Genomic DNA, 50357 nt, shown 5'->3' with positions numbered 1-50357 from the left:
GTTCGCGTAGGTCCTGGCTGTAGGGTCGGCCCATGCCTCGCTCCTCATCTGGAGCGCGCAATGAATCAGCCTCATACCGCCAAGTGAACCCCGCACGACCGACTCAGCTCAGACCGAAAACGCTCTAAACGTCTGGACGAATTGAACCTCGTCGGGGAGAATCCCAATCGGCTCGACGCCAGGGATGTTGACGAGTTCGCTGATGGGCCCCCACGCAAGATCAGCCTCGCCTGTCGCGAACACGACCGTTGAGTTGGCTCCGGCGAGCGCTGGGCGATTGCGAGCCTTGCGACGTTGGCGGTGCCGGAGTCGGGGGCAGCGTTGGGGGTGCTCTCGGAGGCCAACGACGGGGATCGGGACATCGAGGTTCTCAATTTGGGCGGGTCAGAACAACGAAACCGCTAGACAGGGCTTCGGTCAGGCCGCTCCACCGCGGAGGGGCCGCTATGCACCATCGACACGACCGCTAAAGCGTCCGAAACGGCAATAGTTTTCCACGCAGCAGCAGGCTCACTGTTCTGAGTGCGATCCATCCAATGATCAGGTTGGCCGCAGCGAACAGCGGGACGGCGAGGGACGCGTTTGGCCCTTCCAGCCCGCGTTCAGTCAGACGCAACGCGGCGAGTGGAAGAGCGGAGACGCCAAACGTGTAAGCCCAGGCGGCCGGCGAGAACGGCTGCTGGCGTAGCCAGGGCACCAACCGCACCATGACCAGGGCGTGCAGCAGGGCGTAGCCGAAGAGGATCTGGGCCAGTCGGTCAGGAGGACCCTCGGTGACCGCCAGGTAGGCCACGCAGGCCAAGGCAGGCGGTGCCAAGTGCAGCCCGAGCGAAGCGCGCAACGGCACGGGCAAGGTTTGCAGTATCAGCCGGTGTATGACGACCGACTCCAAAGTGAGCCATGAAAGGAGGCCGGCGCCGAAATAGAGTAGGCCGAGCTCCTTCATGCCGAAGGCAGCACAGGTCATAGCCGCCACGAAGCCTCCGCCGACCGTGGGCAAGTAGAGGATTGGTGTCGTCGCCTCGAAGGTGCGGTCGCCCTTCCAAAGGCCACCCACACCCCAGACGGCAAAGAGGGTCGTACCAACAAGCCCCGCAACGGCCATCACCCAGGCGGGGCCCGACCAGGTCGGCGCGAGGCCGACGCTGGCGATCATCGTGGCGACGGGAGCCATCGAGGCGAAGAACGAGAAGGTGGGATCGCGCACCTCCACCAAAACCGTGTCGCGGTCGTTCAACCACCGAGCGCCGTAGAAGACGAGCCACGCCGCCCAGACCGCCACGCCGAGGAGTGAGAGCGTCTCGCCGGCCCAGGCGGGCGCCAGTCCGAGACGCGCCATGGCGCGCCAGCCGTTTCCCAGGCCGCAGATTCCCAGGACCATCCCGAAAAAGGTGGCCGGAACCCTGGTCCGCCTAAGCCAAGCGAGGTCCCGACGAGCCTTGATGGGATCGTCTCGCTTCCCGGTCGGGATCGCCACGTCAGGCACGTCAGACGACCGTCGAGATCGCGCCGGGTGGGCGCGTCAGCAGCGTCGCGAGCAGGCTCAAGCCATACCGTAAGGTCTCGGCATCAGGAGCAGCCCCCAATGAAACGCGAATGGCCTCGGGTGCCGGTCCGACGGCGAAGGCATCGCTGAGGATGACCGACAGCCCGAGCTGACGCGCATGCGCCCCGAACTCTCCGCGACGCCACGGTTCGGGAAGCCGAAGCCAGAGATGGTGGCCGCAGGAATGGGCGTGGACGTCGAGTCCCTGCAGCGCCACACGTGCGACCGCTTGCCTGAGACCGTTCTCCTGTCGGATGGCTGCAACGACCGTATCGAGCTCGCCTTCGGCGATCCATTGCGAAGCGAGCGCGGCCGTCAGTGGCGAGGCCATCATGTTGATGGCCCGTAGCTCGGCGGCGAGCCGTACCGCCTCGTTCGTCCCGGGCACCGCCACGTAGGCGATGCGCAGGCCCGGACTGACGCACTTGGACAGGGTCGCAATGTGCCAGGAGATGTCCGGCGCCAGGGCGGCGATGGGAGGCGGGGCGTCCGGCGGCAATGCGCCGTAGGCATCGTCCTCGATGATCGCAACGCCGTGCGAACGCGCGACCTCGGCAATCTGCTCGCGGCGCGTCCTCGGCAGAGTTGCGGTCGTCGGGTTGTCGAGCGTCGGCACCACGTAAAGGGCTCGCGGCCGTTCGGCGTTGCACCTCTCACGGAATGCGTCCGGATCGAGTCCGTCCGCATCGCAGGCGACCGGAATAAGCCGAACGCCGCGGCGCTCGGCGGCCATGCGCAGGCCCGGATAGGTCAGAGCCGGGACGCAAAGCGCATCCCCCGGCTTGAGCAGTGTGTCAAGCACGGCAGCGAGCACAACCTGGGCACCTCCTCCCACGAGGACGCTGTGTACCGGAAGCGGTCCAAGCCGCTGGCCAAGCCAGTGCGCCGCCGCAGCGCGATCGACCATGTTCCCGGCGCTGTCTTGGTACTGCATCCGGTCGAGGAAGCCCGACGACGTGGCGAGCTGCGACAAGCCAGCCTCCATACGCTCGGCCAAGTGCGCCGCGGCCGGCTGGGGCGGCATGTTCATGCTGAAGTCGACGCTCCCGGACGGGTCGGGCCTGCGTCTCTCTGCCGGCGACGATGTGGGGCCACGAACGAAGCTGCCCCTGCCGGTCGTCGCTTCGATCAAGCCTGTCCGGCGCGCCTCGTTGAAGGCGCGCGTGACCGTAGTGAGGTCGACATTAAGGTGCTTGGCCAGGGCACGCTGCGGGGGCAGGCGCATACCCGGCGGCAAACGGCCGGCACGGATGTCCTCGGCCAGGGCCTTCACGATGGCGAGGTACTTCGGACCTGCGTCGCCTGCGATTGTAGGGTTCCAGGATTCCATCATTGACCCCTCATCTTGCATTGTTGTATACATACAAACGTCATACAGGCAACGCGAGATACGGCTTTGTCTGGCAAGGCGCCTCGGAGGCAGCCAGCTTTGAGAACAAGTGTATGGACAGGTAAGCCATACATTCGGATCGAGCAAGGCGCTTCCCCTGCCGCCGGACGGCAGGCGATTCAGGATCGTGGACGATGCAAAGGACGACCGATCAATCCCTCATGTCAGTCGGCCTGCGTTGCCGCTGCCCGCGGTGCGGCGAGGGGCACCTGTTCGACGGTTTCATCACCCTGAAGCCACACTGCGAAGCATGCGGTCTCGACTATAGCTTCGCTGACCCGGCCGATGGGCCCGCCTTCTTCATCATGATGACGATGGCCTTCCCGGTGACCGCTTTCGGGATCTGGCTGGAGCTCGCCTACGATCCACCACTCTGGATTCACGCGGTGGTGACGCTGCCGCTGCTCCTCCTGGCCTGCGTGCCGATCCTCCGGCCGCTGAAAGGGCTCTTCATCTCCAGCCAGTACATCAACAAGGCCGAGGAGGGCCGCTTCGCGGTCACGAAGGTCCCCGGCCTCAGTCCCGCGCCCAAGGACTGACCTTCCCGCTCTCCCTGCGCGATCCCGGATGGACGCGCGCTGGTGGCATGAGACTTCGCAGGCCTGCCGCGATCTAATCCGACCCGTTGAGGACGGGGATGGTGCTCCCCTATTCTGACGTGTTCGAGGACGCCGTTCGGAGTCTGCGCGAAGACGGTGGCTACCGGACATTCATCGAACTTGAACGGAATGTCGGCGCGTTCCCGGTCGCTGTCTGGAGGTGTCCGGACGGCAGCCGTCGGCCCGTTACGGTCTGGTGCAGCAACGAGGACCTCGGAATGGGCCACAGCCCCTTGGCCCTCGGCGCCATGCACGACGCCCTGGACCGCTACGGCGCCGGTGCGGGCGGCACCCGCAACATCTCAGGCACCGCCCACGACCACGTCCTACTGAAACGCTGGCCTACCAATGCTGGACCCCAAGCCCCCGCTGTTTCGCCAACTCGGACCTGCGCGTGGAATAGCTCGGCGTCGTCATCGGATAGTCGGCAGGTAGACCGAACCGAGCGCGGTAGCTCTCGGGCGCCATGCCGTTGACTGCCGGATGCCGCTTCAGCGTCTTGTAGGGCCGTCCGTCGTGGAAGGAGGTCAAAGCGTCGGGACGGACGCTTTTCCTGAGCTCCGCGGCCGTAGGCAGCTCCGGCGCGGGCTCGGCCGGTACGGGCGCGGCAAGCCCGACCAGAGAGGCGTGAACGCCGCGGATAAGTCCGGCGTGCCCGATACCGGTACCGGGTTGTTGGCGACGTAGGCGGAGACGATCTCGGTGGTGAGAAGGATCGCGGTCTGCCCCGCGGCAGCGAAGCTCTCGATCATGGCCATCACCGGTCAAAAGGTGCTTGAGAAGGTCGAGCGATACACGCGCGCTGCGGGCAAGGCAGGGCTCGCAGACAGGGTAATGGCACTATTCCTAGGCCGGGAAAGAGCAACGCAAGAGGTCCCGCCGCAACCGTCCATTACCGGACCGGTGGGACCAATGTCTGAAAAATGATTGTGCGCCGACACTTAAAGAAGGAATGGCGCTCCCAAGGGGAATCGAACCCCTGTTTTCGCCGTGAGAGGGCGACGTCCTAGACCGCTAGACGATGGGAGCTTTCCGGCGGCGTGGCGTTGCTATAGCGACGCCTGTACGGCGACACAAGTGCCGTCTGGAAAGTTTATTCGACGAAGGGTGCGGGCGCGTGGAAACTCACGGAGAGGAGCGGGTCGGAATCGTGGAGGACGGAGGCCTGCGCCTCGATCGCGCTTTGGTCGTCCTCTTCCCCGATCTGTCGCGGGCACGGCTTCAGGATCTCGTGCGTGCAGGCCAGGTCACCCGCGACGGCGGGGTCGTTCGTGACCCCTCACTCAAGATCGCCGCTGGCACGCGTATCGTCCTTGATCTGCCGCCACCTTCCGATCCCGTGCCTGAGGCCGAGGCCGTCGATCTGGTCATCGCCTACGAGGATGATGATCTGATCGTCGTGGACAAACCCGCAGGGCTCGTGGTGCATCCCGCGCCCGGTCATTCCGGGGGCACCCTCGTCAATGCCCTGATCGCCCATTGCGGCGCCAGCCTGTCGGGCGTTGGCGGCGTACGCCGCCCCGGGATCGTCCATCGCCTCGACAAGGACACGAGCGGCCTCATCGTCGTCGCCAAAAACGATAAGGCCCATCATGGGCTCGCCGCACAGTTCGCGGACCACGGCCGAACCGGGCCCTTGGAGCGAGCCTATCAGGCCTTCGTATGGGGAACCCCGCACCCGGCGATGGGGACGATCCGGGCGAGCCTGGCCCGGTCACGTCACAACCGCGAGAAAATTGCCGTCGTCTCCGACGAGGTCGGCCGTGATGCGATCACGCATTACGCGGTGATCGAGAGATATGCGGAAGCGAGCCTCGTCCGCTGCAAGCTGGAAACGGGGCGCACGCATCAGATCCGTGTGCATCTGTCCCACCGCGGTCATCCGCTCCTGGGCGATGGCGTCTATGGTGCCGCGTTCCGCACCAAGGCAGCCCGCTTGCCAGACGAGGCGAAGGCCGCGCTGACTGCGCTCGGGCGGCAGGCGCTCCACGCGGAATTGCTCGGCTTTGCCCATCCGCGTACCGGCGAAACGCTCCGTTTCGAGAGCGCGCCTCCACCGGACATGGCCGCGCTAAAGGCTGCCCTGATCACGTCTTTATGACGGTGAGCGTGCGAAAGGGCACGACAGGCCGCGGCACTTCGTGTCATCTTTCGACCCAATGATCCCATCGTGCGTTGGTAGCGACGTCAACGTGCTTCAGACGCGGCGGGATTGTTGGAGTGGCCCTTTGAGATGGGCGCTCACGGGGGTCGGCTCAAGAGCGGCCTCGCCGACAACCACGTCCGCCCATCTGGGGGACTGTATTTAGGAGTGATGCCATGGCCGGTACGCTGCCCGTGCTCGCCAACGAAGGTGGCCTTTCGCGCTACCTCGACGAGATCCGCAAGTTCCCCATGCTGGAGCCTGCGGAGGAATTCACCCTCGCCAAATCCTGGCGCGAAGCCGGCGATCGTGAGGCCGCCCACCGCCTCGTGACCTCCCACCTGCGGCTCGTTGCCAAGATCGCCATGGGCTATCGCGGCTATGGCCTGCCGATCGCGGAAGTCGTGTCGGAAGGCAATGTCGGCCTGATGCAGGCTGTGAAGCGTTTCGACCCGGATAAGGGCTTCCGTCTGGCCACCTATGCCATGTGGTGGATCAAGGCGGCTATTCAGGAATATATTCTGCGTTCGTGGTCGCTGGTGAAGATGGGCACCACGGCCAACCAGAAGAAGTTGTTCTTCAATCTGCGTAAGGCCAAGGGACGCATCTCCGCACTTGAAGAGGGCGACCTGCGCCCCGATCAGGTAGCCCAGATCGCGACCCGTCTCGGCGTGCCGGAGCAGGACGTGGTGGACATGAACCGCCGCCTCTCCGGCGATACTTCGCTGAACGCGCCTCTGCGCGAGGAAGGCGAGGGCGAGTGGCAGGATTGGCTGGTGGACAACACGCCGAGCCAGGAAACCGTGCTGGTCCGTGAGCAGGAGGGACAGAACCGGCTCTCCGCGCTCCGCGATGCGCTTGGCGTCCTCAACCCCCGCGAGCGGCGTATCTTCGAGGCGCGTCGCCTCGCCGAAGATCCGATCACGCTGGAAGATCTGTCGGGCGAGTTCGGCGTGTCCCGGGAGCGGGTGCGTCAGATCGAAGTGCGCGCCTTCGAGAAGGTGCAGGAGGCGGTCAAGCGCAACGTGGCGACGCGTGAAGCACCCCGAGCCACCGCCCACTGAGGGCTCATACCGCAAGAAACGAACGAAGCCGGCGGGCCACCCCGCCGGCTTCGTTCGTTTTAGAGGTCATTTCCAGGCGTCGAAGGCTTGCTGAAGGACCTGCTCGCCTGAAGGACCCTTCTCGAAGGTCAGGACGGCGCGTCGGCCTGAGGTGTAGCGCACCGCAAGGTCGAACCAGGGCCGGTGCAGGAGCAGATCGGTGTTGCGCTCGACATCGGCGGGAAGCGAAGACAAGCCAATCAGGAACAGGTTGTCGCGTACACGCACCGGAAGGCCGGAGACCGGCGAGCCTCTGCTGTTCTCGTCATCCTTGGCCTGAAGCAGACCGACGTCCTGCACAACTCGCGAAGCCGCATCCGCCCCGCTTTCGGTGAAGGACAAGCTCACCGTGTGCGAGGCGGGCAGCGTCGCATCGAGGTTCTTCTGGATCGTCATGGTGAGGGTCAGGCCCCCATCCAAGAAGCTGACCACGGCCGTCGCCGAGGTCTGCAGCGGCTGACCCTGTTCGCCGTTGGCAGTATCGAGCCGCCATGTCACGCGGCCCGGCGTCGTCTGGGGTTGCGAGCTCTCCGTCGAGTTCGACTCCTCGATCAGGAACGCGCGCTTCGCTACGGCGACGGTCGGCTGTTCGGGCACCGGGGGAGCCTGCGTCCGGGGCGCAGCACCGTCCTGCTTCGGCTTCGGCCGCTCGGCGGGGGTTGCCTCGCCGCCCACACGGTCGTTGAACTTGGTGTCCGGGTTCTCCCCGGTCTGCTGCACCGGATCGGTGTTCAGGCGCACAGCGCTTTGGGGCTTGTCCCGCAGGAGGAAGGCCGCGACCGCGATGGCGCCGATCACCGCCACGAGGACAGTGCCGATGAGCAGATTGCGCAGAATCTTCGACCGCCCGGCCCTGGGCGCAACGACCGCAATGCGCGGACGCTGACGGCCCTGGGCGGGATCGAAGCTCGCGTCGAGATCTTCCGCTTGCGGCTGTGCCGCAGGCTCGGAAGCGGTGGGCCCGGTGGACGTGAGTTCCGGATCCTGAACAGAGGCGGATTTCGGCGGCGCGAAGGAGACGGCCGCCTCGCGTGGCTTCTCCTCGACCGGCTCGGGCGTCAGGACGAAGCGCGGCGAAGACGCGGCTGGTAGTGCGGGCTCTTCGGCGGAAGCCGGTTGCGGCCGGTCCGCCTCAGGCAGCGGCTCCGCCTCAGGCTCAGCCGGAGGCGCGGGTTCTGGTTGAGGAATCGGCTCGGGGACCAGCATCGGCGCAGGAGGAGCTGGCGGAGGCGGCGCGGCCGACTCCGGCTTATCCTTGGCGGCATCGTTGGCCGGCGCAGGAATGCCGCCATGCTCGACTTCCAGACGCTCGATGGCCGTATCGAGGGCACGCCGTTCGAGATCGATGTCGTCTTCCGACAGGGGCGGTTCGAGGGAGCGCAGCTGGCTGATCAGGGCGTTGCGCGCCCTGTCGTAGACGGCTCGCCGCAAGCCGGGCGAGCGGTCGGGAAGAGCGTCCAGGGCCCTCGCCAGTAGCGGGTAATAATCGGCCATACTGCTCCGGTTCGCCCGCTTGGCGCCCTGGCGGCTGCCATTGAACCCGCAGCCGCCTCCTTCTCATGCTCTATTAACCGAAACGGCGACGGTTCAACACCGTTGGCGGCACGACTTCCGCGCCGTCAACGACATATCCGGCGCGCCGATCAATCCTCGAAGGGATTGTGCATGAGAATCGTGTCGTCGCGCTCGGGCGAGGTCGAGAGAAGCGCCACAGGGGCGCCGATCAATTCCTCGATCCGCCGGACATACTTGATCGCCTGAGCCGGGAGGTCCGCCCATGAACGGCCGCCCGCGGTCGTCTCCGTCCACCCTTCGAACGCCTCGTAGATCGGCTCCACGCGAGCCTGATCGGCCTGGCTGGCCGGGAGGTGGTCAATTTCGCGGCCGTCGAGGCGATAGCCGGTGCAGATCTGGATGGTCTCGAACCCGTCGAGGATGTCGAGCTTGGTCAGGGCGATACCGTTGATGCCGGAGGTGCGCACCGTCTGGCGGACCAGGGCGGCATCGAACCAGCCACAGCGGCGCTTGCGCCCGGTGACGACGCCGAACTCGCGCCCACGCTCGCCGATCCGCTCTCCGGTGGCATCGGTCAGCTCGGTGGGGAAGGGGCCTTCGCCCACGCGGGTCGTGTAGGCCTTCACGATGCCGAGCACGTAGCCGATGGCCGAGGGACCGAGGCCGGAACCGGTCGCTGCCTGCGCCGCCACGATGTTGGAAGAGGTGACGTAGGGGTAGGTGCCGTGATCCACGTCGAGCAGAGCGCCCTGGGCTCCCTCGAACAGGATGCGCTTGCCTGCACGGCGCGCCTCGTCGAGCAACGACCAGACCGTATCAGCGAAGGGAAGGATCTTAGGCGCGATGGCCAGAAGCTCGGCCTTCAAGGCCGCGCCGTCGATCTCGTCGATGCCGAGGCCCCGGCGCAGGGCGTTGTGATGGGCGAGTAGCCGGGCGATCTTCGCATCCAGCATATCGGCATCCGCGAGATCGACCACGCGGATCGCCCGGCGGCCGACCTTATCCTCGTAGGCGGGGCCGATTCCGCGCTTCGTGGTGCCAATCTTCAGCACCGAATTCGAGGTCTCGCGGTAATGATCCAACTCGCGGTGGAGCGGCAGGATCAGCGTGGCGTTGTCCGCGACGCGCAGATTCTCGGGCGTGATCGTCACGCCCTGCTGCGCGATCTTGGCGATCTCTTCCACGAGGTGCCAGGGATCGACCACCACGCCGTTGCCGATCACCGACAGCGTCCCACCGCGCACCACCCCCGAGGGAAGCAGAGACAGCTTGTAGGTCACTCCGTCGATGACGAGTGTGTGGCCGGCATTGTGGCCGCCCTGGAAACGAACGACCACGTCGGCCTGCTCTGAGAGCCAATCGACGATCTTGCCCTTGCCCTCGTCGCCCCACTGGGCGCCGACTACGACGACGTTGGCCATGCCTGCCTTGAACCCGTGTCAATGCCCGCCACGGCCCCGGACGCAATCCGGGATGGCAAGCTCACAGTTCGTTTTCGCGATCCAGCAGGGGAAATCAAGCAAACATGGTCGGAACCGGGCAGTTGGGCCCGGCTGTCCGCGCCTATTTTGCCTCGGTACCGGGCTGGCGGCCGGGCAATTCACCGGGTTTGATCACGGGCATCGTACCGCTCTGGTCGGGCTTGACCACGTTTCCTGTCGCCGCGTCGGCGGGCGGCTTGATGACGCCGTCGTTCTTCTGAAGCTTGTCCGACAGGGTCTGATCCTGCGGTGGGGCGTCGGCGCTCGGGCGCACCCGATCCGGCGGCGTCTGAGTCGCCGGGGGCAGGGCGGGATCACTGTCCTGCTTGCGCAGGGGGACGTCCGGGTTTTGGGCCAACGCCACCCCGCCGGTCAGCAGCACCGCGAGGGCGGCGGCGGGCACTTTGGAGAGACGAAACAGGCTCGGCAACGCGGCCTCCTGGCTTGGTTACTACGTCCCGACGAAACAGGTGGCACGCCAAACCGTTCCGCCCGCCGTCGAAAGCGCTCTCAGCCAGCCCGCGCCAATTCCAGATAAAGCTCACGCAGCCGCTGCGTCAGCTGGCCCGGCTTCCCATCGCCAATCGCTTTCCCGTCGATCTCGATCACCGGCATCACGAAAGCTGAGGCACTGGTGTAGAAGGCCTCTGCGGCCGCGTGCGCTTCGGCAACGGAAATTAACCGCTCCTCAATGGTCAGATCGGCCTCGGCGGCGAGCCGGAGGACGCTGGCGCGGGTAATACCTGGCAGGAGCGCGGTAGAGAGCGGCCGCGTCACGAGTTTGCGGTCGCTGCTGACGATGAACGCCGTGGAGGACGAGCCTTCCGTGATCGAGCCGTCCTCGATCATCCACGCCTCGGCGACGCCCGCCTCGACAGCCTGCTGCTTCGCCAACACCTGCGCGAGCAGGGCGACCGACTTGATGTCCCGCCGCTTCCAGCGAAGATCCTCGACCGTGATGACCCGCGCGCCCGTCTCGGCCAGAGGGTTGGCGGCGACCTTCTTCGCTTGGGTGAACATCATCACCGTCGGCGCCGTGCTGGCCGGGGGGAAGGCGAAGTCGCGCTCGGCCACGCCGCGCGTGACCTGCATGTAGACCAGACCCTCGGTCACGCCGTTCCGACGGACCAGTTCGGTCTGCAGCTTCTCCCATTCCGCCGAATCGTGCGGGTTGCGGATGCCGATCTCGCCGAGCGAGCGGTCGAGCCGCGCCAGATGCGCCGCGTTGTCCACGAGGTGTCCGTCGAGGATGGCGGACACTTCGTAGATCCCATCCGCGAAGAGAAAGCCCCGATCCATGATCGGAACCTTGGCCTCCTCGAAGGGCAGGAATTCGCCGTTCAGGTAGACGATGCGGGACGCGCTCACGGCGTTATTCCTCGAGATCAGGCGGTCGGACGATCGTGCAGCTTCTGCGGCGATGCTTCAAGCTTGCCCGAAGACACGCTGGAAGATCGTGTCCACATGTTTGAAGTGATAGCCGAGATCGAAGCATTCCTCGATCTGCTCAGGCGTCAAGGCCGCCGTCACTTCCATGTCCGCCTTCAGCAGGGTGAGGAAGTCGCCCTCGCCACGCCACACCGGCATCGCGTTCCGCTGGACGAGTCGATAGGCGTCCTCGCGCGAAACGCCAGCCTGGGTGAGGGCGAGCAGCACCCGCTGCGAATGAACGAGGCCGCCGAGGCGGTCGAGATTCTTCTGCATGTTGGCCGGGTAGACCAGCAGCTTCTCCATCACGCCGGTCATCCGCGCCAGGGCGAAGTCGAGGGTGACGGTCGCGTCCGGGCCGATCATCCGCTCCACCGACGAGTGCGAGATGTCGCGCTCGTGCCAAAGGGCCACGTTCTCCATGGCGGGCATCACATAGCTGCGCACCATGCGGGCGAGGCCGGTGATGTTCTCGGTGAGAACCGGGTTGCGCTTGTGCGGCATCGCCGAAGAGCCCTTCTGCCCCTCGGAGAAGTATTCCTCCGCCTCCAGCACCTCGGTGCGCTGGAGATGACGGATCTCGATGGCCAGCCGCTCCAGGGATGAGGCGACGACGCCGAGCGTGGCGAAGAACATGGCGTGGCGGTCGCGCGGGATGACCTGCGTCGAAACCGGCTCGGCGCTCAGCCCCATCTTGCGCGCGACGTATTCCTCGACGCGTGGGTCGATGTTGGCGAAGGTGCCGACCGCGCCGGAAATGGCGCAGGTGGCGATCTCCTCACGCGCGGCGACGAGGCGGGCGCGGTTGCGGGCGAACTCGGCGTATGCCTGAGCGAGCTTCAGGCCGAAGGTCACCGGCTCGGCGTGGATACCGTGGGAGCGGCCGATGGTCGGCGTCATCTTATGCTCTTCGGCCCGATGCTTCAGGGCATCGAGCAGGGCATCGACATCGGCGATCAGGATGTCGGCGGCACGGACGAGCTGCACGTTCAGGCAGGTATCGAGCACATCCGAGGAGGTCATGCCCTGGTGGACGAAGCGCGCCTCCGGCCCGACGATCTCGGCGAGATGGGTCAGGAAGGCGATCACGTCGTGCTTCGTCACCGCCTCGATGGCGTCGATGCGGGCGACGTCGAACGTCGCGTCCTTGCCCATCGCCCAGACCTTCTCGGCCGCGTCCTTCGGCACGACGCCGATTTCGGCCAAGGCCGTAGTCGCGTGGGCCTCGATCTCGAACCAGATCCGGAAACGCGACTCGGGCGACCAGATCGCGGTCATCGCGGGGCGGCTGTAGCGGGGGATCATCGAAGCGCACTCGACCGTCGGGGAACGGTCGGCGGGTAGCACCGTGCGGCCCTTAGCTCAATGCGCACGGGTGACGGGGCAGGGCGGCGTTATTCCACGCGCACCCAGCCAGGGCCCATCAGTCGCTCCTGCGGCTTGAACTTGGCCTTGTAGTCCATCTTCCGTGAGCCATCGACCCAGTAGCCGAGGTAGAGATACGGCAGTCCGAGTTGCTTGGCCCGGCGGATGTGGTCGAGAATCATGAAGGTGCCGGGGGAACGCCCGGCTTCGGACGGCTCGAAGAACGAGTAGACCATGGATAGGCCGTCCGCGAGCACGTCCGTCAGGCAGACGGCGAGCGGGCCGCCCATACCGCGTCCGGTGATCGCCGTATCCGGCCCATGGCGGCGATACACGACGAGATGCGTGTCGACGTGGCTGTCCTCGATCATCATGGCGTAATCGAGCATGGTCATGTCGATCATGCCGCCATCGTCGTGCCGGGCGTTCAGGTAGCGCCGGAACAATGCGTATTGTTCGGAAGCCGGACGGTTCTGCTCCGGAGCGCCAATCAAGTCGCCGTTGCGGGCCATCACCCGCTTCTGGCTCGCACTCGGCTCGAAATCGTCCACCACCACCCGCACCGAAATGCAAGCGCGGCAGGATTCGCAAGCCGGGCGATAAGCAATGGTCTGAGACCGGCGGAAGCCGCCCTGGGTCAGAATCTCATTCAGATCGCGGGCGCGCCGCCCGACGAGATGGGTGAACACCTTCCGCTCCTCCTGGCCCGTCAGGTACGGGCACGGGGAGGGTGCGGTGAGGTAGAATTGCGGTGTGTCGCGCGGGTGGCTCGTCACGCTTCGTCGGAACCTCGGCGGCGGCAGGACCCGCCGCCCCGCTCACAATCTACAAGGGTCGCGGCCCGGCTCAATGGCCTGTTTGGCCAAGCACGCCGCAAAAAAGCGCGACCCTTAGAAACACGCATTCCATGGAACCGAATCCGCGCGTGCCGTTACCGGGCGTGCACGACCGCAAGACCCAGCAGCACGTCGTGACCGAGGCGGCGATCCGAGCGCAACACGCCGAAGGCAATGTCGGCGCACCATAGGAGGAACGTCGAGACCGCGACGTAGAACAGCAACGCGTGTACGGCAGCCGAAATAAAGTCGACCGGCCCGCCGCGCTCGGGTGCCACGACCCGAAGGCCCATGAGGCGCTGGCCGATCGTGCTCTGGTGTCGCCCACCGACGGTGATCGCGCTGTAGAGAATCCCACTGGCGGGAAGCACGGCGAAGAGCGTCCAGCCCAGTCCGAAGGTCACGATGCCGATCACTGTGATCGCCAGCGTAAGGAGGGCCGTGAAGCCAAGGATGAACAGGATATCCAGCAGATAAGCGAGCGTCCGCGCGCCGATGCTCCCTCGCACATAGGGGATCGGCAAACCGCCCGGGAAGGCGGTGGCGGCCGGACGGCCAGCATAGTCGGTGCGAGAATCGTACATGGTCGGCAATACCTGCAAGCGGTGCAGCGACCACAAGGTGGGCGCCCCCATCGCCCGCCGCAAGGGTTGCGTCAGGCAAGGGTGGATCAGGGCTTCGCGGGATCGTCCCGCGCCGCATCGGGCGTGTCGAGGTAGTAGCGCTGGAGCATGTGCAGGGCCGGGCCGGACAGGGCCGTGCCGTCGTTGGCCACCTCCACGAGGTTCGAGGCGCCGTCGAAGCGGCAGAGCAGCCGATGCTGGCGGGTGCCCTCGGTGTAATCGACTCGCACCGTGCCGACCGCAGGGCCGGGGCCCGCGCCTTGGAAGCGGATTCCTGTCCCCTGGGCGATGGCGGGCAACGCCCTGCGGCACGTTGCGACCCGGTCCCGCCGCAACGTGTCCTGGCAGGCTGCGAGGCCGCCGAGGAAACCCACGACGACGCCTCCGGCCAACAGCCAGCGATGCGAACGCCTCACGGCGCGGATGCCCGTCCTTTGCGGCTCAGAGCGAGCGCAGCCGCTCGGCGACGCGCGGAGCGTGATAGGTCAGCACACCGTCGGCGCCCGCGCGTTTGAAGGCGAGCAGCGCCTCGACCATCGCGCGATCACCGTCGAGCCAGCCGTTGCGGGCCGCCGCCTCGATCATCGCGTACTCGCCCGACACTTGGTAGGCGAAGGTCGGTACCTCGAACGTGTCTCGGACCCGGCGGATGATGTCGAGATAGGGAAGTCCTGGCTTCACCATCACCGAATCGGCGCCTTCCTCGAGGTCGAGGGCGACCTCGCGCAAGGCCTCTGCCGAGTTGCCGGGATCCATCTGGTAGGTGCGCTTGTCGCCGACCAAGGCGGCCTTGGTGCCGATCGCATCGCGGAACGGCCCGTAGAACGCGCTCGCATATTTCGCCGCATAGGCCATGATCTGGACGTCGAGGAACCCGGCTTTGTCGAGGGCGCGCCGGATCGCGCCGACACGGCCATCCATCATGTCCGAGGGGGCGATGATGTCGGTGCCCGCCTCGGCCTGGATCAGACTCTGCTCCACCAGTACGGCGACTGTTTCGTCGTTGAGGATCGCGCCGTCCTTCATCAGCCCATCGTGGCCATGGCTGGTGTAGGGGTCGAGCGCCACGTCGGTCATGATGCCGAGGCCGGGAACGGCTCGCTTCACCGCCCGCACCGCGCGGCAGACGAGGTTGTTGGCGTTCAGCGCCTCCGACCCGACCGGGTCGCGCAGGCTCACTTCCGTGAAGGGAAAGAAGGCGATGGCCGGAATGCCGAGCTTCGCGGCGCGCTCGGCATCGCGGACGATCTCGTCCACGCTCAAGCGCTCGACACCCGGCATGGACGCCACCGGCTCGCGGCGATTCTCACCCTCGATGACGAACATCGGCCAGATCAGGTCATCGACGGTCAGCGTGTGCTCGCGGACGAGACGGCGGGACCACTCCGCCTTGCGGTTCCGGCGCGGTCGCTGGGTGAGGCCGAGGCTCCCGCTGCGATTGTCCTCGCGCACGGCGGCATACGCGAGGGGGCGGGGTTCCGGGGATCTGTCCGACATGCGCGCGGGTGTCCGGGCTCGAAAGAGGCGGCCGCGCGGGAGGCTCCCGCAAACACGGCCGCGACGGGCGAGCGGTCAGCCCGCCATGTGCGAGCCGGGCGTAGCACGCCGCGGGAGGGCGACCCAAGGGGGCCCATGCAGGGCAGGGGTGCCACACGTTGACGACGTGGCATCAAAGGGGTTCAACCCGGCTGGGAGGGGCCGCGAGTTCGGGAGAAAAGCCACGTGAGCATCGAGCGGAGCCTGTACGCATGCGCGGCCTGATCCCGTTGCGCAGCAAGCCGGCACGGCCGGGGAGCCTTCTCGGCGACCGCATCGAGCGCAACGCGGCGCCCCCGGCCAGCACCTGGGACACGGCGCTGGTGTGGTTCATGCGCCTCACGGCCCTGGCCTGGCTCGGCAAGGCCGTCTTCGCCTGGGCCACCATCCTCGATGTCCGGCCCGGCGCGCCGCCTTTCGAGGCCGAGCCGTTCGGACGGCAGGCGGCCATCGTCTATTTCGCCGTGGTGGATGCGGTCGCCGCGAGCGGTCTCTGGCTCACCAGTGCCTGGGGCGGGGTCATCTGGCTCCTTGCCGTCACATCAGGACTGACGCTCGCGGTTCTGACGCCCCAACTCGTGCCGGTCTCGACGCCGCTGCTCCTATTCGGCGTGCTGGTGATGCTGATCTACTTCCTGCTCTCCTGGCTCGCCGCGCGCGAGAGCCACTGACGCATTGGCCGCAGAATCCGATGCGGGCGCTGCCATTCGGAAGCCGCCGCGTAGGATTGACGAAGGATTAGCGAGCACGTCTTGGGCTTCGACCGTGAGAGTGAACGAAATCTTCCTTTAATCTATTCAGTTTGTCTTTACTCACACAGGTAAATCGCGAATTCATCTTGCCGCTTAAATCGTCTTTCATTCCCGCCGGATAGGTTTGCCAATAAGAGCGGTGACGGCCCATACGATCACCGCACGATCCGTCAGGGATTGCACCGATGAAGAGCCAGACCGCCCGCACCCAACTCGCCGCCACCGAGGAGCCCGCAGCCGCTCCCCACAACGCCTATCTGGAGGCGCTCCACCTCGTGGAGCGGCTTCACCGCCGCCTGCTCGATGTGATCAAGGACGAGTTCGAGCGCCGGGGGCGCGAGGACGTCAACAGCGTCCAGGCCCTGCTGCTCTACAACATCGGCGACAGCGAACTCGCCGCCAGCGAGTTGCGGACGCGGGGCTACTATCTCGGCTCCAACGTGTCCTACAACGTCAAGAAGCTTGTGGAGGCCGGGTACCTGCACCACGCCCGCTCCAAGACGGACCGGCGCTCCGTGCGGATCAGCCTGACCGATAAGGGCCGCCAGATCCACGACATCGTGCAGCAGCTCTACGACAAGCATTCGCGCACGATCGCCCCGATCGGCGGCATCTCGGACGAGGATTTCGACCGGCTGAACCGGGCGCTCGGCCGGTTGGAGCGCTTCTGGACCGACCAGATCCGCTACCGCCTGTAGGGAAAGCGCTCCAATCGCCCGTGGCCGCATATCGGGTACACCCGACGTGCGGGCGCTTCTGGACCGACCAGATCCGCTACCGCCTGTAGGGAAAGCGCTCCAATCGCCCGTGGCCGCATATCGGGTACACCCGACATGCGGGCGCTTCTGGACCGACCAGATCCGCTACCGCCTCTAGTAGAGGTGCAGCAACCCGGCGACACCGGAAACGACGGCGTAGGCGAATCCCGCGTTGATCGCCACGCCGAACAATCCGATGCCGAGGCCGGCTAGAACGACGATTCCATCGCGCTCCACGAGGCCGAGCCCGACGAGACAGACGGCGAGCCCCAGCGGGATCTGCCCGATGAGCGGGGCCGCCACGATGAGCGCCAGAGCGAGCGCGAGAAGCGCAACGCCCATGCCGCGCATGCCGATGGCGGTTTCGAACACACTGAGGCGCGGGCGCGACCAGCGCTCAAGCTGCCGTAGGACCGGCACGGCCCGCTTCACCGCGCGCTGCACGTCCGATTGCTTGATCGATTGCCCGAGCAGGCGCCGCGGGAGCCACGGTGCCGACATGCCGACCGCAATCTGAATCGCGACGAGCAGCAGCAGCAGGCCGCAGACGAGCGGAATCGGCGGCGGCATCGGCAGGCAATTCGGCAGGCCGAGAAGCACGACCAGAAGGGCGAACGCCCGGTCGCGCAGAACCGCCACGATATCCGCAACCGTAAGACGCTCGCCCTCTTGGCTCGCGAGCACGGTGAGGACGTCCGAGGTGCGTGCACCGTAAGACAAGTCTCGCCCAACCTTCTCTGACTTGCGGGCGGCTCTATCCGAGAACGCCGCCCTCGCCAAGCCACGCGGTGTCCCCAAGCTTTTTGCAACAGCCGATTCGGACCTCACGTCGATCGCACCCGCGTGTTGCGACACCTGAAGTCTATTTCTGCTGTCCTGTCGTTGTGTCGGGTCCGCTTGCAACTTTTCCTATCCATTACTGCGTGGGACTCCATCCCTTACGGATCAGGCCGACGGCAGCGACTCTGAGCGCGATGAGGATGCCATCGACCGGTCTCGTCTGGCTTGCGGCGTTCGCGCTCTTCGCATCCGCGATCGCACGCGCCGCTGCGGCCGACCTCGACATCCTTCTCTTCGGCAGTCTCGATGGCGGAGCCGAGAGCTTCGCCACGGTCGGCGCGAAGGCCGGGTTCAGCTCATTCGACGATAGCGGGTTCGTAGCCCTGTGGAGTGTCGGGGGCGGCATGCGGCACGAGCGGATGTTCTGCGGTTGTGGCAGTCGGGCGACCTTCACGCGCCTGTCGCAGACCGTGTCCGAGCTGTTCGGCTACCAGTGGATCATCCCCGAAGGGGCCATCGCAGTCTATGCCGGATCCGAGACCGACCTCGACGCACTCGTCGGCGTCGCGGCCGTGCTGCGCACCGGCTGGCGGCTTCAGGGCGAGACTTGGCTTCGCCCGACTGAAGACAGCCTCTTCCAAACCACTGTCATTGCAGGAACGGCGCGCAACAGCCTCTGGATGCGCGCGGCCTGGGGCTACAAACTCGCGGGCGCATACCTTGGCCCGGAAGGCAGTGCCTCCCTCAATGAAACCGGCTACCGGAAGGTGAGCTTCGGCGTGCATGCCACGGACGTCGCGGTGGCCGAAATCCGCCTGCGCGTTGCGGCAGGGCTGCAATGGGAAACCCATCGCGCTGGGCCTCGCCCCTATCTAGGTTTGGCCGCTTGGTCGCCCCTGTGATCGGTCGTGAGTGAGGCGAGGAAGCGAGCGGCGTCCGCCTGTATCTCCTTGCGCCGAGCCTCGTCCATCTTGCTCAGTGTCCGGTAAGGCATGGCCATCCGTTGATTGTCGGCGAGGCGGTCCTCGTTCTCGATCAGGAAGTTCCAGTAGAGATAATTGAAGGGACAGGCCTTCGGACCGTTCTTGATCTTCACATCGTAAGAACAACCGCGGCAGTAATCCGACATCCGGTCGATATAGGCGCCCGAGGCCGCGTAGGGCTTCGAGCCCATGACACCGCCATCCGCCCAAAGCACCATGCCGTGCACGTTGGGGAGTTCCACCCACTCATAGGCGTCGGCGAAGACGACGAGATACCATTCCTCCACCTGCGCAGGATCGAGTCCGGCGATAAGGGCGAAGTTGCCGGTCACCATCAGCCGCTGGATATGGTGGGCATAGGCGTGAGCGCGGGTCTGGTCCACGACCTGCCGGATGCAATGAAGCTCGGTCTCGCCCGACCAATAGAACCACGGGAGCGGACGACCAGCATCGAGGGCATTGGTCTCCCGGTACTCGGGCATCCGAGCCCAGTAGAGCCCCCGGACATACTCGCGCCAGCCTAGGATCTGCCGGATGAACCCCTCCGCGCAATGCAGCGGCACCGCTCCCTCGCGATGGGCGCGTTCGGCTGCCCGGCACACCTCCTCGGCCGTCAGAAGACCCGCGTTGAGCGCCGGAGAAATGAGGGCGTGGTAGAGAAAGGGCTCGTCGCCCTTCATCGCGTCTTGATAATCGCCGAAGGTCGGAAGGCATTCCTCGATGAAGTGGCGCAGGGAGGCGAGGGCGTCCCTGCGCGTCACCGGCCATTGGAAGGCAGCCAGATCGCCGAAATGGTCGGGGAATTCCCGCTCAACCAGGGAGATGGCCTCGCGTGTCACCGAATCCGGCTGGAAGCCGATCCGGTCTGGGAGGCGGTGGCCCTTGGGCAGCTTCTTCCGGTTCTCGGCGTCGAAGTTCCAGCGTCCGCCAAGTGGTTCGCCCTTCTCCATCAGGAGACCGGTCCGCTTGCGCATTCCCCGGTAGAAGGTTTCCATCCGCAGATGATGACGGCCCTCGGCCCATTTCGCGAAATCCTCGCGGGGGCAGAGGAAGCGGTTGTCCGGCCGTATCTCGACTGGCACCGGCAGGGTGTCCCGCCAATCCTGCATCATCTGCCAGACGCGCCACTCCCCCGGCTCCGTCACCACCACACGGGAGACGGCATGGCGGGTGAGGGCGCGTTCGAGTTCCCCCGTGAAGCTGCCGGTGTTGCCCTCGTCGGTCAGGCGGATGTAGTCGACCTCGGCGCCTTCCTGCTTCAACTCTTCCGCGAAATGCCGCATGGCCGCGAACAGAAAGGCAATCTTCTGCTTGTGATGGCGGACGTAAGTCGCTTCATCTCGCACCTCGACGAGGAGGACCACGTCCGCATCGGTGTCGAGGTCGGTCAGGCTGGAGACGCGCCGGTTGAGCTGGTCGCCCAGGATGAGGCGCAGGGCCCTGTCGTGGCTCGCCTTCTTGCGGGTTGGTCGGCTCGCCACAGATCCTCTCCCGCTCGCTGCGCCGGTAAGGCGCCGCATGAGATCCCAAAGGGGTCGCGCTCAAACTAAAGCGGGCCTATGACCGCGGGTACCGGGCATACCCGGTCGTCCCGGCACCACGACGTCGCAGGCCTCCCATGAAATTTGCCTTCGCCGGCATCGACTTCCTCGGCGGCGTGTTCGAGGCGCTGATCGAGGCGGGCTGGACACCGGTGAAGCTGTTCACCCGTGCCTGCGACGGCATCTACGATCACAACGAGGTCGTCGTCGCCCGCGCCCGCGCGGCGCGGATCCCGATCCAGTTGTCGAAGATCCACCCAGGCGACATCGACGCGCTGAACGCCGTGCACGGGCGAGATTGGGCTCTGGTGGTGGCAGGCTATCCCTGGCTGGTGCGCGGCTGGCGCGGCAAGGCGAATTACGCCTTGAATTTCCATCCCTCGCCGTTGCCCACGGGGCGCGGACCCTATCCGCTATTCCGAGCCGTGCTCGACGGCTATGAGACCTGGGGTGTGACGGCCCACGTGCTGGCCGAAACCGGTTTCGACACGGGCGACATCATCGCCCAGGAAATCTTCCCCCTGCGGCCGGGGGAAACCCACGAAACGCTTTTGGCCAAGTGCCAGATGTCCGCGCGTCGTCTGGCCGCCGGGCCGCTGGCCCGTGACCTCGCCCATCGCTGGAAGCGCGCCGAGCCACAGGGTGATGGCTCTTACTGGGCGCGAGCCACCGATGCCGACCGTACCCTCGACTTTCGGCAGGACGTCGCGGCGATCCTTCGCCGCGTGCGCGCCTTCGGCACCGTCGAGACGATCGCGCGGCTCGGCGACGTCCGGGGTTTCATCTCGCAGGCCGACGGCTGGACCGAGACGCATAACCACGTTCCCGGCACCATCGTGCACCGTCACCGACGCCACCTCGTCGTGGCGGCGCGTGACGGCTACGTGCAGATTCTCCGCTGGTCGCCCGCCTCCTTGATCGAGGCGGCGCAGATCGGCCGCTGAGGCGATGCCGTATTCTCCCGCAAAGGGCCGGATACGAAGCCGCCTTCCGTTTTTCCCCGGCCTTCCCTAGAGGTTCTGGAAAGAAGCTCGGCGAACCTGGGCTGGCTTGTTCGTGATGTCACGCGCTGTGGTTCGCTCCGTCCGGGTGTACCGCGAGGGGGAGCGCACGCCATGGCGCAAAAGCCCGACGAACGGTCCGTCGCGGCCGAGACGGTCATCGTTGCCGGCATGGCGATCATCGTCGGCGCCTGCCTGTTCGAATGGTTGGTGATTTCGCCTGATCACCCCGGACACGCGCTGCTGCGCGTGCTGGCGGCAAGCCTCGTGGCGACGATCGCGATGGCCATTTTTACGTGAGGCGCTCGCCACGCAAGCGCGGCAGGGGCGTTGACTCGGACCTCTCGAATGGTCCAGAAACTCCCCCGACGCGGGCGTAGTTCAGTGGTAGAACGTCAGCTTCCCAAGCTGAATGTCGTCGGTTCGATCCCGATCGCCCGCTCCAACTAACCCGCTGAAGCGTCAGCTGTTCTGACAGTCTACCGCTGATCTCGCGTCCCCCATCGCGTCCCTTATGGCTGTTCCGCGCCCGTTCCGGCCTTGCGGTGCGCGGCCCGCATCGTCGCGACCGCGCGCGATTTTCCGACTGCGCCGCGTGAGTAGCGCAGGGTGGTGGCGAGCTGGGCATGGGCGGCTGACGAGCCGATCGCGTCGAGATCGGCGCCCGCATCCTCGGCTTCCGTGATGGCGCCGGCCCGCGCATCCATGTTCCACACCGTGTCCGGCACGCCAGCCGCCCGCGCCACGATCCGCCATTCTCGACCGTAGGCCGATTCTGCGTAGGGGCGCCCGGCCAGCTCGTCGATGATCACCGGCCCGACGCGCCGATCCGAGGGAACTCGCGCGAGCAGCGGTAAGACCAGCGGCGACAGTTTGAGGTCATGTGCGGCATAGGCGCCCGTCTTGGTCGTGGCCTTGCGTAGAATGAGATCGGCGGAGAGGTCCGCCCAGGTCAGCCCGTTCACCCAGCGTCGACCGTTGAGAACGATGCCAGTGGACGCAGCCCCCTCGGGGATCGGCTCCCATTCGCCGATCACGTCCTTCTGGCGCAGGACCGCCTCGAACTGGATCGCAGTGCCCAGCGCCAGCGAGAGACGATTCACCTCCAGCGCCTTGGCGACGAAGGCCTCGACATGGGCCAATTCCATCGAGACGCGGCGGCGCGCCGGTTGCTTGAAGCGGGCTCGTGCCAGGATGTCGTAGAGCCGCGCGCACTCCGGAAGCTCGGCCATGATGCCGAACGCGAACAGCTCACGCAGCTTCTTGATGATGCCGTAGGCGCGCCGCACGCGTTCCGGGCCACCCGGCATCTTGGGTTTCCTGGCGGCCTCATACCAGCGGTAGAAGTCGTCGATCCGAAGCGCCGCGAGAGAGCGTGAGCCGAAGGCGGCCTCGATCAGCTTGAGCGTGTAGGTATCCTTGGCCTGGGTGTTGTGCTTGAGCCGCTTGAACGGGCTTGCCTCGTCGGTCTGGTAGCGGCGCGACAGTCCGAGGATCGTGCCGTCGAAGCGGGCATCCGGCTGGCCGCGATGGGCCGACCATTGAAGCATCTCGGCCTGCAGACGAAGACAGGCGGCCTCAATGAGGACGCGGCCTGCCGGATCATCGAGGCTGTAGGGCAGGCGCACGGTTGGCGGGCGATAGCCCGCTTTGACGAGATCGCTGCGGGCGCACCAATAGAGACGTCGGCTCCCGTCGCGATTCGGCTTCGATTTTAAGCCGGGGGCTGTGAGATCAGAGGGCATTGAGGTTCTCCACGCCGTCGATGGCGGATGCCTCGACCGCGGAAAGACCGTAGCGCCTGCGCCAGAAGGCATCGACCGCCGGCCAGTACCGGCCGCCCATCACGGGGTCGATCTTTGGGAGCCCCGCCCTTTCCAGAACGATCGCCTTGGCCGACCACTCGGACGGGCTTTGGCTGAGGCGGCGTGCCACCTCCGCCTCACACGGGAATAGACCCTGCCGCCGATACACATCGCGACGCGCAGGCCGCGACGGGATGGTAGCGACTCCATCACTCCGATCGGGGACGCGCGAACTACGGGGCATCGTCGCCTCTATCGACCTTCGCGACCTGCTGAAGCAGCGAGACTTCGCCATCGAGCAGCCAAAGGCCGTCGCATGCAACAGGATCGTGCGGGCCGCCGCCGGGCTGGCTCCATGTCCAGTCCGCCCAATCCTGTCGCCACGGGTTCGGGCGCGTGCCGCTGGCCTCGTTGCGGTAACAGTCGCGTCGTGCCGGGCAATTCTCGCTCGGGCACATGCTGATGGCAGGCATCGCGCGGCCTCACTCCGGCCGCTTGCCCGCCGGCCGCAGGATTTCGGCCTGCAGGTACGGCCGGCGGGCCAGGATCTCGGCGGGATCGCGCCAGGACCGGCGGCCCGCGCGCTCGCGGCGATCCTCCTCGCGGAAGATGGCCGCGCAGCGATTCAGCAGGCGCCAGACCTTCAGGGCCGTCGCCGTCCGGCGGTCGTGGCGTAGGGCCATGAAGAGATCGTAGAGTTCAGCCCCACGCTTCGCCCGGCGGTTGTTGAACACCATCCGGCAAGGCGGGCCGCAGAACTCGGCCTCCCGCACGCCGCTGCCGAAGGGCTGGCCGCATTCCAGGCAGGTGCGCCGAAATGGTGTCGCGGACGGCGTCGCCGGACGCAGGCCGGCCAGCGCAGAAGGCCCGGCGTTCATGGCTCCACACTCCCGCGATGCCGGATCGCGCGGGCCTGCCGCACGAGTTCGTCGCCCGCCGACCGCCTCCGGCGGGGTGCCAGGACGACGGGAGTACCCGACTGCGCGAGCACCATCGCCCTGTCGCGATAGGCCTCGATCTCGGCGAGGGTGAACCCTGCGGCGCGGGCTTCCTCGACCGTCAAACCCTCGCCCGGTCCATCGCCACGGCCCCGCATCAGCGCGGCGAGATCGCGAATCCGACTGTCCCGCCCGGTCATCGTGGGCTCGGCAGGCTCGGTGACGTCCATCGCGCGCTCCTTTCGGTGTGCCGTGATAGTCCACTAATCGTAGACATATCAAGCTTAAAAACCACATATTGTGGACGCAGCTCGTGGATACGGCTCGATCTGACTGCCGTTGGCACAGCCGGGATTGCCCTGGGCCTTTCTTCCCAGGCGGATGACACGATGATCGGCGGCGGAGGCAGCTGATTCGACATGGTTCGCTGCGATCCGTGCCGCGTTGGAAATTCTACAGCAGCTTGCCGCCTGCCGATGCCACAACTTCAGATCATCTCCGGTGCTGCCGGGAAGGGGAGCGCGACTTATGAGGAGGGCGTCCTCAGCCTGCCGAACGGCGACGTCTGGTATGCGGAGCAATTCGCCGACGTGGCGGTGCTCAGCGGCGTTGACGAGAAGGAGCATTGGAGCGGCCGTCTCGTCGGGGGTCTCCGGGGCGGACTTTCCATGGCGTCGGCCCTAGACCTTTCGCCGACGCTGAGCCTGGCTGCCTCACTGGTCGGCGCGGGAGCCGAAAGCTTGGCGGCGGACCCCAAATCCCGCGCTGTGATTGAGATCACAGCGCAGGATCGGAGGACGGTGGTGGCGATCGCTGCCCCAGGCCTCGCCGCGCTCATGATTCATGATCGTGCGGTCTGTCTCTCCGCACGTGGCCAGGCGCTGGAGATCCCGGCAATCGAGGCCGCCGGGTCGGATCCCGCACGCGGCCTCCCGGGCACCTTCACCGACGTTGCGGCCTCTGCGACCGCGACGGCCTCTCTTCTTGCGGGACGGACGGGACAGGCCCTGTCTGGTCTTTGGCCCTTCGCCGCTAAAGAGATTCGCGATGATGAAGAAAAAGCACCGGATCCTGTCATTCGGGGCTGAACGAAGGCTTTAGTTCAGCATACGCTTCGATGGCGCGGGCGTGGACGTGTCGGCTCGCGTCCTTAATGGAGTTGCGTCATGCCGAATAAGAGGCCGAATACAACCGCAGATTCACAAAGTCAAAAATTACTCGCAATACAATTGGTGTCACAACTTCCGAGGGACCGAAGCCAGGCCTTAGCGGTCATCGACCATGCGCGATGGCTGATCGAAAATTTTCTTGCCGAGGGGCGATCTCCCGCCATGGATGCGAAGACAGGATTGACAGTCATCTGCTCGGGTCTCGATCCAACCGCCTCTCGGACATCGAGGCAAGGATGATGAGGCAGGGCGAGTAGGAGGCCACGGCGTACTGTGACGATGCCGCGTCAGGCGGCCTCGTTGGCGGCGCGGTCCCTTTCCCTTCGCGACAGCACAGCCTGAGCGAAGTCGTAGGCCGTGCCGCCGAGATCACCGTGATAGAGCCAGTTGAAATCCAGCTTGGCCGCCGTGAACGCGGTGATCACTCGAATGGCCATGGCCGGCTTCATCAGCCGACGGCCCGCTTCGTAATTCTCAAGTTGCGTCTTCGAGAACCCCACCGCCTCGTAGAACTGTCGAGGCGACAGCTCCAGCGCCTCGCGGGTCTCGCGCAGTCGGCGCCCGATCGCCTCCTGGCTCTCCGGGGGGATTCGTTCCTCGCTCATGGGCCGAGAATGCGATCGTCCACAATCCGTGGCTAGAAACTTATCGTGGACTTGACATGACCACATAACGTGGACAAATGGCGTCATGTCCCAGGCCGGCGAACTCCTCGCGACGACTGATGCGGTCATCGATTTCCTCGGTGGCAACGGCCCGGTCGGTGTACTTGTCTGCGCCAAGCCCAAGGCGGTCTCGAACTGGCGGAATGCCGCCCGAGGGCGATTTCCCGCCGAGACGTTTCTCGCGCTCCAGCGCGCTCTCGCCGCGCGGGGCCGAACGGCCCCACCCGGCCTTTGGGGAATGATCGGCCATGACGCGTCCGCCCAGTCGGTCGCATCATGACGCCATCTGCCTCAGTGCGGCGTGCCGCCTGCGCGACTCTGCGCATAGGTCTTACGGCGATCACCAAGCTCCTGCGCCAGCCGGTCGGCCTGCGCCGCGTCGAGGTCCAGCGTCGCCAGCGGGGCGTCGTCCCGCCCCAGAAGCACGATCCGGCACCGCCCGTCCGGGCCGAGCTGAAGCTGGAACCCTGTGGTGAGCGGCGCTCCGGTCGTGGTGACGAGTGGATCGTGGGGCTTCATCGTCCGTCCTCGTATGCGCCCGACATCGTTGCGGCCCCCTCGGCGGAGCCGCGCGATGCATGAGCCTCTGACCTGGCTCGCGGATGCCACGCTGCCTGTCCTCGGCGACGCCGTCGAGGGGGCGAAAGCCCGGATCGAAGCTGGCCTGCAGGCCGTGTCGGATCTGGGCTCTTCGGTGGCGAGCCAAGCGGCTGATGCCTGGGAGCGCATCGAGCCGTCTTCCTTCGATCTGTCGTGGCTGTCGTCCCTTTCGTCTCTGTCCTGGCCGTTCGGGTCCGACCCCGTCGCGGCCCTGTCGTCGTGTCCACCCCTCGCTGAACCTGCCGCTTCGGCCATGTCCGTGGCTGCCGCGCCCTCCGCAGAATGGGGGAGCACGGTGGGAAAATCTGGTCTGACCTGGGATCTGTTCTTCTCGAACACGGGCCACGATTGGTCCGGCGAGATCGATATGAGCGGGCTCGTGCGGTTTCTGCGCGGACGCTACCCGGACAAGACGGCGGCGAATGTCTCCGCCGACACGCGCTTGCCGGCCGACACGGTGAAGAAATGGCTCGGCCTCGTCGCGGCGCCGAACGGTCGCGCGATGCTGGTGCTCGCCTGCGTCTATGGCCCGGAAGTGCTCGTGGCGGTGCTGCGTCGACCGCCGGGCTGGCTCGTCCAGTCCGCGCGCATGGCCGAGCAGGTCCGGCTTGAAGCCGAACTGGCCGAACTGACGGCGAAACTCGCCAGGGTCAGGCCATGACGGGCGCGGTGCGCCTCGCCTGCGCGCTGGGCGGCCACCTGCTGCGCAAGGTCGCGACGCTCTGCGCCGCCGCCTGCCGCCTCGTCCTGTTCCTGGCCCGCGCCTGCGAGCGCCGCGCCGCGCCGTAACCGCCCCGGGCCGCGTGCCCGTCCCATCCCCCGATCGAGGCCGCCATGGCGTCATCGTCCTTTGCCGAGTGGGTCGCGCAAGCCCGCGCGGTGCCGATCACGGCGCCGCTGGAGCGGGTCCATGCGCCGCTGAAGCGGACCTCCGGCGAGCTCGTCGGGCCATGCCCGGTCTGCGGTGGGCGCGACCGGTTCGCGGTGAGCCTGCGCAAGGGCGTGTTCAACTGCCGGGGCTCGGGCGAAGGCGGCGACGTGATCGCGTTGACCCGCTATCTCGAGGCCTGCGATTTTCTCGTGGCCTGCGAGATCCTGACAGGGCGGAAGCCACCCGGCCGTGATGCGGGCGAGAGCGCCGAGGCGCGGGCAGCCCGTTTAAACGCCCTGGCCAAGCGCGAGGCCCTTCGCGCTCGGCAATCGGAACAGGACAGGCGCACCGAGGAACGGTTCCGCGAGCGCGAGCGCAAGCGGTGCTGGGAGATCTGGCGGGCCGGGCGGCCGCTGCCCGGCACCGAAGCCGAAGCCTATCTCGCTTTGCGCGGCCTCCTGGCACCGCCCCAGGCGCCCCTGCGCTTCCTGCCCGATCATCCGCTCTACGCCCACGGGGGCTTCGACGAGCCCATTGTCCATCGGGGCCCGGCGCTGATCGCGGCGATTGTCGGGCCGTCCGGCCGGTTCGCCGGCCTTCACGCCACCTGGATCGATCTCGATGACGCCGACGGGAAGGTCCGCGTCGCCGACCCGGAGACCGGCGAGTGGGTGACGGCTCGCAAGGTTCGGGGCTCGGCCGGCGGCGGTCATATTCCCCTGGTGGACGTGCCCCGTCCGACCGATCTCGTGATCGGCGAGGGCAACGAGACCGTCTTGTCGGTCTGGCGGGCGCACAGCGCCCTCGGGTGGGATCGCCTCGCCGGTGCCGCTTACTGGGCGGCCTACAGCCTCGACAATATCGGCGGCCCCGCGGTGGGCAGCGTGGCGCATCCGACCGAGCGCGTCGTGGATAAGCGCGGCCACGCGCGGCCGCGGCGGGTGAAGGGACCGGTCCCGGACCTGTCCCGCCCCGGCCTCGTGATCCCGCCGAGCGTGGAGCGGGTCTGGCTTCTCGGCGACGGCGACAGCGACCGTTTCACGACGGAGACGGCGTTGCGGCGCGGAGCCGCCCGCGCTCGCGCCGCCCGGCCGGACCGCGAGGTCTTCGTGGCCTGGGCGCCGGAGCATCAGGATTTCAACGACGTTCTGCGCGCGGTCGCCGCGTGAGCGCCCCCGATTGTCCGTCCCAACAGGTTTGCCTTGGCTCCATGGCCGACGACACCGAAAACCCGTTCGCGCGCATTGTCCGCATGATCGCGGCGGCCGAGCCGGTCCCGCGCGAGACGGCCGAGGTGGAGGACGAGGACGGCTGGAACGGTGATCCGCTGGCCCCGAAGGCGCTGTTCCTCGACCTCACCACCACCATCGCGAAGGATGCGGCCCCATGAGTTCCCCCGATCTCCTCGCCGGCAACCGCTTCCGGGTGCTGCGCTCGGCCGGCGGTTCGCCGGAGACCTTCACCTTCCTCTGCATCGCGCAGACGAAGACGCTGACGCAGACGAACACCTTCGAGGATGCGACGGTGCCCGATTGCGACACGCCGCTGGCGATCCCGCACCGTAAGAGCATCCTGACCTCGCGCGGCTGGAGCGGCCGATTGGCGGGCGTGGCCGATGCCAAGCGGTTTCAGGACCTCCAGGCCGATGCGAATGCGGAGACGCCGCACCGCTACCAGTTCCTGATCGACAAGACGGCCGCGCAGGGCGGCGGCTCCTATACCGGTGCGGTGTTCTTCGAGAGCCTGGAGCTGACGAGCCAGAACAACGGCCTCGTGAACTTCACGGCGCAGTTCCGGGGTGACGACGCCCTCGTCTGGGCGGCGGCGGCATGACCGACGTTGTCACCGGCCGCACGGTGGTCGACGCTGACTTCGCCGGCCAGCCCCGCCGCTTTCAACTGCGCCTCGGCGAGATCGGCGAACTGGAGCGCCTGACGGGATCGGGCATTGGCGCGATCCTCCTGCGGATCGCGAGCCACCAGTTCTCGGTGCGGGATGTGTGGGACACGATCCGCCTCGGCCTCGAAGGCGGCGGCACCCCGGCCGTGGAGGCGAGCGCCCTGGTTCTGCGCTACCGCGACGAGCCGCTGGTCGACTTCCTGCCGCTCGCCGGTTCCATAGTGGCGGCGGCGGTGAACGGCGTGCCGAAAGCGCCGCCGGGAAAACCGGCGACGGAGGGGAGGGCGCCCACCGCCCCGGCGACCTCTCCGTCTTCTACGCCGCCGGGGCCGCCGCCGGATGGTCCCCCGAGCAGGTCGACCGCATGACGCTCCCCTCCTTCCACGCCGCCCTCGACGGATTCGTGAGGGCGCATGGGGGCGGGGAGGCGGGGCCGGATGTCAGTGCGGAGGAGTTTGCGCGGGTGTTGGCCGAGGAGATGGCGGTGGGGCGGGCTTAACTTAATATTTTCGCAAATTAGGACCGATACGATTTGGTAAATATATTATTTTCGATTAAGTCTCCAAATGTTCGCATCAAGTCTATCGTTTTTTCAGTAATATTGTCAAGATCTTCAGCCTGTATATATGTTTCTTCGCCATGAGCAATCGCGTTTCTTCTTTTCAGCAACAAAATATCAATGAAGTCAGACTCATCGTGAAAATACTTCGAATCGACGCCGCAGACCAAACATATGTCACAGACTACGAAAGAATTAAGATTGGACTGCGTGTTAATTAAATCATCGTTGACTTTTCCAAATCTTTCATCGCCGGAATTTAATATTTGATCAACTAAATTACATCGATCGACAATACTCGTATTAGAGCGCGACAGGGCAGCGAGACGCGGCATAAAGTAATTTCGAAGAAACTGTCGATCTAATTCCGCAAATCTCAAACGTCTTAGTGCAATGTGCTCAAAATATTTGCGGGCTGCAAATCTTACCGAACCCTCCCAGTGAGCATAGCATAGAGTCACAACAGCTCTAAGTAGCACGGTCCTCAAATTAATATCGGCTCTCCGTGTCGCCGATTTCAAATCAGATATTTCTCGAATACGCCAAGCGCGGTCCTCAGCTATCTGATTTGACAATTCATCTTCAGTATAAGGTTTGCTCATGGGCAAAACCACTTCTCGCCAAACGGCACTGTGCGGGTCAATCGCACAGTGCCGCGAAGTCCAGGAGATGTGAAACCCGCCGACTCTTGCTGTGCCCAGAAAGCTTGCGAACGATCTCGAACATATGACTTTGGATCCGCAAGGTTTAATATATTGTCGATATTCTTGGCTACACCAACTGCAATACCTTCGAGCCCTACTAGTCCGACTTTCTGTACATAGCGGCCGCCTTCGAAGCGACGTAGCGCATTCTCGCCAACTGCAGCAAACAAAAGATCAAATGTCCTGATAAACACACTTCGAGCATCAGGAATATTATTGAGACGGCAAAGTTTTACGGTCCCGTCATCGATGTACTCTTCTACATCGAGCTTGCCATCATATGACGTAAAACAGTGTATTAGGAATCGCGTTGCAAACTCCATATGTTTCTGTCTATCTTTTTGATCATCAGTAAATCCGGTTATCTGTCGGAACGATTCAGTCTCGGCAAGTGACTTAACCATACGAAAATATTCTTTATTCACCATCAGCATAACGCAGTTGCGTAGCTCTTGCGCATTGGCAATAGTTCCTCCAGCATTGAGTCTTTGAAAAAGATCGAATTTTGTTTGTTCGTCACTCGGCCTCTTGAGTATTTCAACTCCTATCCGCGCGCGACGTATCGCAAGCTGGTTGATTTTTCCGACTTCTATTTGATTATCTACGTCAACATCTTCTATTTTTTCAGACTTCTCCCATACACAGTTATGCAGCGACGGGAGATATTTAGTCGATTCGAGAATCGATGGCCGTTCCTTCATGCCCTCAGGGGTTCTCAATTTTCCCATAAATTCGAGGAGAGTAGATAGCCGTTGAAGTCCGTCAACCAATTCCCATTTTGCATCTTCTTTTTCGAAGACAAAAATAGGAGGTAGAGGAATACCAAGAAGTATAGATTCTATAAGTCTCGATTTCTGACTATTACCCCATCTAAATAACCTCTGAAATTCCGGATCGATAATTATCTCCCCGTCATCATACAGGCTTACGATTTCCCCGATTGACATTTGATATGCATCTGTCCGCACCAACCTTTTTGCGTTTTCGATTTCGTCTGTTAGCATCTCTTGATATCCTTTTTATAAAAAGTTTGACCTACGATACAAAAGTTCAATATATCTTTCTAATTCTACTTGTGAGTCGTATGTTATGCCGCTGCCGCGTGATCCAACCCAATGGCCGCCAGCCGCACGGTCTTCGGCAGCAGATGCGTCCCCCCCTCGTAATACCGCCACATCCGCGCCGACACGCCGAGCGCTGCCGCTGCCTCGGCCTGGCTCATCTTCGGTGAGCGCCCGAGGCGCCACGCCTTGAGCCACGCGGCGCCCTGCTCCAGCGCAAGGCGCCAAAGCGTGTCGGTCGAAATCTCCATGTCGTCGGTCCAATGGGCGTTCCAGCCCCATTCGCCGACCGACACCACGCCGAAGGCGGCGGGATCGTCCCGCAGCGGGGCGAACACCGTGTAGGCGTCGAGATGGGCGCCGACATCCACCGGCGTCTCCGTCCCGTTCTTCCACGTCACGATGAGGGTGCGGCCCGAAGCCGGCCGGATCGCCTTGATGCTTTGCGCGTCCACGGTCTCAGCTCCTCCGGTTCAACCGGTCCCACTCGGCTTGCAACAGGTCGCGGTTCGCCTGGGCCCATTCTAGCGCGTCACCACCGCGACGTGCATCGCCGACCTGAACCTCCATCGTCGCAATCACCACCAAGGCGCGCCAGCCGCGTCCCTCGATGTGAAAATGCGGCGGATGGTGGTCGTCGGCATAGATGGCGATCTTGCACGTGCTGAAACGCTGGATCGTCGCCATCGCCAGCCCCCGTCGGCAGGCCACTCATAGGCAATGATTGCCTCTCCGTCAACAGGAAAGCGGCAACAGTTGCCTATTCGCACGTGCGCATCCGGCGATTGCGCTCAGCCGTCGCCGACCTTCGGCCGCCGGCGTGTCAGCGCCGCGTAGAGCGCGGGCGGCAGCGCCTCGCGGGCCGGGCGCATCTGGGCGATCTGCTCGTCGGTGAGCTCCGGATTGTCCGGGTCCTGGGCAATGGCCGCCTGAAGCGCGGCCTCCTCCTGGTCGCTCAAGAGCGGGATCGCTGCGATCCCCGCCCGTACCGTCTTCGAAGACGTCTCCGTCACCGCCGCCCCCGTGTGTGTCCGCGACGGGACCAGTCTTCCATGCCCCACGTCGTCCTGTGAACCCTCCCACCCGAAGCCGATCCCGACCCGATGGCCGAACCCCTCGTCATCCAGTTCGCCGCCGACACGTCCCGCGCGCAAACCGCCATGGCGAATCTCGCGGCGCAGATCGTCGGCAACATGACCCAGATCGGGGTGGCGATGGCGGGCGGCGCCGCCAACACCAACGGCTTCGGCGCGGCGCTGGAGGGCATGAAGGCCAATGCGGCCCGGGCCGTGACCGCTGTGAGTGCCGACGTGAAGGCCATTGCGGGGGCCACGAGCGCCGCCGTGGCGGCCGAGAGCGCGACGCTGCAGAGCGTGGCGACAGCGTTCACGGCGGCGGCCGTGACCTCGAACACGGCCACGGCGAGCGCGCGGGCGGGGGTGGCCGCCACCACGACGGCGCTCGGCTCGGTGGCGACGCAACTGCCCGTGCTGGGGCAATTCGCGGTGGCGCTCGGCGTGGCGGGCGGGGCCTACCTCACCCTCTCGGCGGCCGTGTCGGCGGCCAATGCGCAGATCGCCAAGTTCACCGCGCTGAGCGTCGAGGCCGAACGGACCGGCTTCGGCATCGGTCTCCTGCAACGCTTTCAGGAGGCGGCGAAGGCCTCCGGCCTCGCGGTCGAGGAGATCGACCGGGCGCTGCGCCACGCCTCGCAGGCGACGATACCGAAATTCGAGCAGGACAATCCCGTCCGCAAGCAGCTCATCGACCTCTTTCAGAGCGGCTATACCGGCGACTTCCAGTCCAAGGGGCTCGCGGATTACCTCGGGGCCAGGGACGCGGAGACGCGCCTGCGCGCGGTCATCACCGCCATGCAGGAGTTGCGCGATCTCGGCCTGTCGCTCGCGGCCATCGATCTGGCCGAAAAGGTCTTCGGTGCCGACACGGCCGAGCGCATCCGCTCCGGCCGCCTCGACATCGACGCCATCGCCGAAGCCCTCGACCGGAAACGGGACGATCTGATCACGCAAGCGCAGGTCGACCGGGCGGTCGATTTCCGGGACCGCTTGGACGCGGCCTACGAGACCATCGCGAAGGTGCTCGAAACCTCCCTTGCGGTGACGGAGGCGGGCTTCGCGATCGACCGCGCCTGGCTCGCCATCGTCGAGACGACGGCCAAGGCCGCGGTCAATGCCGGCCATTTCCTCGACGCGATGCTGAAGGCCGCCCGCGCCGGGGACACGCAATCGCCGCTCGCGCCGCGTCAGCGCCTGCCGGGCGAGGGCAGCCTCGGCGCCGATCTCGGCGAGATTGCCGGCCAGTCGGCACGCGGCCGCACCCTCTACGACGCCCCCATCGGCCCGGAGCGTCCGGCGACATTGATCGCCGACCCGCCCGAGCCGCCGCGTCGGCCGCTGAGCTTCTTCACCGAGACTCCCCATGCCCGGCCGTCGCATCCCCGGGGCGAGGGCGCCGACCCGTCCGATCCACTGGAGACCTTCGTCCATGGGCTGGAGAGATCCGCAGCCGCCGCCAAGGCCGAGGCGGAGGCCTTCGGCCGCAGCAACGCTGAGAAGGCCGTCGCGGTGCAGCTCGCCAGAGCGCAGGAGATCGCCAGCCAGAACGGCCGCGCCCTCACCGAGGCGGAAACCCAGGCCGTGATCCGGGCGGCGAGCGCCGTGTCGCAATACCGGGACACGCTCGCCGATCTCGAACAGCAACAGCGGCAAAGCGCGGACACGGCGCGGTATTTCGGGAGCACGCTGGCGAACAGCTTCGCGGATGCCATCGTGAACGGCCGCTCCTTCTCGGACATCCTACGGGGCCTGCAGGCGCAGATCGCCCGGGCCGCGTTGCAGGCGACCTTCACCGGCCAGGGGCCGCTCGCCGGCCTGCTCGGCACCGCGCCGGCGGCGAGCGCCGGGCCGGATGCCGTGGGCGGCCTCGCCGGCCTCGCCAAGACGGCCGCGAGCTCGATCGGCTCGTTCTTCGCCGCCAATGGCGGCCCGGTCGAAGCGGGCCGCGCCTACACGGTGGGCGAGATGGGCCGGGAATTGTTCGTGCCGAACGAGAACGGGCAGGTCGTGCCCCTCTTGCGCGGCGTCCCGGCCGCGCCCGCCCCGCGCGAGGGGCCGCGTCCCCTGACGGTTCAGATGTCGGTGACGACGCCGGACGCGCCATCCTTCCTGCGCTCGGAAGCGCAGGTGACGGCGGCCCTCGCCCGCGCCGTGCAGCGCGGGTCGCGGGGACTCTGACGCATGGCCTCGCCCTTCCACGAGGTGCGCTTTCCCCTGGCCCTGGCCTACGGCTCGCGCGGCGGCCCGGAGCGCCGCACCGACATCGTGACGCTCGGGTCCGGCGACGAGGAGCGCAACAGCCTGTGGCGCCATTCCCGGCGCCGCTACAATGCCGGGCCGGCCCTGCGCACAGCCGCCGACGTCGCCGTCATCCTGGCCTTCTTCGAAGAGAGGCGGGGGCAGCTCTACGGCTTCCGCTGGCACGACGTGTTCGACCATTCGAGCGCCAAGCCCGGCGAGGCCCCGAGCCCCCTCGACCAGACGCTCGGGCTTGGCGACGGCACCACGCACGTCTTCCCTCTGACGAAGCGCTACGGCGGCACCTTCGCGCCCTACGACCGGCCGATCCGCAAGCCCGTGCCGGGCAGCGTCCGCATCGCCGTGAATGGCGGCGAACTCGCCGCCAACGCCTTCGCGGTCGATACCGGCACCGGCCTCGTCACCCTCGCGAGCGCACCCGCCGCCGGCGCGGCCATCAGCGCCGGCTTCCAGTTCGACGTTCCGGTGCGCTTCGCCACCGACCGGATCGAGATCGATTACCGCGCCGTCCAGGCCGGCCTCGTCCCCGACATCCCCATCATCGAGTTGCGCCGATGAAGACCCTTCCCTCCGGCCTCGCCGCGAGCCTCGCGAGCGGGGTCACGACGCTGTGCACCTGCTGGATCGTCACCCGCACGGACGGGCTCCGGCTCGGCTTCACCGATCACGACGAGGACGTGACCCTGGATGCCGTGATCTGCTCGGCCGAGTCCGGCGCCACCGGAAGCGCGATCGAGCAGAGCGCGGGCCTCGCGGCGGACGGGCTGGAGATCATGGGCGCCCTGACCAGCGGGCGGCTCGCGGAGGACGAGCTGGCGCGCGGCCTCTACGACGGCGCCGCCGTCGAGGTGTGGCGGGTGGATTGGACCTCGCCCGCCGATCGCGTCCTCATCCTGGCGGGCACGATGGGCGAGGTGGCGCGCACGGCCGCCGCCTTCACCGCCGAGGTGCGCAGCCTCGCCGACCGGCTGAACCAGCCGCGCGGGCGCCTCTATCAGCGGTCCTGCGATGCCACCTTCGGCGATGCCCGCTGCGGCCTGCAAGCGACCGGGGCGGCCTATCGCGGCACCGGCACCGTCGCGGCGGCGGGCGCCTCGCCGAACCGTCAGCTCGTCGCCTCGGGCCTGTCCGCCTATCCGGCGGCGTGGTTCGAGACGGGGCGCCTCGTGTGGCTGACCGGCGCCCATGCCGGGGCGGTCGGCGAGGTCCGCACGCACCTCGTGCTCGGCACCGGCACCTACCTCGAACTGTGGGAGGCGCTGCCGACGCCGATCGCGGGCGGCGACACGTTCCAGGTCACCGTAGGCTGCGACAAGGCCCTCGATACCTGCCGGGACAAGTTCGCCAACGTGCGCAACTTCCGCGGCTTCCCGCACATGCCGGGCAACGACGCGGCCACGTCCTACGCGGTGCAGGGGGGCGGCCATGACGGCGGACGCCTCGGCTGACCCGATCCGCCTGCGGGCGGTCGCCCTGGCGCGGAACTGGATCGGGACGCCCTACCATCACCAAGCCTCCCTTCGCGGGGTCGGCTGCGACTGCCTCGGCCTCCTGCGCGGCGTCTATGCCGCGCTGTACGGCGCCGAGCCGGAGGCGCCCCCGCCGTATACGCCCGCCTGGGCCGAGGATCGCGGGGCGGAAACCCTGCGCGACGCCGCCCGCCGCCACCTCATCGAGATCGGCTTGGACGAGGCCGGGCCGGGCGACGTGCTCCTGTTCCGCTGGCGGCCGGGCCTTCCGGCCAAGCACTGCGCCATCCTGAGCGCGTCGGGGCCGTCGTCCTCTCGCCGGATCATCCACGCCTATGACGGGCACGCCGTCACGGAGAGCTGGATGCCGGACGCCTGGGCGCGACGCCTCGCCTACGCCTTCCGCTTCCCGGAGTCCCCCTCATGGCGTCCGTCGTCCTTTCCATCGCCGGGAATGCCCTCGGAAGCCTCCTAGGCGGGCCGATCGGCGCCCAGATCGGCGGCGCGATCGGCACCTTCGCCGGGTCGCGCCTCGATCAGGCCCTGTTCGGATCGAAGCCCAAGCCGCACTTCAACGTCGGCGCCCGCCTCGGTTCCCTCTACGTCACGGCCTCGACCGAGGGAGCCGTGATCGCACGGGTCTATGCCCGCGCCCGCGTCGGCGGACAGGTCATCTGGGCGACGAAGATCAAGGAGACGCAAACCACGGAGAAGGTGAAGACCAAGGGCGGGAAGGGCGCGCCGACCCCGAAGGTCTACAACGTCACATACGCCTACAGCGTGACCTTCGCCGTCGCCCTGTGCGAGGGCGAGATCACGTCGATCGGCCCCGTCTACGCGGACGGGAAGCCGATCCGCCTCGCCGACTACGCGCACCGTCTCTACACCGGCTCGGAGACGCAGAACCCCGATCCCCGGATCGAGGCCGTCGAGGGGCAGGGCAACGCCCCGGCCTATCGCGGGCTCGCCTACCTCGTCTTCGACGACATGCCGCTGGCGGCCTTCGGCAACCGCCTTCCCGTCATCACCGTGGAAGTGATCCGGCGCCCGCCCTCGGCCTCGGGGCAGGCGGCGCTCGAGGACCTGATCCCGGCCGTCACCCTGATCCCGGCAATGGGCGAATACGTCTACGCGACCGTGCCCGTGACCTCATCGAGCATGGGGCAGATCGCGGCGCAGAACGGGGTGAGCGGCGGCGTCGATTTCGACAAGGCGCTCGATCAGCTCCAGGCCGAGGCGCCCGCCTGCAAGGCCGTGTCCCTCGTGGTGGCGTGGCATGGGACCGACCTGCGTGTCGGGACCTGCCGGATCGTGCCGAAGGTCGAGAACGCCACCAAGGCGGCCTCGCTCGCGTGGCGGGCAGGCGGCCTCACCCGCGCGACGGCGCCGCTCGTCAGCCGGGACGCGGCGGGTACGCCCTATCTCGGCGGGGCACCCGCCGACGGGTCGGTGGTGGCCGCGATCAAGTCGCTCAAGGCGCGCGGCTTCGCGGTCACGCTCTACCCCTTCGTGATGATGGACATCCCGGCGGGCAACGGCCTGCCGGACCCCTATGGCGGGGCGGAGCAGGCGGCCTTCCCCTGGCGCGGGCGCATCACCTGCCACCCGGCGCCGGGCCTGCCGGGAAGCCCGGACAAGAGCGCGGCGGTGGCCTCCGACGTGGCGGCGTTCTTCGGCACGGTCACTCCGGGCGACCTCGCCTATGACGGCGCGACCGTGACCTGTGCCAAGGCGGCGGAATGGAGCTTCCGCCGCTTCGTCCTGTCCTGCGCGAAACTCGCGGCGGCGGCCGGGGGCGTCGAGGCGTTCCTGATCGGCTCGGAGCTGATCGGGCTGACGACGCTCCGCTCGGACGCCGCGACCTATCCGGCGGTGGCGCAGCTCCGGAGCCTCGCGGCCGATGCGCGGGCGATCCTCGGCCCGTCCGTGGCGATCACCTACGGCGCCGACTGGACCGAATATGCGAGCCACCGCCCGGCGGACGGATCGGGCGACGTGCATTTCCACCTCGACCCGCTCTGGGCGGACGCCAACATCACCATGATCGGCATCGACAACTACATGCCGGTCGCCGATTGGCGCGATGGGTTCGCCCATCTTGATGCGCGGGCCGGGCACCGGTCGATCTACGACCGGGATTACCTCGCTGCGAACATTCGGGGCGGCGAACTCTACGACTGGTACTACCCGACCAAGGCCGACCGGGACGCGCAGCGGCGCGTGCCGATCGCGGACACGGCCTACGGCGAGGATTGGGTGTTCCGGCTCAAGGATCTGGCCGGATGGTGGGGCAACGCCCACCACGACCGGCCGGGCGGCGTCCGCAGCGCCGCGGCCACGGCCTGGGTGCCCGGTTCCAAGCCGATCTGGTTCACCGAGATCGGGTGCCCATGCATCGACAAGGGCGCCAACCAGCCCAACGTCTTCGTGGACCCCAAATCGAGCGAGAGCCTTCCGCCCTACTATTCCAACGGGCGGCAGGACCTCTCGATGCAGCGCGCGTTCCTGGCGACGGCGCTGGAATGGTGGGCGGACCCGGCCAACAATCCGGTCGGCGCTGATGGCGGGCGGATGGTGGTGCCGTCGCGGATCTTCGTCTGGACCTGGGATGCCCGGCCCTACCCGGAGTTTCCCCGTCAGTCGGATGTCTGGTCGGATGCGGGCAACTACGCCCTCGGGCACTGGATCAACGGACGCCTCGGCCTCGCGCCGTTGCGGGACGTGGTAGCCGAGCTGTGCGGCGAGGTCGGCGTGCCCCTCGACGTGTCCGGCCTCGACGGCGTGGTGCAGGGCTACACCGTGGCGGAGGTGCAGTCGCCGCGGGACGCGATCGGGCCGCTGCGGCAGGCGTATTTCTTCGACGGCGCCGAGTCGCAGGGGCGGATCGTGTTCCGCTCGCTGGCGAGCGCGGCGGTCGCCCACTTCACGGAGGGGGATCTCGTCGCGGCCGGGAAGGGCCAAGGTTCGAGCCAAGGTCCGGCGAAGGACTTCACCCTCACGCGTACCGAGGAGACCGCGCTGCCGGGCGTCGTCGCCCTGACCTACCTCGACCCGGCCCGGAACTACCAGTCCGGCTCCGTCGAGGCGCGCCGCCTCGGCGGGCGCTCGGCCGCCGTGTCGCGGGTGAACCTGCCCCTCGTCATCGAGGAGCGGGCCGCGCGGGGGATCGCGCAAGCGATCCTCTATCAGGGCGTGATCGAGCGGGAGCAGGCCACCTGCGTGCTGCCGCCCTCGGCGCTCGCCCTCGACCCCCTCGACGTGGTGACCCTCTCCCTCGCCGGGACCGCGGCCGATTACAGGCTCGGGCGCGTCGGCACGGAGGCGGGTCGCCCGGTCACGGCCATCCGGTCCGATGCCGCGATCTACGTCTACCGCGACGGGTCGGCGACGACGCGCCCGCCCTCCGCTCTGGCGGCGGTCGGCGTGGGCCTGTGGCAGGCCATGGACCTGCCGCTGTTGCGCCCCGACGCGATCCCGCACGCGCTGACCTATGCGGGCTACACGCGGCCGTGGAGCCCGATCGCCGTGGAGCGCTCGCGGGCGGGCGGAGCGTTCGAGGCGGATGCCACGATCGGCGCCCGCTCGATCATCGGCGCGCTGACGGGGCCGCTCTCCAGCGGGCCGGTGGCGCGGTGGGATCGGGTCAACGCCCTCTACGTCACCGTCCCGGCCGATGCGGAACTCGTCTCCCTGCCGGAGATCGACGTGCTCAACGGCGGCAACGTCGCCGCGATCCTCACGCCCTCCGGGCAATGGGAGATCGTGCAATGGGCGAACGCCGCCCTCCTGGCGCCCGGCCGCTACCGGCTGACCGGGCTCCTGCGCGGGCAGCTCGGGACGGAGCCGTTCATGGGCGGCCCGACTCCCCCGGGCGCGCCCTTCGTGGTGCTGACGGACGCCCTGGAGCAATCCTCGGCGCCGCTCGCCACGCGGACGCAACCCGTTGCCTACCGGTGGGGGCCGGTCGGCACGGCGCCGGATGGCGGCGCCTGGAGCGCGGCGACCGTCGCGACGGTGGGGGTCGGCCTGCGCCCCTACGCCCCGGCGCAAGCCCGCCTGCGCCGGGCGGGCAACGGCGATCTCACCGTGACCTGGCTGCGCCGGACGCGGGTCGGCGGCGATGCGTGGGAGCAGGCCGACGTGCCGCTCAACGAGGAGGGGGAAGCCTACGGCCTCGACATCCTCAAAGACGGCGCGGTGGTCCGCACGATCCGGACGGCCAGCCCCTCCGCCCTCTACGCCGTGGCGGATCAGAACGCGGATTTCGGCGGGCCGGTCACGCGCCTGTCGATCGCGCTCGCCCAGATTTCCCAGACCTACGGCCGCGGCGCGGCCCTGAGGACGACGCTCTATGTCTGACCTGTCCCCCGTGCTCGGGTTGCCGCTCATGGCGGCGGCCCAGTCGCAGAAGCACGTGACCCACAACGAGGCCCTGATCGTCCTCGACAGCCTCGTGCAGCTCGCCTGCCTCGACAAGGATCTGGCGACGCCGCCCGCGAACCCGGCCGAGGGCGACCGCTACCTGATCGCGTCCTCGGCGCCAACCGGGGCGTGGTCGGGCTGGGCGGGCCGGATCGTCCGCTATCAGGACGGCCAATGGATTGCGTTCAACGCGAAGCCCGGATGGCTCGCCTACGTGCTGGACGAGAAGCTGATCTACGCCTTCACCGGTCAGGCGTGGACGGCCGTCCAGGGCGGGGGCAGCGGCGGCGGACCGGGCACGACCGGCATGCTCGGCATCAACGCGAGTGCGGACACGACCAACCGCCTCGCCCTCAAATCCGACGCGGCGCTGTTCGCCTGGGATGACGTCACGCCCGGCTCCGGCGACATGCGCCTGACCGTGAACAAGAAGGCCGCCGCCAAGGATGCGGGCTTCGTCTTCCAGACGGGATGGTCGAGCCGTGCCCTGTTCGGGACGTTGGGCGGCGACGACTTCGTGCTCAAGACCTCGCCAGACGGTTCGGTGTTCCGCACGGCCCTCACGGCGGCGGCCGCGACGGGGATCGTGAGCTTCGACCTCTCTCCCACGGCGCCGACGCCCGCGGCGGGCGACAATTCCACGAAGCTCGCCACCACGGCCTATGTCGATGCGGGCGATGCCGCCTCCCGCGCGCGGCGGCAGGTGAGCGACGCCTCGGCCACGATCCAGCCGGGGGACCGGACGGTTGCCGTCATCGCCCTCACGGCGGGCCGCACGCTCACCCTGCCCGCCGCCTCGTCCTATCCGCCGGGCGCGACGCTGACCGTTCTGGACGAGAGCGGCGCCTGCTCGGCCGCCAAGCCCATCACCTTGGTCGCCCAGGGTGCCGACACGATCAGCGGGCTCGCCGCTGCCGCCCTGGTCACGCCCTATGCGAGCCTCGCACTCCAGAGCAACGGCGCGAACAAGTGGACGGTGAACGCCCAAGCCCCGACGCGGAATGATCTCACCTACGTGGATGTCGCGAACGGCTCGCTCCAGGACATCCCGGCTTCCTTCACGCGCGTCGGGCTCGCGCGGGTCCGCAGCGATCCGGGCGGCAACTGGAGCACGGCGGACAACTGGTACACCTGCCCGCGCCGGGGCCTGTACCTGATCAACGGCACCCTGCGGGTGGGCGATAAAACCGCGGCGGGCACGCAATACGGCGTCGGGGTCTCCACCGCCGAGGACGATGGGCCGTGGTTCGTGTGGCACATCGTGGGGCCGACGCCCGGCATGCGCTCGACCTATCCCTACAGCCGCATCGCCTCCCAGAACGCGGGGGATCGCCTGCGGATGTACAGCTACTCGGATCAAGGCTTCACGGTGAACCTGGCGGGCCTTCAGATCTACCTCCTGGCCGACAGTCCGTAGGCCCGCGCGACGCGGCGTGGCCTTGCGCAACGCCTCCGCCTTTCGTCCTCCACAAAGGGAGACTTGCCTTGAACTCTGCCCTCTCGCGGGCGGCCTTCTTCGCGCGCCTGCGTGAAAGCGGGCTGCTCGGCTCTCGCCTCTCCCAAACGGAAGTCGACGGCCTGAACGGCCTGCTCGATGCGTGGGACCGTTTCGGCGGGCCCAGCGACCCGCGCCATGTCGCCTATACGCTGGCCACGGCCTGGCACGAATGCCGCCTCGATCTGTCCCTCCGCGAGATCGGGAAAGGACACGGCCATCCCTACGGCGCGGCGGTCGATGGGAAGATCTATTACGGTCGCGGTGCGGCGCAGCTCACCTGGCTCGACAATTACCGGCTGTTCGGCCAGCTCCTCGGCGTCGATCTCGTCCGCAACCCGGATCTCGCTCTGGTGCCCGCGACCAGCGCGGCGATCCTCGTGATCGGTGCCCGCGATGGACTCTTCCGGAAGGGACATCGCCTAAGCCGGTACTTTGACGCCACCACCGACGATCCCATCGGCGCCCGCGCCATCATCAATGGCGACGGGCCAAAGAACGGCGCGCCCATCGCGGGGTATCACGGCGTGTTTCTCGCGGCCCTCCGGGCGGCCAGCGAGGTCGCGCCATCGCCTGTTCCGGTCGCGGCGGCGCTCGCCCCCGCAACCGCGCTGATCGGTCTGCTGAACCGTCTCCTTTCGACCCTACGCCTCAACATGCAGAAAGGCGCGTGACGATGGGCTTCCTCGCGATCCTCCCCGCCCTGCTCGGGGCCCTCGGCCCCGTTCTGCAGAAGGTGATTCCCGACGAGGGCCAGCGCATGCAGGCGCAACTCGACCTGCAGCGGGCCTTGATCGACCAGCAATCCGACCTCACCCGCGCCATGGCCGATGTGATGCGGGCCGATGCCACCTCGGAAAGCCCGCTTGCGCGCAATGCGCGGCCGATCACGGTGATCTGGGCGCTGGCGATGATCACCTGGGTCGGCGTGGTGGCGCCGATGCTCGGGCTGCAGGCCGAGGTGGTGAGGGCGCTGGCGGGCGTGCCGGACGCCCTATGGTCGCTGCTGACGGTCGGGATCGGCGCCTACATGGCGGCGCGCACAGCCGACAAGTTCATCGAATCCAGAGCGGCCGAGGCCAAGCGCTGAGAGCGCGACGAGGGATCCACCGATGTCGCCGACATTGCCCCACACCATCACAGACGAGGAGCGTGCCGCGCTCCCCGCGCGGGTCTCGAAGCTGGAGACGAACCTCGACACCCTGCGCCGGGATGTGGCCGACGAGTTCAAGGAGATGCGCAGCGAGAACCGCCGCCAGACGGAGTCGATTCTGGCAAAGATCGAGGCGCAGGGCCGCGACTTCTCGGAAGCTCAGGCGGACGCCCTGCGCAAGGGCCAGTTCTCACTGTCGAGCACGTTCAAGACGCTGATCACCGCCGGCGGCTTCCTGCTCGCCATCGTCGGCGCCGGCGCGACGGCGCTGAAGGCCCCGATCGAGGCCGACATCGCCCGTGATCGAGCGGATATTCAGGAACTGAAGCGGACGACGATGGGGCGGGACGAGCTGCTGGTGCGGCTGCGATTGATCGAGCGAGAGGTCGAGCGAGGCGGGATGGCACAGTGAATGGTAGGGATGCCGCGACGACGGCGGCAACGTCAAACAGACGAGATCGCGGGCGATCGGGCTGCCAAGTTCCTCGTCAGGCATGGCAGAATTGGGTGGATGACTGCCGGTCCGCTTTCCGGCGGGCGACCCATCCGAGCGGACGTATCGATGCGCTCGCCTACGTCCCTCCACGGGCCCATTGATGGTCCGTCTCCTGGCTCGTATCCACCGGGAGGCGTCCGGCGACCGTCTAGTTCGCTCGAAGGGTACGTCGCGCCACGAGGCCGAGGGTTGAGCCCTGTACGACGATGGTGAACAGCACCACGGCGTAGGTCGCGGCCAGGATGGCCGGCTTGGCATCGCTTTCCGGGATCGAGAGTGCCAGCGCCACCGAGATGCCGCCGCGCACCCCCGCCCAGGTCAGGAACGGCACGTTGCCGAGCGAGAGGTTGCCGCCCCAGCGGAACAGCAGGACCGGTGTCGAGACCGCGACGAGGCGGGCGAACAGCACGATGGGGGCGGCGCAGGCTGCCAGGGCCAGGCCGGCCACCTGGAAGCGCAGGACGAGCACCTCCAGGCCGATCAGGAGGAACAGGACCGAGTTCAGCACCTCGTCAATCAGGGTCCACAGGGCGTAGACGTACCTCTGGGTTGTGTCGCTCATCGCGTAGCGCGGCGCGCGCTCGCCGATCAGCAGCCCGGCGGCCACCACCGCGAGCGGCCCGCTCGCCCCGAGCTTCTGCGCGACGGCGTAGGTGCCTGTCACGAGGGCCAGGGTGATCAGCACCTCCACGGGGAAGTCGTCGATGGCCTTCATCGCGCGGTAGGCGACGTAGCCGGTCACGACGCCGAGCAGCACGCCGCCCCCGGCCTCGTGCACGAGCAGCGTGGCCACCCCACCCGCACTGGTCGCCTCGCCGCCCTTGCCGGACGCGAAGGCCACGAGCACCGTGAACAGCACGATGCCGATGCCGTCGTTGAACAGCGCCTCGCCCTGCATCTCGATTTCGAGGGCTTCCGGCACGTCCACGTTCTTCAGGGTGGCCAGCACCGCGACGGGGTCGGTCGGGCTGATCAGCGCGCCGAACACCAGGGCCCAAGCCAGCGGAAGCGGGGTTCCGAGCGCCTGCCCCGCCGCCCAGAACGCCCCGCCGACCAGGGCGGTCGAGATGACGGTCCCGAGCAGCGCGAGGGTCGCCACCGCCATGGCCCGCTCCCGGAGCGCCCGGAGGTCGAGGTTCATCGCCCCGGCGAACAGCAGGAAGGCCAGCATGCCGTTCATGACCACGCCGGTGAAATCGACCTGGTCGAGGACGTTCGTCAGGTCCTGGTAGAGGTGCTGGGCCGGGAAGGCGACGTCGACGAGCACCAGCGCCAGCGAGGCGAGGAGCCCCATCACGAGCAGGCCGATGCTGTGGGGCATCCTCAGGAAGCGGCGGTTCAGCCAGCCGAACAGCGCCGACAGCGTCAGCAGCATCGCCGCGAGGTCGAAGATCGAGATCAAGGGCCGTCCTTCCCGCCAGCGGTCATCCGGAACGCCCCATCGTGCCGGTCGTTGCCGGGCTCGGAAGGGGTCGGTCCGCAACGATGAGCGCACGCGTCAAAGCCTGGCTGGAAATCCTCGGCGACATGTTCTGGCTCCGGCCGGCCCTCGTCGTCCTCGGCTGCATCCTGTTGGCTCAGTTCGGGGTCTGGCTGGAGACGGCCCACGTCGCCGGCTACGACGCGTCCTCGCCGGACACGAACTGGGGTTATTCCGGCGGGGCCGAGGGCGCGCGGGCGCTCCTCAGCGCCATCGCCTCCTCGAACATCGGGGTCGCCGGCACGACCTTCTCCATCACCATCGCCGCCCTGACCCTGGCCTCCGGGCAGATGGGTCCCCGACTCCTGCGCAACTTCATCCGAGACGGCCGCAACCAGACGGTGCTCGGCATCTTCCTCGGCACCTTCGCCTACGCGCTCATGGTCCTGCGCACGGTGCGGACGGTGGAGGAAGCCCCGTTCGTCCCGCACATTGCGATCACCGGCGCCCTCGTGCTGGCGCTGGTGGCGGTCGGCACGCTGGTCTGGTTCGTCCACCACATCGCCACGAGCATCAACATCGAGACCGTCGTCGACGCCGTCCAGCAGGACCTATGCAAGGCCATCGCGACCCATACCCGGGATGAGCCGGGTTCTGCTCGTCCCGACGATGCCCCGACGGGAAAAGCCTTGGCCCCGACCGGCGGCGGTTACGTCCAGGCCCTCGACGAGGACGCCCTGGCGGACTGGGCCGTCGCGCGCGAAGTCAGGGTCACCCTGCGGGTGCGGCCCGGCGACTACGTGCCGAGCGGCTTCCCCGTCGCGTTCCTGTCCGCGACGGTCGAGGGCGCCGAGGAAGCGATCCTCGACGCGGTGACGCTCGGGCGCCGGCCCGCCGCGCTCCAGGACCCGGAATACTCGGTGCGGCAGTTGGTCGAGATCGCGGTGCGGGCGCTCTCGCCCGGCATCAACGACCCGTTCACGGCCGGCAGCGTGGTCGACCATCTCGGCGACGCCCTGTGCCGGATCGCGCCGCGGCACCTGCCGACCGGCGTGGTGCTGCGCGAGGGCCGCGCCGTCCTCGTCCATCCGGTCACGGACTACGACGGGCTGTGCGATGCCATGTTCCACATGATCCGGCAGAATGCGGCCGGCTCAGTCCACGTGCTCGGCCGGATGCTCGACGTGCTCGCCCGCGTCGCCGAAGTCGAGAGGCGCCCCGACCGGGCGGCGGAACTCTCCCGCCATGCCGGCCTCGTTATCGCCGCGGCCCGCCGCGACGTGACGGACCCGTCCGACCTCGCCGATCTGGAGGATCGCTACCGGCGCTTCCGCGACATTGCCTTCGACGGCTAGTAGGCTCCCTCGTCGGGGATGTTCAGGATGTTGCCGCAGGCCTTACAGTGCACGGCATCCGGCTCGTGCCGCTGCAGACCGCAGGCGGTGCAGGGAAATCGCACCTTGTAGGGGCGGAACACCACCTGCGCGAGGCGGAAGAATAGGGTGACGCCGCAGATCATCACGAACACCGACAGAAGCCGACCTGTCGGGCCCGGCAGGGTGATGTCGCCGTAGCCCGTCGTCGTCAGCGAGGTGACCGTAAAGTACAGCGCGTCGACCGGCGTCTGGATGGCCGGGTTGTGGTCGTGCTGGGTGGCGTAAACGATGCCGGTCATCGTGAACACGAAGACCATGAGGTTGGTCGCGGCCAGGATCGCGTCCTCGTTGCGGCGGAACAGGCCGCTGTCCTGCCGCAGCCGCTCCAGCAGGTGGTAGGTGCGCAGCATGCGCAGCGTCCGCAGGATGCGCAGGAAGCCGACGCCCTCGACTAGCAATGGGGCGAGGAACGACGCCACCGCCACGAGGTCCGCCCAGGTGCTGAGGTGACGGAACTCGCGCAGCGGCGCGCGGCTGACGAGCAGGCGGGCGGCGAAGTCGAGGAGCACACACAGGCCCACCGCTACGTCGCAGGCGACGATCCATGGGCTCAGCGGCAGGAACGAGGTGACGACCACGAAGGCGATGGTCGCCACGTCGAACACGAGCAGGGCGTAGCGGAAGCGGTGCGCACGCTCCGTTTCCCCTTCGTAGAGCTCGCGCAGCATTGCGGTGAACGTCGTCATCGGTCGTCGGGCCGGAAGGGTGTGGACGTCATGAGTTGGATGTCATGCCGTAACCGGCCATGGCGCCCTCGGCATCCCCCGATAGCCACGACAGCAGCATTAGCATCCCCATCCCGAGGAGCAGGACCCCGGTGAGGGCGAGGATGAGGTCGGAGAGACGGCCCTCAATGGCGCCGGGACGACGCCGCGGGAACTGACGAGGCATGATGCTTCACCTGGTTCTGGGATGTCGATTGAGGCGCCGCGCCCCGATGGAGCGCGGCTGGTCGCGGCTCAGCGGCCTGCCGGGCGGGCCGGGGCGAACCGCAGCACCAGCGCCCCGGCGGCCATGCAGGCGAGCGAGCCGATCAGCACGCCGACCTTGGTTTCGGCTTCGAGCTCCGGCGCGTTTGCGAAGGCGAGCAGGCCGATGAACAGGCTCATGGTGAAGCCGACGCCGCACAGGAGCGAGACGCCGTAGACCTGCCACCATCCGGCATGGGCCGGGCGCTGCGCCAGCCCGAGTTTCACGGCGGCGAGGACGAGGCCGAACACCCCGACTTGCTTGCCGACGAACAGACCGAGCGCCACGCCGAGCGTCACAGGGTCAAGCAGCATGCGCGGCGTGATCCCCGCGAGCGACACCCCTGCGTTGGCGAAGCCGAAGACCGGCAGGATGAGGTAGGCCGACCAGGGATGGACGGCGTGCTCCAGAATGTGAAGCGGCGAGGTTGGGTCGTCCGGCTTGCCGACGCTCAGGCGCAGGGGGATCGTCAGGGCCAGCAGCACGCCGGCGATGGTCGCGTGGATGCCCGAGGCGAGAACGAACACCCAGAGGACGACGCCGAGCAGCAGATAGGGCCACAGGCGTGCCACGCCGGCCTTGTTGAGACCGTAGAGCGCGGCGAGCGTCACGGCGGCCCCGCCCAGCATCGGGAGCGACAGGTCGGCGGTGTAGAACAGGGCGATGATCAGCACGGCGCCGAGGTCGTCGATGATGGCGAGCGCCGTCAGGAAGATCTTGAGGGAGACCGGCACCCGGGACCCGAGCAGCGCCAGGACGCCGAGGGCGAAGGCGATGTCGGTGGCGGCGGGAATGGCCCACCCGCGCAGCGTCTCCGGGGAGTTCCAGTTCACCGCGGCGTAGACGAGGGCCGGCGCGGCCATTCCCCCCAAGGCGGCAAGCCCCGGCAGGATACGGTCGGGCCAGGTGCGCAGGCGCCCGTCGAGGACCTCGCGCTTGATCTCCAGCCCGACGAGCATGAAGAACACCGCCATCAGGGCGTCGTTGATCCAGTGCAGGACCGACAGCGGGCCGAGATAGGTCTTCAGCGCGGCGAAGTAGGTGTCCGCCAGCGGTGAGTTGGCGACGGCGAGCGCCAGCGCGGCGCTGGCCATCAGGACAAGGCCGCCGCCGGCCTCGCTGACGAGGATGTCGCGAAGCGCCGACACAGGGCGGCGACGCCGCGGAACGGCGTGGGAATGGGACGGCACGAGCACGAGTCTCCCGCGCTGGCGGCCCGACCAGCGCTCGACCTGCCGGCCCGACTAGACGGACCGCGCACCCTGCTGGGCCTATCGCATTGAAAGCGATTGGGCTCAACCCATGCCTATATGTTTCGCTGGCAGCAAAGGACCTTAGAGGCAACCTCCCAACGAGAGCTTCTCGAAAGAAACAATAGCCGAAAGTCAGCCTCTCAGCGATTGTGAGCTTCGTCTGCTTTGGGGATCTCGGCTGCGGGCATTGAATGGCCTTGTCGGGTCGCAAGCAGACCCTCACGCCCGGTAAAAAAAGCCGCAGATCTAGCCACTAGCTTGGGGAGCGCGGCGGTATCCCCAACGCCGTCCGTCAGGGCCTGGCCGCTATGAGCGCGTGGCCAGCCCGGCTGTCGTGATCGCCAGGTCCGGGTCCGATGGGCCCGAAATCACCACGGAGCGTCTTCAGGGCGTTGCGCTCGACCTCGATCTCCCGGGCCGTGCGGAAGCCGAGCCGTCTGAGCACCGGCAACGGCGGGCACCAGCCCTGGACGGCGTGCTGGAGCAGGAAGGCGGTCACCCCCAGCGACAGGGCGAGCCACCGCCGATCCGCTGTCAAGCCCAGGACCGTTCCCGTGAGCGCCAGCGTCGCGGCGTTGACCTCCCGCGTCCGTTCGACGTCCCATTCCGCGTCGAGCTCGCGCAGACGACAGCCGATGGCCTGCGGATGCTCGGCATGCCAGCGCACGCTCGCATCGAGTTCGGCGGCGATGCGGCGGTTGTCCCGCGCACCCGTGTGAAGCGAGACCCGCTGAGCAGTTCCGGGCACCATCGGACGTCACCCTCTTGACATAACATTAGATAATACTAAATTAGTATCATCAAAATTAAGGCGGCCGGAGGCGACGTGTCCGGCCTCAGGTCAACCTCGCAGGCGCCTTGGGGATCAAGCGCCGCCTGCCGGTTTCCTTCAGCCGCATCTCCAAAGGGATCTCCATGGACGGTTTCACGCCTGTCAGCGTCCTCGCCGGCGGTGCCATGATCGGCGCCTCCGCGGCCCTGTTCCTGCTCCTCAACGGACGCATCGCCGGCATCAGCGGCATCCTCGGCGGACTGCTCGCCCCGCCCTCGCGCGAGACCGGATGGCGGGCCGCCTTCGTGGCGGGCCTCGTCCTGGCACCGCTCGCCTACGCGGGCCTGGGAGGCAGCCTGCCGCCGGTGACGGTCGGGGCGTCGTTCCCGATCCTGGTCCTCGCGGGTCTGCTGGTCGGGTTCGGGGCGCGCCTCGGCGCCGGCTGCACCAGCGGCCACGGCGTCTGCGGCATCGGCCGCGGCTCGC

The 50357-nt window shown here is 67.1% G+C and carries 59 protein-coding genes, 2 tRNA genes and 1 pseudogene; 30 read left to right on the top strand and 32 right to left on the bottom strand.

The genetic code is table 11. The features are described from left to right. Positions 1-466 precede the first annotated feature (466 nt). The gene (tehA, locus tag J4O73_RS23505) at positions 467-1486 is read right to left on the bottom strand and encodes a dicarboxylate transporter/tellurite-resistance protein TehA (protein ID WP_426221340.1); all 1020 of its coding nucleotides are present in this window, start codon (positions 1484-1486) and stop codon (positions 467-469) included. 1 nt (position 1487) lies between these two features. Next, positions 1488-2879 (bottom strand): PLP-dependent aminotransferase family protein, encoded by a 1392-nt coding sequence (locus tag J4O73_RS23500; protein WP_426221339.1) that lies wholly within the window; start codon positions 2877-2879, stop codon positions 1488-1490. Positions 2880-3070: 191 nt separating this feature from the next. Between J4O73_RS23500 and J4O73_RS23495 the strand changes: the two genes are divergently transcribed. Together J4O73_RS23495 and J4O73_RS23490 are read left to right on the top strand one after the other, a co-directional pair. Then, positions 3071-3475 (top strand): DUF983 domain-containing protein, encoded by a 405-nt coding sequence (locus tag J4O73_RS23495; RefSeq protein WP_426221337.1) that lies wholly within the window; start codon positions 3071-3073, stop codon positions 3473-3475. A 98-nt stretch (positions 3476-3573) separates the two neighbouring features. Further along, positions 3574-3873 (top strand): annotated as a pseudogene (locus J4O73_RS23490) (5-aminolevulinate synthase); the annotation flags it as partial. Positions 3874-3877: 4 nt separating this feature from the next. On the opposite strand, the gene J4O73_RS23485 reads toward J4O73_RS23490, so the two are convergent. Together J4O73_RS23485 and J4O73_RS23480 are read right to left on the bottom strand one after the other, a co-directional pair. Next, a complete protein-coding gene (locus tag J4O73_RS23485) occupies positions 3878-4303 on the bottom strand; it encodes a MucR family transcriptional regulator (RefSeq protein WP_426221336.1) in 426 nt (141 codons plus the stop codon). A 185-nt stretch (positions 4304-4488) separates the two neighbouring features. Further along, positions 4489-4564, bottom strand: a tRNA-Glu gene (locus J4O73_RS23480). An 88-nt stretch (positions 4565-4652) separates the two neighbouring features. Here J4O73_RS23480 and J4O73_RS23475 point away from each other — a divergent pair. After that, positions 4653-5636 carry an RluA family pseudouridine synthase gene (locus J4O73_RS23475; RefSeq protein ID WP_426221334.1) on the top strand — a complete coding sequence of 328 codons (984 nt, stop codon included), beginning with the start codon at positions 4653-4655 and terminating at the stop codon, positions 5634-5636. Positions 5637-5854: 218 nt separating this feature from the next. Beyond that, positions 5855-6742: an RNA polymerase sigma factor RpoH gene (rpoH, locus tag J4O73_RS23470; protein ID WP_426221332.1), complete on the top strand. Its 888-nt coding sequence runs from the start codon at positions 5855-5857 to the stop codon at positions 6740-6742. A 66-nt stretch (positions 6743-6808) separates the two neighbouring features. On the opposite strand, the gene J4O73_RS23465 is transcribed toward rpoH, so the two are convergent. The 9 genes from J4O73_RS23465 to hemB all read right to left on the bottom strand — a co-directional run bounded on the left by J4O73_RS23465 (position 6809) and on the right by hemB (position 15526). Further along, complete coding sequence (locus tag J4O73_RS23465; protein ID WP_426221330.1) at positions 6809-8275, bottom strand: histidine kinase; 1467 nt, start codon at positions 8273-8275, stop codon at positions 6809-6811. Positions 8276-8424: 149 nt separating this feature from the next. After that, positions 8425-9717: an adenylosuccinate synthase gene (locus J4O73_RS23460; protein ID WP_426221328.1), complete on the bottom strand. Its 1293-nt coding sequence runs from the start codon at positions 9715-9717 to the stop codon at positions 8425-8427. A 142-nt stretch (positions 9718-9859) separates the two neighbouring features. Further along, on the bottom strand, positions 9860-10207 hold the full coding sequence (locus tag J4O73_RS23455) for a hypothetical protein (RefSeq protein WP_426221326.1): 348 nt from the start codon (positions 10205-10207) through the stop codon (positions 9860-9862). A gap of 80 nt (positions 10208-10287) precedes the next feature. Next, positions 10288-11145 carry a D-amino-acid transaminase gene (locus tag J4O73_RS23450; RefSeq protein ID WP_426221324.1) on the bottom strand — a complete coding sequence of 286 codons (858 nt, stop codon included), beginning with the start codon at positions 11143-11145 and terminating at the stop codon, positions 10288-10290. 57 nt (positions 11146-11202) lie between these two features. Then, the gene (gene purB, locus J4O73_RS23445) at positions 11203-12510 is read right to left on the bottom strand and encodes an adenylosuccinate lyase (RefSeq protein WP_426221323.1); all 1308 of its coding nucleotides are present in this window, start codon (positions 12508-12510) and stop codon (positions 11203-11205) included. A gap of 89 nt (positions 12511-12599) precedes the next feature. Continuing rightward, positions 12600-13346 (bottom strand): arginyltransferase, encoded by a 747-nt coding sequence (locus J4O73_RS23440; protein WP_426221322.1) that lies wholly within the window; start codon positions 13344-13346, stop codon positions 12600-12602. 155 nt (positions 13347-13501) lie between these two features. Then, on the bottom strand, positions 13502-13990 hold the full coding sequence (locus J4O73_RS23435) for an RDD family protein (RefSeq protein ID WP_426221342.1): 489 nt from the start codon (positions 13988-13990) through the stop codon (positions 13502-13504). An 86-nt stretch (positions 13991-14076) separates the two neighbouring features. Continuing rightward, entirely contained in the window at positions 14077-14445 is a 369-nt protein-coding gene (locus J4O73_RS23430; protein WP_426221320.1) for a hypothetical protein, read from the bottom strand. Positions 14446-14470: 25 nt separating this feature from the next. Next, on the bottom strand, positions 14471-15526 hold the full coding sequence (hemB, locus tag J4O73_RS23425) for a porphobilinogen synthase (RefSeq protein WP_426221318.1): 1056 nt from the start codon (positions 15524-15526) through the stop codon (positions 14471-14473). A 251-nt stretch (positions 15527-15777) separates the two neighbouring features. Here hemB and J4O73_RS23420 point away from each other — a divergent pair, with 251 nt between their 5' ends. After that, on the top strand, positions 15778-16236 hold the full coding sequence (locus J4O73_RS23420; RefSeq protein WP_378975032.1) for a DUF6163 family protein: 459 nt from the start codon (positions 15778-15780) through the stop codon (positions 16234-16236). A gap of 266 nt (positions 16237-16502) precedes the next feature. Further along, positions 16503-17015: a transcriptional regulator LdtR gene (gene ldtR / locus J4O73_RS23415; RefSeq protein WP_426221316.1), complete on the top strand. Its 513-nt coding sequence runs from the start codon at positions 16503-16505 to the stop codon at positions 17013-17015. Between the two features lie 174 nt (positions 17016-17189). On the opposite strand, the gene J4O73_RS23410 is transcribed toward ldtR, so the two are convergent. Continuing rightward, positions 17190-17795: an exopolysaccharide biosynthesis protein gene (locus J4O73_RS23410; RefSeq protein ID WP_426221314.1), complete on the bottom strand. Its 606-nt coding sequence runs from the start codon at positions 17793-17795 to the stop codon at positions 17190-17192. A gap of 260 nt (positions 17796-18055) precedes the next feature. Here J4O73_RS23410 and bcsS point away from each other — a divergent pair, with 260 nt between their 5' ends. Continuing rightward, a complete protein-coding gene (bcsS, locus tag J4O73_RS23405; RefSeq protein ID WP_426221312.1) occupies positions 18056-18757 on the top strand; it encodes a cellulose biosynthesis protein BcsS in 702 nt (233 codons plus the stop codon). Here the strand turns inward: bcsS and J4O73_RS23400 are convergent. After that, positions 18724-20358 (bottom strand): cryptochrome/photolyase family protein, encoded by a 1635-nt coding sequence (locus tag J4O73_RS23400; RefSeq protein ID WP_426221310.1) that lies wholly within the window; start codon positions 20356-20358, stop codon positions 18724-18726. The genes bcsS and J4O73_RS23400 overlap by 34 nt on opposite strands. 98 nt (positions 20359-20456) lie before the next feature. Here J4O73_RS23400 and J4O73_RS23395 point away from each other — a divergent pair, with 98 nt between their 5' ends. From J4O73_RS23395 to J4O73_RS23385, 3 genes are all read left to right on the top strand, one after another. Next, positions 20457-21323, top strand: coding sequence for a formyltransferase family protein (locus tag J4O73_RS23395; RefSeq protein WP_426221309.1), 867 nt, complete (start codon positions 20457-20459; stop codon positions 21321-21323). A gap of 171 nt (positions 21324-21494) precedes the next feature. Next, positions 21495-21680, top strand: coding sequence for a hypothetical protein (locus tag J4O73_RS23390; protein ID WP_426221308.1), 186 nt, complete (start codon positions 21495-21497; stop codon positions 21678-21680). Between the two features lie 70 nt (positions 21681-21750). After that, positions 21751-21825: transfer RNA gene (locus J4O73_RS23385), tRNA-Gly, on the top strand. 67 nt (positions 21826-21892) lie between these two features. On the opposite strand, the gene J4O73_RS23380 is transcribed toward J4O73_RS23385, so the two are convergent. From J4O73_RS23380 to J4O73_RS23360, 5 genes are all read right to left on the bottom strand, one after another. Next, positions 21893-23125 carry an integrase gene (locus tag J4O73_RS23380; RefSeq protein ID WP_426221306.1) on the bottom strand — a complete coding sequence of 411 codons (1233 nt, stop codon included), beginning with the start codon at positions 23123-23125 and terminating at the stop codon, positions 21893-21895. Beyond that, positions 23115-23315: a hypothetical protein gene (locus J4O73_RS23375; RefSeq protein ID WP_426221304.1), complete on the bottom strand. Its 201-nt coding sequence runs from the start codon at positions 23313-23315 to the stop codon at positions 23115-23117. Before J4O73_RS23375 ends, J4O73_RS23380 begins: the two co-directional genes overlap by 11 nt. Positions 23316-23418: 103 nt before the next feature. After that, positions 23419-23658, bottom strand: coding sequence for a hypothetical protein (locus tag J4O73_RS23370; RefSeq protein WP_426221302.1), 240 nt, complete (start codon positions 23656-23658; stop codon positions 23419-23421). A 9-nt stretch (positions 23659-23667) separates the two neighbouring features. Next, the gene (locus J4O73_RS23365) at positions 23668-24063 is read right to left on the bottom strand and encodes a hypothetical protein (RefSeq protein WP_426221300.1); all 396 of its coding nucleotides are present in this window, start codon (positions 24061-24063) and stop codon (positions 23668-23670) included. Continuing rightward, positions 24060-24353: a hypothetical protein gene (locus J4O73_RS23360; RefSeq protein WP_426221298.1), complete on the bottom strand. Its 294-nt coding sequence runs from the start codon at positions 24351-24353 to the stop codon at positions 24060-24062. Before J4O73_RS23360 ends, J4O73_RS23365 begins: the two co-directional genes overlap by 4 nt. Positions 24354-24542: 189 nt before the next feature. Here J4O73_RS23360 and J4O73_RS23355 point away from each other — a divergent pair, with 189 nt between their 5' ends. Continuing rightward, positions 24543-25211: a hypothetical protein gene (locus J4O73_RS23355; RefSeq protein WP_426221296.1), complete on the top strand. Its 669-nt coding sequence runs from the start codon at positions 24543-24545 to the stop codon at positions 25209-25211. 368 nt (positions 25212-25579) lie between these two features. Here the strand turns inward: J4O73_RS23355 and J4O73_RS23350 are convergent, their stop codons facing one another. Beyond that, positions 25580-25897, bottom strand: coding sequence for a helix-turn-helix domain-containing protein (locus tag J4O73_RS23350; RefSeq protein ID WP_426221294.1), 318 nt, complete (start codon positions 25895-25897; stop codon positions 25580-25582). Between the two features lie 85 nt (positions 25898-25982). Here J4O73_RS23350 and J4O73_RS23345 point away from each other — a divergent pair, with 85 nt between their 5' ends. Beyond that, the gene (locus J4O73_RS23345; protein WP_426221293.1) at positions 25983-26237 is read left to right on the top strand and encodes a hypothetical protein; all 255 of its coding nucleotides are present in this window, start codon (positions 25983-25985) and stop codon (positions 26235-26237) included. Between the two features lie 11 nt (positions 26238-26248). On the opposite strand, the gene J4O73_RS23340 is transcribed toward J4O73_RS23345, so the two are convergent. Then, positions 26249-26476, bottom strand: a complete 228-nt coding sequence (locus tag J4O73_RS23340) for a hypothetical protein (protein WP_426221291.1) — start codon at positions 26474-26476, stop codon at positions 26249-26251. 55 nt (positions 26477-26531) lie between these two features. On the opposite strand from J4O73_RS23340, the gene J4O73_RS23335 reads away from it, so the two are divergent. From J4O73_RS23335 to J4O73_RS23305, 7 genes are read left to right on the top strand one after another with little or no spacing between them, the layout of a single operon-like run. Next, positions 26532-27218, top strand: a complete 687-nt coding sequence (locus J4O73_RS23335; protein ID WP_426221289.1) for a hypothetical protein — start codon at positions 26532-26534, stop codon at positions 27216-27218. After that, on the top strand, positions 27215-27346 hold the full coding sequence (locus J4O73_RS23330) for a hypothetical protein (protein ID WP_426221288.1): 132 nt from the start codon (positions 27215-27217) through the stop codon (positions 27344-27346). The genes J4O73_RS23335 and J4O73_RS23330 overlap by 4 nt, the downstream gene beginning before the upstream one ends. Positions 27347-27391: 45 nt before the next feature. Then, positions 27392-28597: a DUF7146 domain-containing protein gene (locus tag J4O73_RS23325; RefSeq protein ID WP_426221287.1), complete on the top strand. Its 1206-nt coding sequence runs from the start codon at positions 27392-27394 to the stop codon at positions 28595-28597. Between the two features lie 41 nt (positions 28598-28638). Further along, positions 28639-28818: a hypothetical protein gene (locus J4O73_RS23320; RefSeq protein WP_426221286.1), complete on the top strand. Its 180-nt coding sequence runs from the start codon at positions 28639-28641 to the stop codon at positions 28816-28818. Then, entirely contained in the window at positions 28815-29261 is a 447-nt protein-coding gene (locus J4O73_RS23315; RefSeq protein WP_426221284.1) for a hypothetical protein, read from the top strand. Before J4O73_RS23320 ends, J4O73_RS23315 begins: the two co-directional genes overlap by 4 nt. Then, positions 29258-29695 carry a gene transfer agent family protein gene (locus J4O73_RS23310; RefSeq protein WP_426221283.1) on the top strand — a complete coding sequence of 146 codons (438 nt, stop codon included), beginning with the start codon at positions 29258-29260 and terminating at the stop codon, positions 29693-29695. Before J4O73_RS23315 ends, J4O73_RS23310 begins: the two co-directional genes overlap by 4 nt. Then, positions 29692-29826: a hypothetical protein gene (locus tag J4O73_RS23305; protein ID WP_426221281.1), complete on the top strand. Its 135-nt coding sequence runs from the start codon at positions 29692-29694 to the stop codon at positions 29824-29826. Before J4O73_RS23310 ends, J4O73_RS23305 begins: the two co-directional genes overlap by 4 nt. 17 nt (positions 29827-29843) lie before the next feature. Here the strand turns inward: J4O73_RS23305 and J4O73_RS23300 are convergent, their stop codons facing one another. From J4O73_RS23300 to J4O73_RS23280, 5 genes are all read right to left on the bottom strand, one after another. Beyond that, positions 29844-30488, bottom strand: a complete 645-nt coding sequence (locus tag J4O73_RS23300; RefSeq protein WP_426221279.1) for an MAE_28990/MAE_18760 family HEPN-like nuclease — start codon at positions 30486-30488, stop codon at positions 29844-29846. Beyond that, on the bottom strand, positions 30485-31594 hold the full coding sequence (locus J4O73_RS23295) for a DUF262 domain-containing protein (RefSeq protein WP_426221277.1): 1110 nt from the start codon (positions 31592-31594) through the stop codon (positions 30485-30487). Before J4O73_RS23295 ends, J4O73_RS23300 begins: the two co-directional genes overlap by 4 nt. A gap of 83 nt (positions 31595-31677) precedes the next feature. Next, on the bottom strand, positions 31678-32106 hold the full coding sequence (locus J4O73_RS23290; protein WP_426221275.1) for a DUF2442 domain-containing protein: 429 nt from the start codon (positions 32104-32106) through the stop codon (positions 31678-31680). A gap of 4 nt (positions 32107-32110) precedes the next feature. Next, entirely contained in the window at positions 32111-32338 is a 228-nt protein-coding gene (locus tag J4O73_RS23285) for a DUF4160 domain-containing protein (RefSeq protein ID WP_426221273.1), read from the bottom strand. 104 nt (positions 32339-32442) lie between these two features. Beyond that, on the bottom strand, positions 32443-32664 hold the full coding sequence (locus tag J4O73_RS23280; protein WP_426221271.1) for a hypothetical protein: 222 nt from the start codon (positions 32662-32664) through the stop codon (positions 32443-32445). 90 nt (positions 32665-32754) lie between these two features. On the opposite strand from J4O73_RS23280, the gene J4O73_RS23275 reads away from it, so the two are divergent. The 9 genes from J4O73_RS23275 (at position 32755) to J4O73_RS23235 (ending at position 43937) form a co-directional block, all read left to right on the top strand. Next, complete coding sequence (locus J4O73_RS23275) at positions 32755-34905, top strand: hypothetical protein (protein ID WP_426221270.1); 2151 nt, start codon at positions 32755-32757, stop codon at positions 34903-34905. A 3-nt stretch (positions 34906-34908) separates the two neighbouring features. Next, complete coding sequence (locus J4O73_RS23270) at positions 34909-35544, top strand: phage distal tail protein, Rcc01695 family (protein ID WP_426221268.1); 636 nt, start codon at positions 34909-34911, stop codon at positions 35542-35544. After that, complete coding sequence (locus J4O73_RS23265; protein WP_426221266.1) at positions 35541-36434, top strand: DUF2163 domain-containing protein; 894 nt, start codon at positions 35541-35543, stop codon at positions 36432-36434. Before J4O73_RS23270 ends, J4O73_RS23265 begins: the two co-directional genes overlap by 4 nt. After that, the gene (locus tag J4O73_RS23260; protein WP_426221265.1) at positions 36412-36930 is read left to right on the top strand and encodes a peptidase P60; all 519 of its coding nucleotides are present in this window, start codon (positions 36412-36414) and stop codon (positions 36928-36930) included. The genes J4O73_RS23265 and J4O73_RS23260 overlap by 23 nt, the downstream gene beginning before the upstream one ends. Then, positions 36879-40814, top strand: a complete 3936-nt coding sequence (locus J4O73_RS23255; protein ID WP_426221263.1) for a baseplate multidomain protein megatron — start codon at positions 36879-36881, stop codon at positions 40812-40814. Before J4O73_RS23260 ends, J4O73_RS23255 begins: the two co-directional genes overlap by 52 nt. Further along, positions 40807-42294: a DUF2793 domain-containing protein gene (locus J4O73_RS23250; RefSeq protein WP_426221261.1), complete on the top strand. Its 1488-nt coding sequence runs from the start codon at positions 40807-40809 to the stop codon at positions 42292-42294. Before J4O73_RS23255 ends, J4O73_RS23250 begins: the two co-directional genes overlap by 8 nt. 68 nt (positions 42295-42362) lie before the next feature. After that, the gene (locus tag J4O73_RS23245) at positions 42363-43046 is read left to right on the top strand and encodes a glycoside hydrolase family 19 protein (RefSeq protein ID WP_426221259.1); all 684 of its coding nucleotides are present in this window, start codon (positions 42363-42365) and stop codon (positions 43044-43046) included. A gap of 2 nt (positions 43047-43048) precedes the next feature. Further along, positions 43049-43462, top strand: coding sequence for a 3TM-type holin (locus J4O73_RS23240; RefSeq protein ID WP_426221341.1), 414 nt, complete (start codon positions 43049-43051; stop codon positions 43460-43462). A 22-nt stretch (positions 43463-43484) separates the two neighbouring features. Next, the gene (locus J4O73_RS23235; protein ID WP_426221257.1) at positions 43485-43937 is read left to right on the top strand and encodes a hypothetical protein; all 453 of its coding nucleotides are present in this window, start codon (positions 43485-43487) and stop codon (positions 43935-43937) included. 232 nt (positions 43938-44169) lie between these two features. Here the strand turns inward: J4O73_RS23235 and J4O73_RS23230 are convergent, their stop codons facing one another. Next, on the bottom strand, positions 44170-45423 hold the full coding sequence (locus J4O73_RS23230) for a cation:proton antiporter (protein ID WP_426221255.1): 1254 nt from the start codon (positions 45421-45423) through the stop codon (positions 44170-44172). A gap of 83 nt (positions 45424-45506) precedes the next feature. On the opposite strand from J4O73_RS23230, the gene J4O73_RS23225 reads away from it, so the two are divergent. Then, on the top strand, positions 45507-46796 hold the full coding sequence (locus J4O73_RS23225) for a DUF2254 domain-containing protein (protein WP_426221253.1): 1290 nt from the start codon (positions 45507-45509) through the stop codon (positions 46794-46796). Here the strand turns inward: J4O73_RS23225 and J4O73_RS23220 are convergent. The 4 genes from J4O73_RS23220 to J4O73_RS23205 form a co-directional block, all read right to left on the bottom strand. After that, complete coding sequence (locus J4O73_RS23220; RefSeq protein ID WP_426221251.1) at positions 46793-47563, bottom strand: potassium channel family protein; 771 nt, start codon at positions 47561-47563, stop codon at positions 46793-46795. The two genes, J4O73_RS23225 and J4O73_RS23220, sit on opposite strands and share 4 nt — an antisense overlap. A 28-nt stretch (positions 47564-47591) precedes the next feature. Then, the gene (locus J4O73_RS23215; protein WP_234081562.1) at positions 47592-47768 is read right to left on the bottom strand and encodes a hypothetical protein; all 177 of its coding nucleotides are present in this window, start codon (positions 47766-47768) and stop codon (positions 47592-47594) included. A 68-nt stretch (positions 47769-47836) separates the two neighbouring features. Next, on the bottom strand, positions 47837-49036 hold the full coding sequence (gene nhaA / locus J4O73_RS23210) for a Na+/H+ antiporter NhaA (RefSeq protein WP_426221249.1): 1200 nt from the start codon (positions 49034-49036) through the stop codon (positions 47837-47839). A 355-nt stretch (positions 49037-49391) separates the two neighbouring features. Continuing rightward, the gene (locus J4O73_RS23205; protein WP_426221247.1) at positions 49392-49850 is read right to left on the bottom strand and encodes a hypothetical protein; all 459 of its coding nucleotides are present in this window, start codon (positions 49848-49850) and stop codon (positions 49392-49394) included. Between the two features lie 164 nt (positions 49851-50014). Here J4O73_RS23205 and J4O73_RS23200 point away from each other — a divergent pair. Beyond that, positions 50015-50357: YeeE/YedE family protein (locus J4O73_RS23200; protein ID WP_426221245.1), on the top strand; the 343-nt coding region annotated here is incomplete at its 3' end.

The organism is Methylobacterium sp. NFXW15, from assembly GCF_049887755.1.
GTDB lineage: Bacteria > Pseudomonadota > Alphaproteobacteria > Rhizobiales > Beijerinckiaceae > Methylobacterium.
This window is presented reverse-complemented; position numbering and strand designations above follow the sequence as displayed.

What these genes read in the sequence shown, in the direction of transcription:
- J4O73_RS23500 (WP_426221339.1), bottom strand. Translation starts at nt 2,879, where the DNA reads ATGATGGAATCCTGGAACCCTACAATCGCAGGCGACGCAGGTCCGAAG.
- J4O73_RS23495 (WP_426221337.1), top strand. Translation starts at nt 3,071, where the DNA reads ATGCAAAGGACGACCGATCAATCCCTCATGTCAGTCGGCCTGCGTTGC.
- rpoH (WP_426221332.1), top strand. Translation starts at nt 5,855, where the DNA reads ATGGCCGGTACGCTGCCCGTGCTCGCCAACGAAGGTGGCCTTTCGCGC.
- J4O73_RS23465 (WP_426221330.1), bottom strand. Translation starts at nt 8,275, where the DNA reads ATGGCCGATTATTACCCGCTACTGGCGAGGGCCCTGGACGCTCTTCCC.
- J4O73_RS23460 (WP_426221328.1), bottom strand. Translation starts at nt 9,717, where the DNA reads ATGGCCAACGTCGTCGTAGTCGGCGCCCAGTGGGGCGACGAGGGCAAG.
- purB (WP_426221323.1), bottom strand. Translation starts at nt 12,510, where the DNA reads ATGATCCCCCGCTACAGCCGCCCCGCGATGACCGCGATCTGGTCGCCC.
- J4O73_RS23435 (WP_426221342.1), bottom strand. Translation starts at nt 13,990, where the DNA reads ATGTACGATTCTCGCACCGACTATGCTGGCCGTCCGGCCGCCACCGCC.
- hemB (WP_426221318.1), bottom strand. Translation starts at nt 15,526, where the DNA reads ATGTCGGACAGATCCCCGGAACCCCGCCCCCTCGCGTATGCCGCCGTG.
- J4O73_RS23420 (WP_378975032.1), top strand. Translation starts at nt 15,778, where the DNA reads ATGCGCGGCCTGATCCCGTTGCGCAGCAAGCCGGCACGGCCGGGGAGC.
- ldtR (WP_426221316.1), top strand. Translation starts at nt 16,503, where the DNA reads ATGAAGAGCCAGACCGCCCGCACCCAACTCGCCGCCACCGAGGAGCCC.
- bcsS (WP_426221312.1), top strand. Translation starts at nt 18,056, where the DNA reads ATGCCATCGACCGGTCTCGTCTGGCTTGCGGCGTTCGCGCTCTTCGCA.
- J4O73_RS23400 (WP_426221310.1), bottom strand. Translation starts at nt 20,358, where the DNA reads ATGCGGCGCCTTACCGGCGCAGCGAGCGGGAGAGGATCTGTGGCGAGC.
- J4O73_RS23395 (WP_426221309.1), top strand. Translation starts at nt 20,457, where the DNA reads ATGAAATTTGCCTTCGCCGGCATCGACTTCCTCGGCGGCGTGTTCGAG.
- J4O73_RS23390 (WP_426221308.1), top strand. Translation starts at nt 21,495, where the DNA reads ATGGCGCAAAAGCCCGACGAACGGTCCGTCGCGGCCGAGACGGTCATC.
- J4O73_RS23380 (WP_426221306.1), bottom strand. Translation starts at nt 23,125, where the DNA reads ATGCCCTCTGATCTCACAGCCCCCGGCTTAAAATCGAAGCCGAATCGC.
- J4O73_RS23370 (WP_426221302.1), bottom strand. Translation starts at nt 23,658, where the DNA reads ATGCCTGCCATCAGCATGTGCCCGAGCGAGAATTGCCCGGCACGACGC.
- J4O73_RS23365 (WP_426221300.1), bottom strand. Translation starts at nt 24,063, where the DNA reads ATGAACGCCGGGCCTTCTGCGCTGGCCGGCCTGCGTCCGGCGACGCCG.
- J4O73_RS23360 (WP_426221298.1), bottom strand. Translation starts at nt 24,353, where the DNA reads ATGGACGTCACCGAGCCTGCCGAGCCCACGATGACCGGGCGGGACAGT.
- J4O73_RS23355 (WP_426221296.1), top strand. Translation starts at nt 24,543, where the DNA reads ATGGTTCGCTGCGATCCGTGCCGCGTTGGAAATTCTACAGCAGCTTGC.
- J4O73_RS23350 (WP_426221294.1), bottom strand. Translation starts at nt 25,897, where the DNA reads ATGAGCGAGGAACGAATCCCCCCGGAGAGCCAGGAGGCGATCGGGCGC.
- J4O73_RS23345 (WP_426221293.1), top strand. Translation starts at nt 25,983, where the DNA reads ATGTCCCAGGCCGGCGAACTCCTCGCGACGACTGATGCGGTCATCGAT.
- J4O73_RS23340 (WP_426221291.1), bottom strand. Translation starts at nt 26,476, where the DNA reads ATGAAGCCCCACGATCCACTCGTCACCACGACCGGAGCGCCGCTCACC.
- J4O73_RS23335 (WP_426221289.1), top strand. Translation starts at nt 26,532, where the DNA reads ATGCATGAGCCTCTGACCTGGCTCGCGGATGCCACGCTGCCTGTCCTC.
- J4O73_RS23330 (WP_426221288.1), top strand. Translation starts at nt 27,215, where the DNA reads ATGACGGGCGCGGTGCGCCTCGCCTGCGCGCTGGGCGGCCACCTGCTG.
- J4O73_RS23325 (WP_426221287.1), top strand. Translation starts at nt 27,392, where the DNA reads ATGGCGTCATCGTCCTTTGCCGAGTGGGTCGCGCAAGCCCGCGCGGTG.
- J4O73_RS23320 (WP_426221286.1), top strand. Translation starts at nt 28,639, where the DNA reads ATGGCCGACGACACCGAAAACCCGTTCGCGCGCATTGTCCGCATGATC.
- J4O73_RS23315 (WP_426221284.1), top strand. Translation starts at nt 28,815, where the DNA reads ATGAGTTCCCCCGATCTCCTCGCCGGCAACCGCTTCCGGGTGCTGCGC.
- J4O73_RS23310 (WP_426221283.1), top strand. Translation starts at nt 29,258, where the DNA reads ATGACCGACGTTGTCACCGGCCGCACGGTGGTCGACGCTGACTTCGCC.
- J4O73_RS23305 (WP_426221281.1), top strand. Translation starts at nt 29,692, where the DNA reads ATGACGCTCCCCTCCTTCCACGCCGCCCTCGACGGATTCGTGAGGGCG.
- J4O73_RS23300 (WP_426221279.1), bottom strand. Translation starts at nt 30,488, where the DNA reads ATGAGCAAACCTTATACTGAAGATGAATTGTCAAATCAGATAGCTGAG.
- J4O73_RS23295 (WP_426221277.1), bottom strand. Translation starts at nt 31,594, where the DNA reads ATGCTAACAGACGAAATCGAAAACGCAAAAAGGTTGGTGCGGACAGAT.
- J4O73_RS23285 (WP_426221273.1), bottom strand. Translation starts at nt 32,338, where the DNA reads ATGGCGACGATCCAGCGTTTCAGCACGTGCAAGATCGCCATCTATGCC.
- J4O73_RS23275 (WP_426221270.1), top strand. Translation starts at nt 32,755, where the DNA reads ATGGCCGAACCCCTCGTCATCCAGTTCGCCGCCGACACGTCCCGCGCG.
- J4O73_RS23270 (WP_426221268.1), top strand. Translation starts at nt 34,909, where the DNA reads ATGGCCTCGCCCTTCCACGAGGTGCGCTTTCCCCTGGCCCTGGCCTAC.
- J4O73_RS23265 (WP_426221266.1), top strand. Translation starts at nt 35,541, where the DNA reads ATGAAGACCCTTCCCTCCGGCCTCGCCGCGAGCCTCGCGAGCGGGGTC.
- J4O73_RS23260 (WP_426221265.1), top strand. Translation starts at nt 36,412, where the DNA reads ATGACGGCGGACGCCTCGGCTGACCCGATCCGCCTGCGGGCGGTCGCC.
- J4O73_RS23255 (WP_426221263.1), top strand. Translation starts at nt 36,879, where the DNA reads ATGGCGTCCGTCGTCCTTTCCATCGCCGGGAATGCCCTCGGAAGCCTC.
- J4O73_RS23250 (WP_426221261.1), top strand. Translation starts at nt 40,807, where the DNA reads ATGTCTGACCTGTCCCCCGTGCTCGGGTTGCCGCTCATGGCGGCGGCC.
- J4O73_RS23240 (WP_426221341.1), top strand. Translation starts at nt 43,049, where the DNA reads ATGGGCTTCCTCGCGATCCTCCCCGCCCTGCTCGGGGCCCTCGGCCCC.
- J4O73_RS23235 (WP_426221257.1), top strand. Translation starts at nt 43,485, where the DNA reads ATGTCGCCGACATTGCCCCACACCATCACAGACGAGGAGCGTGCCGCG.
- J4O73_RS23225 (WP_426221253.1), top strand. Translation starts at nt 45,507, where the DNA reads ATGAGCGCACGCGTCAAAGCCTGGCTGGAAATCCTCGGCGACATGTTC.
- J4O73_RS23220 (WP_426221251.1), bottom strand. Translation starts at nt 47,563, where the DNA reads ATGACGACGTTCACCGCAATGCTGCGCGAGCTCTACGAAGGGGAAACG.
- J4O73_RS23215 (WP_234081562.1), bottom strand. Translation starts at nt 47,768, where the DNA reads ATGCCTCGTCAGTTCCCGCGGCGTCGTCCCGGCGCCATTGAGGGCCGT.
- J4O73_RS23205 (WP_426221247.1), bottom strand. Translation starts at nt 49,850, where the DNA reads ATGGTGCCCGGAACTGCTCAGCGGGTCTCGCTTCACACGGGTGCGCGG.